53 protein-coding genes and 1 tRNA gene (1 of these 54 cut by a window edge) are annotated in these 57671 nt (G+C 54.4%); 35 read left to right on the top strand and 19 right to left on the bottom strand.

Annotated features, from left to right (window positions below; genetic code table 11):
• The 4 genes in view from LEPIL_RS08155 to LEPIL_RS08175 are tightly spaced (each overlapping or abutting the next) and all read right to left on the bottom strand, a layout consistent with a single transcriptional unit that may run on beyond the window.
• Positions 1–1635, bottom strand: the 5' portion of a protein-coding gene (locus LEPIL_RS08155; RefSeq protein ID WP_002771716.1) for an alkaline phosphatase PhoX. 210 nt of this gene lie to the left of the window's left edge; the window shows 1635 of its 1845 coding nt (coding positions 1–1635); the start codon lies at positions 1633–1635; its stop codon lies off the left edge, out of view.
• Positions 1632–3638, bottom strand: coding sequence for an ABC transporter substrate binding protein (locus tag LEPIL_RS21845; protein ID WP_002771718.1), 2007 nt, complete (start codon positions 3636–3638; stop codon positions 1632–1634). Before LEPIL_RS21845 ends, LEPIL_RS08155 begins: the two co-directional genes overlap by 4 nt.
• Complete coding sequence (locus LEPIL_RS08170; RefSeq protein WP_002771719.1) at positions 3638–4660, bottom strand: ABC transporter substrate-binding protein; 1023 nt, start codon at positions 4658–4660, stop codon at positions 3638–3640. The genes LEPIL_RS21845 and LEPIL_RS08170 overlap by 1 nt, the downstream gene beginning before the upstream one ends.
• Positions 4657–6513: an SLC13 family permease gene (locus LEPIL_RS08175; protein WP_002771720.1), complete on the bottom strand. Its 1857-nt coding sequence runs from the start codon at positions 6511–6513 to the stop codon at positions 4657–4659. Before LEPIL_RS08175 ends, LEPIL_RS08170 begins: the two co-directional genes overlap by 4 nt.
• A gap of 309 nt (positions 6514–6822) precedes the next feature.
• Between LEPIL_RS08175 and LEPIL_RS08180 the strand changes: the two genes are divergently transcribed.
• The 4 genes from LEPIL_RS08180 (at position 6823) to LEPIL_RS08195 (ending at position 10492) form a co-directional block, all read left to right on the top strand.
• Positions 6823–8028 (top strand): acyl-CoA dehydrogenase family protein, encoded by a 1206-nt coding sequence (locus LEPIL_RS08180; protein WP_040919911.1) that lies wholly within the window; start codon positions 6823–6825, stop codon positions 8026–8028.
• Position 8029: 1 nt separating this feature from the next.
• Positions 8030–8761, top strand: coding sequence for a TetR/AcrR family transcriptional regulator (locus tag LEPIL_RS08185; RefSeq protein ID WP_002771722.1), 732 nt, complete (start codon positions 8030–8032; stop codon positions 8759–8761).
• Between the two features lie 78 nt (positions 8762–8839).
• Positions 8840–9673, top strand: coding sequence for a hypothetical protein (locus LEPIL_RS08190; RefSeq protein ID WP_002771723.1), 834 nt, complete (start codon positions 8840–8842; stop codon positions 9671–9673).
• 189 nt (positions 9674–9862) lie between these two features.
• Complete coding sequence (locus LEPIL_RS08195; protein WP_002771725.1) at positions 9863–10492, top strand: lysoplasmalogenase; 630 nt, start codon at positions 9863–9865, stop codon at positions 10490–10492.
• Between the two features lie 100 nt (positions 10493–10592).
• On the opposite strand, the gene LEPIL_RS08200 is transcribed toward LEPIL_RS08195, so the two are convergent.
• Genes LEPIL_RS08200 through LEPIL_RS08210 form a run of 3 tightly spaced genes read right to left on the bottom strand, consistent with a single transcriptional unit; the run spans position 10593 to position 14307 of the window.
• Positions 10593–11723, bottom strand: a complete 1131-nt coding sequence (locus LEPIL_RS08200) for an ABC transporter permease (RefSeq protein WP_002771727.1) — start codon at positions 11721–11723, stop codon at positions 10593–10595.
• Entirely contained in the window at positions 11720–12715 is a 996-nt protein-coding gene (locus LEPIL_RS08205; protein ID WP_002771728.1) for an ABC transporter ATP-binding protein, read from the bottom strand. Before LEPIL_RS08205 ends, LEPIL_RS08200 begins: the two co-directional genes overlap by 4 nt.
• Positions 12712–14307: an FAD-dependent thymidylate synthase gene (locus LEPIL_RS08210; RefSeq protein WP_002771730.1), complete on the bottom strand. Its 1596-nt coding sequence runs from the start codon at positions 14305–14307 to the stop codon at positions 12712–12714. The genes LEPIL_RS08205 and LEPIL_RS08210 overlap by 4 nt, the downstream gene beginning before the upstream one ends.
• A 223-nt stretch (positions 14308–14530) precedes the next feature.
• On the opposite strand from LEPIL_RS08210, the gene LEPIL_RS08215 reads away from it, so the two are divergent.
• From LEPIL_RS08215 to LEPIL_RS24120, 4 genes are all read left to right on the top strand, one after another.
• Positions 14531–14615, top strand: a tRNA-Ser gene (locus LEPIL_RS08215).
• Between the two features lie 99 nt (positions 14616–14714).
• Positions 14715–15737: a hypothetical protein gene (locus LEPIL_RS21850; RefSeq protein ID WP_052608243.1), complete on the top strand. Its 1023-nt coding sequence runs from the start codon at positions 14715–14717 to the stop codon at positions 15735–15737.
• Positions 15707–15889 (top strand): mechanosensitive ion channel domain-containing protein, encoded by a 183-nt coding sequence (locus LEPIL_RS24115; protein WP_052608245.1) that lies wholly within the window; start codon positions 15707–15709, stop codon positions 15887–15889. The genes LEPIL_RS21850 and LEPIL_RS24115 overlap by 31 nt, the downstream gene beginning before the upstream one ends.
• 20 nt (positions 15890–15909) lie before the next feature.
• Positions 15910–16284: a hypothetical protein gene (locus tag LEPIL_RS24120; RefSeq protein WP_343287600.1), complete on the top strand. Its 375-nt coding sequence runs from the start codon at positions 15910–15912 to the stop codon at positions 16282–16284.
• A gap of 18 nt (positions 16285–16302) precedes the next feature.
• On the opposite strand, the gene LEPIL_RS08225 is transcribed toward LEPIL_RS24120, so the two are convergent.
• Positions 16303–16698 carry a hypothetical protein gene (locus LEPIL_RS08225; protein ID WP_002771732.1) on the bottom strand — a complete coding sequence of 132 codons (396 nt, stop codon included), beginning with the start codon at positions 16696–16698 and terminating at the stop codon, positions 16303–16305.
• Between the two features lie 125 nt (positions 16699–16823).
• Between LEPIL_RS08225 and LEPIL_RS08230 the strand changes: the two genes are divergently transcribed.
• The 4 genes from LEPIL_RS08230 (at position 16824) to LEPIL_RS08245 (ending at position 20170) form a co-directional block, all read left to right on the top strand.
• Complete coding sequence (locus LEPIL_RS08230) at positions 16824–17672, top strand: flagellin N-terminal helical domain-containing protein (protein ID WP_002771733.1); 849 nt, start codon at positions 16824–16826, stop codon at positions 17670–17672.
• Positions 17673–17833: 161 nt separating this feature from the next.
• Entirely contained in the window at positions 17834–18673 is an 840-nt protein-coding gene (locus LEPIL_RS08235; RefSeq protein WP_143464857.1) for a hypothetical protein, read from the top strand.
• Positions 18673–18876, top strand: a complete 204-nt coding sequence (locus LEPIL_RS08240; protein WP_002771737.1) for a hypothetical protein — start codon at positions 18673–18675, stop codon at positions 18874–18876. The genes LEPIL_RS08235 and LEPIL_RS08240 overlap by 1 nt, the downstream gene beginning before the upstream one ends.
• Positions 18877–18955: 79 nt before the next feature.
• Positions 18956–20170 (top strand): acyltransferase family protein, encoded by a 1215-nt coding sequence (locus tag LEPIL_RS08245; protein ID WP_002771739.1) that lies wholly within the window; start codon positions 18956–18958, stop codon positions 20168–20170.
• A gap of 71 nt (positions 20171–20241) precedes the next feature.
• Here the strand turns inward: LEPIL_RS08245 and LEPIL_RS08250 are convergent, their stop codons facing one another.
• The gene (locus LEPIL_RS08250) at positions 20242–21000 is read right to left on the bottom strand and encodes an SDR family NAD(P)-dependent oxidoreductase (protein WP_002771748.1); all 759 of its coding nucleotides are present in this window, start codon (positions 20998–21000) and stop codon (positions 20242–20244) included.
• A 152-nt stretch (positions 21001–21152) separates the two neighbouring features.
• Here LEPIL_RS08250 and LEPIL_RS21865 point away from each other — a divergent pair, with 152 nt between their 5' ends.
• Positions 21153–21755 carry a Crp/Fnr family transcriptional regulator gene (locus LEPIL_RS21865; RefSeq protein WP_002771750.1) on the top strand — a complete coding sequence of 201 codons (603 nt, stop codon included), beginning with the start codon at positions 21153–21155 and terminating at the stop codon, positions 21753–21755.
• A 211-nt stretch (positions 21756–21966) separates the two neighbouring features.
• On the opposite strand, the gene LEPIL_RS08260 is transcribed toward LEPIL_RS21865, so the two are convergent.
• Positions 21967–22956 (bottom strand): IS5-like element ISLil3 family transposase, encoded by a 990-nt coding sequence (locus tag LEPIL_RS08260; protein WP_002771752.1) that lies wholly within the window; start codon positions 22954–22956, stop codon positions 21967–21969.
• Between the two features lie 296 nt (positions 22957–23252).
• Between LEPIL_RS08260 and LEPIL_RS08270 the strand changes: the two genes are divergently transcribed.
• From LEPIL_RS08270 to LEPIL_RS08290, 5 genes are all read left to right on the top strand, one after another.
• The gene (locus tag LEPIL_RS08270) at positions 23253–25277 is read left to right on the top strand and encodes a protein meaA (protein WP_002771754.1); all 2025 of its coding nucleotides are present in this window, start codon (positions 23253–23255) and stop codon (positions 25275–25277) included.
• Positions 25274–26260 (top strand): ArgK/MeaB family GTPase, encoded by a 987-nt coding sequence (locus tag LEPIL_RS08275; RefSeq protein WP_002771757.1) that lies wholly within the window; start codon positions 25274–25276, stop codon positions 26258–26260. Before LEPIL_RS08270 ends, LEPIL_RS08275 begins: the two co-directional genes overlap by 4 nt.
• A gap of 38 nt (positions 26261–26298) precedes the next feature.
• The gene (locus LEPIL_RS08280) at positions 26299–27375 is read left to right on the top strand and encodes a D-alanine--D-alanine ligase family protein (RefSeq protein ID WP_040918492.1); all 1077 of its coding nucleotides are present in this window, start codon (positions 26299–26301) and stop codon (positions 27373–27375) included.
• Positions 27376–27406: 31 nt separating this feature from the next.
• Complete coding sequence (locus tag LEPIL_RS08285) at positions 27407–28600, top strand: galactokinase (RefSeq protein ID WP_002771760.1); 1194 nt, start codon at positions 27407–27409, stop codon at positions 28598–28600.
• Between the two features lie 104 nt (positions 28601–28704).
• Positions 28705–30846, top strand: coding sequence for a glycoside hydrolase family 36 protein (locus tag LEPIL_RS08290; RefSeq protein ID WP_002771762.1), 2142 nt, complete (start codon positions 28705–28707; stop codon positions 30844–30846).
• 240 nt (positions 30847–31086) lie between these two features.
• Here LEPIL_RS08290 and ltrA read toward each other — a convergent pair whose 3' ends face one another.
• From ltrA to LEPIL_RS08305, 3 genes are all read right to left on the bottom strand, one after another.
• A complete protein-coding gene (gene ltrA, locus LEPIL_RS08295; protein ID WP_246811966.1) occupies positions 31087–32346 on the bottom strand; it encodes a group II intron reverse transcriptase/maturase in 1260 nt (419 codons plus the stop codon).
• 873 nt (positions 32347–33219) lie between these two features.
• The gene (locus tag LEPIL_RS08300; protein WP_002771765.1) at positions 33220–34143 is read right to left on the bottom strand and encodes an MORN repeat-containing protein; all 924 of its coding nucleotides are present in this window, start codon (positions 34141–34143) and stop codon (positions 33220–33222) included.
• A gap of 360 nt (positions 34144–34503) precedes the next feature.
• Positions 34504–36057, bottom strand: a complete 1554-nt coding sequence (locus LEPIL_RS08305; RefSeq protein ID WP_002771767.1) for a transposase — start codon at positions 36055–36057, stop codon at positions 34504–34506.
• A 146-nt stretch (positions 36058–36203) separates the two neighbouring features.
• Between LEPIL_RS08305 and proC the strand changes: the two genes are divergently transcribed.
• From proC to LEPIL_RS08320, 3 genes are read left to right on the top strand one after another with little or no spacing between them, the layout of a single operon-like run.
• On the top strand, positions 36204–36989 hold the full coding sequence (proC, locus tag LEPIL_RS08310) for a pyrroline-5-carboxylate reductase (RefSeq protein WP_002771769.1): 786 nt from the start codon (positions 36204–36206) through the stop codon (positions 36987–36989).
• A 38-nt stretch (positions 36990–37027) separates the two neighbouring features.
• Entirely contained in the window at positions 37028–37654 is a 627-nt protein-coding gene (locus LEPIL_RS08315; RefSeq protein WP_002771771.1) for a DUF4254 domain-containing protein, read from the top strand.
• A complete protein-coding gene (locus LEPIL_RS08320) occupies positions 37654–38775 on the top strand; it encodes a glycosyltransferase family 9 protein (RefSeq protein ID WP_002771773.1) in 1122 nt (373 codons plus the stop codon). Before LEPIL_RS08315 ends, LEPIL_RS08320 begins: the two co-directional genes overlap by 1 nt.
• Here LEPIL_RS08320 and LEPIL_RS08325 read toward each other — a convergent pair.
• Positions 38772–39872: an LptF/LptG family permease gene (locus LEPIL_RS08325; protein ID WP_002771775.1), complete on the bottom strand. Its 1101-nt coding sequence runs from the start codon at positions 39870–39872 to the stop codon at positions 38772–38774. The genes LEPIL_RS08320 and LEPIL_RS08325 overlap by 4 nt on opposite strands.
• Positions 39873–39875: 3 nt before the next feature.
• The gene (locus LEPIL_RS08330) at positions 39876–40634 is read right to left on the bottom strand and encodes a diacylglycerol/polyprenol kinase family protein (RefSeq protein ID WP_052608496.1); all 759 of its coding nucleotides are present in this window, start codon (positions 40632–40634) and stop codon (positions 39876–39878) included.
• Between the two features lie 137 nt (positions 40635–40771).
• On the opposite strand from LEPIL_RS08330, the gene LEPIL_RS08335 reads away from it, so the two are divergent.
• The 7 genes from LEPIL_RS08335 to LEPIL_RS21870 all read left to right on the top strand — a co-directional run bounded on the left by LEPIL_RS08335 (position 40772) and on the right by LEPIL_RS21870 (position 46013).
• Complete coding sequence (locus LEPIL_RS08335) at positions 40772–41314, top strand: NADH-quinone oxidoreductase subunit E (RefSeq protein WP_002771779.1); 543 nt, start codon at positions 40772–40774, stop codon at positions 41312–41314.
• A gap of 126 nt (positions 41315–41440) precedes the next feature.
• The gene (locus LEPIL_RS08340; RefSeq protein WP_002771780.1) at positions 41441–42883 is read left to right on the top strand and encodes an LIC12015 family protein; all 1443 of its coding nucleotides are present in this window, start codon (positions 41441–41443) and stop codon (positions 42881–42883) included.
• Positions 42884–43761: 878 nt separating this feature from the next.
• A complete protein-coding gene (locus tag LEPIL_RS08350; protein ID WP_002771784.1) occupies positions 43762–44112 on the top strand; it encodes a DUF2200 domain-containing protein in 351 nt (116 codons plus the stop codon).
• Positions 44113–44139: 27 nt separating this feature from the next.
• Positions 44140–44574, top strand: coding sequence for a hypothetical protein (locus LEPIL_RS08355; RefSeq protein WP_143464736.1), 435 nt, complete (start codon positions 44140–44142; stop codon positions 44572–44574).
• 37 nt (positions 44575–44611) lie between these two features.
• Positions 44612–44914, top strand: coding sequence for a hypothetical protein (locus LEPIL_RS08360; RefSeq protein ID WP_002771788.1), 303 nt, complete (start codon positions 44612–44614; stop codon positions 44912–44914).
• Between the two features lie 31 nt (positions 44915–44945).
• Entirely contained in the window at positions 44946–45368 is a 423-nt protein-coding gene (locus LEPIL_RS08365; RefSeq protein ID WP_143464737.1) for a hypothetical protein, read from the top strand.
• A gap of 30 nt (positions 45369–45398) precedes the next feature.
• Positions 45399–46013, top strand: a complete 615-nt coding sequence (locus LEPIL_RS21870; protein WP_002771792.1) for a Type 1 glutamine amidotransferase-like domain-containing protein — start codon at positions 45399–45401, stop codon at positions 46011–46013.
• A gap of 119 nt (positions 46014–46132) precedes the next feature.
• On the opposite strand, the gene LEPIL_RS08375 is transcribed toward LEPIL_RS21870, so the two are convergent.
• Positions 46133–48166, bottom strand: a complete 2034-nt coding sequence (locus LEPIL_RS08375; RefSeq protein ID WP_002771795.1) for a neutral/alkaline non-lysosomal ceramidase N-terminal domain-containing protein — start codon at positions 48164–48166, stop codon at positions 46133–46135.
• Between the two features lie 160 nt (positions 48167–48326).
• On the opposite strand from LEPIL_RS08375, the gene LEPIL_RS08380 reads away from it, so the two are divergent.
• The gene (locus LEPIL_RS08380; RefSeq protein ID WP_002771797.1) at positions 48327–48752 is read left to right on the top strand and encodes a hypothetical protein; all 426 of its coding nucleotides are present in this window, start codon (positions 48327–48329) and stop codon (positions 48750–48752) included.
• A gap of 169 nt (positions 48753–48921) precedes the next feature.
• A complete protein-coding gene (locus tag LEPIL_RS08385; protein WP_002771800.1) occupies positions 48922–49347 on the top strand; it encodes a YciI family protein in 426 nt (141 codons plus the stop codon).
• A 145-nt stretch (positions 49348–49492) separates the two neighbouring features.
• On the opposite strand, the gene LEPIL_RS08390 is transcribed toward LEPIL_RS08385, so the two are convergent.
• Positions 49493–51649, bottom strand: coding sequence for a PP2C family protein-serine/threonine phosphatase (locus LEPIL_RS08390; protein WP_002771802.1), 2157 nt, complete (start codon positions 51647–51649; stop codon positions 49493–49495).
• Positions 51650–51931: 282 nt separating this feature from the next.
• Between LEPIL_RS08390 and LEPIL_RS21875 the strand changes: the two genes are divergently transcribed.
• The 3 genes from LEPIL_RS21875 to LEPIL_RS08405 are packed head-to-tail and all read left to right on the top strand — an operon-like array spanning position 51932 to position 54764.
• The gene (locus LEPIL_RS21875; RefSeq protein ID WP_002771803.1) at positions 51932–52576 is read left to right on the top strand and encodes a lytic transglycosylase domain-containing protein; all 645 of its coding nucleotides are present in this window, start codon (positions 51932–51934) and stop codon (positions 52574–52576) included.
• A 32-nt stretch (positions 52577–52608) separates the two neighbouring features.
• On the top strand, positions 52609–54120 hold the full coding sequence (locus tag LEPIL_RS08400; RefSeq protein WP_002771805.1) for a M14 family zinc carboxypeptidase: 1512 nt from the start codon (positions 52609–52611) through the stop codon (positions 54118–54120).
• A gap of 23 nt (positions 54121–54143) precedes the next feature.
• On the top strand, positions 54144–54764 hold the full coding sequence (locus LEPIL_RS08405; RefSeq protein ID WP_002771807.1) for a ribonuclease D: 621 nt from the start codon (positions 54144–54146) through the stop codon (positions 54762–54764).
• 62 nt (positions 54765–54826) lie between these two features.
• Here the strand turns inward: LEPIL_RS08405 and LEPIL_RS08410 are convergent, their stop codons facing one another.
• Together LEPIL_RS08410 and LEPIL_RS08415 are read right to left on the bottom strand one after the other, a co-directional pair.
• A complete protein-coding gene (locus tag LEPIL_RS08410) occupies positions 54827–55300 on the bottom strand; it encodes a PaaI family thioesterase (protein WP_002771809.1) in 474 nt (157 codons plus the stop codon).
• A 78-nt stretch (positions 55301–55378) separates the two neighbouring features.
• A complete protein-coding gene (locus LEPIL_RS08415) occupies positions 55379–56161 on the bottom strand; it encodes an enoyl-CoA hydratase/isomerase family protein (protein WP_157135043.1) in 783 nt (260 codons plus the stop codon).
• Positions 56162–56312: 151 nt separating this feature from the next.
• On the opposite strand from LEPIL_RS08415, the gene LEPIL_RS08420 reads away from it, so the two are divergent.
• Together LEPIL_RS08420 and purM are read left to right on the top strand one after the other, a co-directional pair.
• Positions 56313–56507, top strand: coding sequence for a hypothetical protein (locus LEPIL_RS08420; RefSeq protein WP_143464738.1), 195 nt, complete (start codon positions 56313–56315; stop codon positions 56505–56507).
• 46 nt (positions 56508–56553) lie between these two features.
• Entirely contained in the window at positions 56554–57669 is a 1116-nt protein-coding gene (purM, locus tag LEPIL_RS08425; RefSeq protein WP_002771815.1) for a phosphoribosylformylglycinamidine cyclo-ligase, read from the top strand.
• The last annotated feature ends 2 nt before the right edge of the window (positions 57670–57671 follow it).

Genomic DNA, 57671 nt, shown 5'->3' on the forward strand with positions numbered 1-57671 from the left:
GCGAACGTTATACGACCAGAGAAAGTTCAGGCTATGGCCGTCATCGGCATCTTCGGCGATAAAGAGCAGGTCGCTTCCTGGCAGAAAGGCGATGTTGTCGGGCTCGGCCATGCGGTCCGGATCACAGAGATCGGTCTTTCGTCCGGCCACCTGCGACTCGGCCAGCGGTCGCCCCAGCACAAGAGGGTACAGCTCACCGATGACATAATCACTATTGATAGATGTATCGGCCTTCAGATCGGCCGCAAAAACGGCCCCACAACGATTCGCAGTAAGGCGAATATGATCCGCTGCGATGCCCTTTCCTTTTTCAGGTTGCATGGCCTTTTCGATTCGCGAAACGGCAAAGTACAGACGATTGCGCACATCGTCATAGGCGACGCCTTCTTTTTTATTGAACTCGGCCGTAGCACCGAGCATGACGGCGTACCGTCGGCTTTCCAGCCTTGAAGCAAGCACCGATACTGGCACTCCCTTAAACTCACCGCTTTTCAGCTTCAGGCATTCCAGCTTCGAATCAGGAGCGCTGAGGTTAGACGTTCCCGCCTCCACAGCGGTGAATCCTTCCGGGCAGGCGTTGTTAACCGGAGCGACGGCATCAAAAAGATCCTGAAAGAGAGGACCCGAAGGGCCCGCAGCGCCGGGAACGATATCACTTTTCAAGACGGATTCGATCTGAGCCTCTGTGGCATGGCCGAGAGAGACCCACTGCAGATCGGCGATGACTGAAGATTCCCGCAAAACGTCGGCCTTGCGTTGATTCCAGCGAGCGGCATAAAGCGTTCCCGCCGTAAGATCGCCCGGCTTATCGGCGACAAAGAGAAAGAGCGTGCCGTGTTTTCCGTCATCGCTCATGTAAACGGTGCGGCGATCGGGCATAACGACGGCAATTTCATGCGAGAAGCGGCCCAGGGCATAACGCTTGCGAGTTTCGGTCTTTCCCGAGCCATCAAGCAGGATCACCTCAGGCGTCCATCCGTACAGATACGGGTTCATGTTACGCAACACGTCGGTGTGCGAAGCATCACCCGAGAAAAAGCCGGCCATGGCGTTATACCGGGCATCGATGCGCCCAAGCGTATCGCGCATTCCCGCGTTCGGTTCATACTCCTCAGATCCTATATGCGATCCCCACGGCGTTATGCTTCCGGCACAGGGGCTGTAAACGCCTCCCTGTTCGGCAAAGTCCAGGTTCCGCGTCGACAGAGGAATCAGCTTTCCTTCTTCATCCCGCTTTACGGACGTTATATAAACGGCTCCCGGTACGGATTCAAAATGCTGGACGACGAACAGATTGCCGTCGCGCTCCAGCATCGTTGTGAAATCGTTGAAATTGCTAACGCCGGCAAGCGGACCGTCGTTCACTCCAAGCGAACGGAAGACGTTGCGAACGGGCTGCCCGGTCCGCGACAGCACCTGACCGTACACTCCGCCTGTAATCGCATCGCCGGAACGCAGAAACGTCTGGTATTTGATCGGCATATCCTTTCCCTGAAAAACGGCCGAATCAGTGCTGCGAATCGAATGTCTGCCCTCTTCGCCTTCGGGCCAGCCAATGCCGCGAAAATCAAGGGAGATTCGCGAGCAACTGACGGCAATCGGGAAGATCAGGGCGAAGAGTATTGCATTTTTCATACCTCAAGCTCCTCATGTGCTGCGCGCAGGCGCGTCATCAGATATTTTGCCGCGCCGTCGGCGGGGTTCTCTTTCAAAATCTCTTTCAAGAGCGGAGCCGCTTCGGTCATATGCCCTTTTTCGATCAAACGTACGGCCTCTTCAAAACGCTCTCTGTAACGAATAAGGGGCTCCTTCTCAACGGCGGAGTAGGCCTCAAGCCATTCGTAGACGACGACGGGCTTATGCTTTCCTTTTACGTTCACACGACCGAGATACCTTTTCAAGAAGAGGTCTCTCTTTTCATCGAGAGAGTCGATGACCTGCTCGCTAACGATGACATGCGCTCCATACGTTTTTGTCAGGCTTTCGAGGCGCGACGCCAGGTTAACGGCATCTGAAATGACCGTGCTGTCCATACGCATCGCCTCGCCGACCGTTCCGAGCATCAGGTCACCTCTGTGAATGCCGATGCCGATGGAGATGGGCGGTAGCCCTTCTTTCGCTCTCATCAAATTGAAATCAACCAGTCGGTAGGTCATATCCTGCGCTGCACGCAGAACGTCATCGGCCGATCCCGGGAACAACGCCATGATGGCGTCGCCGATAAATTTGTCGATAAAGCCGCCGTTGTTGCGAATCGCCGGACTGATATAACTCAGATACGAGTTAATAAACCGAAAATTCTCTTCAGGCGTCATATTTTCGGATAACGTAGTGAACGATCGAATGTCTGAGAAGAGAATGGACATCTCACGCTTCACACAGTCGCCGGGAAGAACGTCAAGAATATCATTCTTGTTCAGATAATCGAGAAACTCCCGCGGAACAAAGCGGTAATAGGCGCTGTTGGTTTCGATCAGCTTCTTCTCGCTTCGAATGCGCCGGCGGATGTTCACCGCCAGGACGGCGATCACAACGAGCAGGAAGGTGATCAGCGCGAGAAATCCGAAGATATAGCTGCGATAACGCTCGTAAAACTCGCGAAACGTAACCGGCTCGTTGATCAGGTGAGACCCATAGGGCAGATCGCCTTCAGAGATACTGAAGCGGCGCAGCTGTTTATAGTCGAAAATATACTCGTTCGGGCTCTCGGTGACGACGGGGATCTCAGACATCGGAACTCCGTCCAGCAGTCGAATGGCAATGGCGGCGGCGGCCTCTCCCTGCGCCCGACCGCTGATGATCTTGCCGCCGACGGCGCCGTTCCCGAGATAAAAATCCCAGTAGGTATAGACGGGAACGCGTGCCAGGCCTGCATAACGCTCGAAGGCCTCTTCATACGTATAGAAGCGGTTATTCGAATCTCTGTTGAAAAGCATAGCCAGGACGATGGCGCCTGGTTCGAGTTTTTCGATCTCTCGACGAAACTCCTCGATGCGCGCCCCCGTCATATAGCGGAACTTTATTCCCTTTTCTTTATAGTCGGGCTCTACTTTCTGAAGAGCTCGATTGTTTGCGACTGACGTCACCGAATCGTCGCCGATGATAACGAACTCCTTCGTCTGCGGATGAAGCCTCAGAGCGAGATCGATCGTATCCTTTGCCGCAAAGGCCTCGACGACTCCAGTGTAGTTTTTTTTTCCAGCCAGAAGCTCGGGCGAGTAGAAATTCACGCCGCAGAAAACGACCGGCGTCGGTTCGCCAAAGATCTCTTCGCGATGCTTGAACAGAAACTGAAGAGCGGCGTCGTCGACGCTGATGATGACGTCATAGTGAACGCGCTGCGCCTTGTATTTCAGGGCAGGAACAAGAAGCTCCTGATACTCCGGATCTTCAAATCGTTTCGTATCCATATATTCATAGAAGATACGCACCTTTGTACCCGAGAAGTTACTCTGGTTAAAGGTATTCTCGATTCCTGAAACGGCCCGTTCCGTCCAGCTCAGTCCTTTATGATACGAATGCAGCACGAGAACGTTCTTTTCCGCCCCCGACGGCGCTGAAAGAAGAGGAAGGGACTGCCCGACAAACAGGAGCAGCCCGAGGCATAGCAATCTCTTTGTATATAGAAGTGTGCGCATCAGTGCACCTCTTCGAAATAGTTATTCGTAGCGCGTGCGAAGGCCTCGATCAGGCCAGGAACCTGCAAGTTGCGCCTGCGAATGCTCTCTTCGCGAATATAGATAACGAAAAGATGACTCGTCTGAACGGGGATCTCCCGCGGAGCGATCTTCTCTTCGATGACGCGAACGGCCATGCGGGCGGCCTCTTCTCCCTGCTCGTATGGCGACACGGCGACGGCCATCATGCCTCCGTCTTCGACATAAAAGCCCCAGCTGCCGATGGCGGGTATTTTCAGCCGCGGCTCCATACGCTCGATAACCTTGCGCGGCTCGATCACGATGCCTTTATCGTCTTTCAGTGTATGGTAGTGCGTCACAAACAGAACGTCGGCCTCGCGGTTCGCACGATCGATGGCGCGATCCCAGTCCTCCATCGTATCACAGAGGATCGTTTCAGTCAGAACCATCGGGCCCCAGTCATAGGCCTCAACCTCATGCTGAATAAAGACCGACGTTGACGATGAGTCGGCAATATGCATGACCTTGCGCCGATTCGGGGGCAGGATCTGCACAAAGACTTCTTTAAAAGCCTCGAAAGGCAGTCGCTCCAGTATACCCGTGGCGTTCTTCGCCTTATCAAATCCGTAATCCTCGGGAAAGGCGTTCACGCCCGTATAGATGATTTTTATTTTCGGATCATCTATGAAGTGGCGCGCCGCGAACTTCTGAGCGTCGTCATCGACGGCAATTAAGATGTCGGGATTCCAATCGCGGATCATCTTCACCACCGTCTCGCCCGTCCGCTGCTTGTATTCAACGCCCGGATTTCGCTTGGTATTCATGTAGAAGTAGCGCGTATTGTAGGCCTTGTTCTTCAAAACGCGAGCAAAGCCCTCGTTGATATCGGTTACCCAGGAGTAATCCGTATCATAGCTGTGCAGAATAAATACTCGCGGTTTGTTGAGGTTGTAGGCGATGAGGAAGACGACGACCATCGACACGAAGGCGAAGGCCATCAATTTTTCTAATTGTATTTTCATAAGAGACCCAGCCATTTCCAGAAAGGTATGGAGGCGAAGACTGCGACGATGCGCAGGGCATTCGACACGGCATTGAAGCGATAAAAGGTTTTCGTATCAAGATGCGGATCTTTCTCCACCAGTGATTCGATCTGCACGTAATACGTACATTGATACGGAAAAAACCATATATCAGAAAGCATCAAAAGAATAAAACCGACAACCCAGGGATTCACACCGAGCGCCTGAGCCATGGGAAAAAGCACCGATGCAAGGATGGCCACCGCCGTATTCGTCGGCACGAAAAAACGCAGAACGATCACCGTGGCGCTGAGGATGATGACGAAGAGCCAGAACTGGTTCTTCATATAATGCCCCATAAAACTTAACGATGCCGCCGCCTCTTTATCCAGTCCCAGATAGGAGATCGTACTTACAAAACCGATCAGAGTTCCGAGGTAGAGCAGAAAGGTCCAGTCCGTACTGACCCGGAACTGCTTCGGGCTCAAAAGACCGACTGCAAGCGTGGCATAGAGCACCATGAGTCCGATCCACGGAAGCTGAATCTTATGAAGCGATTCCGTTGAAATGCCCACAATAAACAGCATCACGCCGCCAAGCGCCGCCCATTCCGGCAACGACATCGGACCGAAAGCCCTGTATTGCATCTTGATCTGCTCGCGCGTTACGCCGGGATCTTCTTTGCCGCGACTGTAGTATTCGAGCAATAGAAAAATGCCTATCACAAGAACGGCGCCGGCAGCAAGAGAGGCGAGAAGCCAGTAGCCCCAGCTGAAACGCTCTTTTACCTGTTGCGGCAGAAGTCCGAAGATGACGAAGTGAATGGTCTTACTCGAAAGAAAGATCGTCGAAAGCATCGTAAACCCGGCAAAGCCCGACATGAAAAGATACGTCGACGTGCGCCCGCCGGGCTTGTAGTTCGATGAATCGATCAGATCTTTCAGAACGGGCATCATCAGCGCGATACGACCGTTGGCCGAGGGCAGAAGCGGCGTTAACAGGGTGCCGATCGAGAAAAGGCTCCATGCATGCCACCGCGGTGAGACGGGTACGGCTCGCAGCATCCACAAGACCATACGAAAGGCCAGGCCCGACGATACGATAAGCGAACTGAGACCGAAAATACTGAGGGCAAGATAGAAGGATCCATCCGTGAAGCCCACAAGGGCCACCTCAGGCGGGGCTATGTTCAAGATCAGAATCGAGAGTATCGCGAAGATGCTCGGAATAAACTCATTCATGAGGCGAAACCCCCACATAAGCACCGTCGCAAGCGATATACACAGGAAGACCAGCTGATTGCCTTCAGCGATCGTCCCGCGGCCGAAGACAAAAAGAAGCGGAGGCAGGATCATCGTCGCAAGCCATCCAATCGTTTTCAGCCAGTCAGGGCCCTGCTCACCGTTTGTGCTTTCGACAGAGTCGACGGCCTTAATACCATGGCCCGTCAGGCGACGCATCAGAGCAGACAGCAGCCCCTGAAAAGCCGAAGAACCGGCAAAGAGGCTTCGCGACCAATCGGCCGCCAGCCTGACGACAAGCGCCTTCTCGGTTACGTGAGCCTTCTGCGCATAAACGCCTTCGGCCTGTAGCGCCTCTTCGCCGAAGGTATCGCCGGCGACGATCTTCTGATCTCCAGAAGGGGCGCTCAGCGTCACCTCGCCTTCAATCACCCAGTACATAAAATCTGCCGGCTGATCCGCAATAAAAATCTCGTCGCCGACCGACAATCGATAACACTCCATCCTTGAAACCACACCGGCGATCTTACGTCGCGGCAGGTTTTGCATGGATGGCACCACAAGGATTCGATCCAGAATATCGGGACCGAATTCCACTCTCTCTCCTGGCATCCTGCAACCTCTCTATTTTAAGGCCCCCTAAAATTGCTTCCTTTTAAGGGGCTCTACAGTGCTTAATCGTCCAGCTCATATCTGTAAACAATATTTAAGATTTCGCGAAACCCTCCTACGAAAATTTCCGCGCATCTACCCGGTTTGCTGGCAATCGCCCACCTCCGCATATGGATTGTTCTCTCGGGAAGTCAGGTTGCAGACTCTGCAAATTCACACCCGGATGCAGAGAAATCCGAGCAATTAAATAGCGAGCGTTCGCTCGATTTTTTCGGATTGACAGGCAACGCCGGTATGCCGCTTTTCCGTATGGACTTCACAATCTCAGAAAAGATGCAAATGACGCTCGATCTGATCCGCACATTCCTCGCAAAAGAGGTCGATCCGCTTGAGCAGACCTTTTTTCGTAAGCCCTTTCGCGAGCTCCTGCCCGAGCTGGGTCTTCTGCGCGCGAAAGTAAAGCAGATGGGATTGTGGGGACCGCAGCTGCCCGAAGAACTCGGCGGCATGGGCCTCAGCCTGGTCGAGCATGGCCTTGTCTCTGAGGCGCTGGGCCGCTCCCCGCTGGGGCATTATCTATTCGGATGCCAGGCGCCCGACGCCGGCAATATCGAAATCCTGCACATGTTCGGAACTGAAGAACAGAAAGAGCGCTATCTCAAGCCCCTTGCTGCCGGCGAGATCCGCAGCTGCTTCGCCATGACGGAGGTGAACACGGCAGGATCGAATCCGACTCTGCTTGAATCGACGGCCGTGAAAGACGGCGACGAATACGTACTGAACGGCCATAAATGGTACACTACCGGCGCGGATGGCGCCTCGTTTTCCATCGCCATGATGGTGACGAATCCGAAGGCCTCGCCTGCTCTTCGCGCAAGTATGTTCATCGTGCCCACCGACAATCCGGGCTTTCAGCTCATGCGAAACATTCAGATCATGGGCGAATCCGGTTCGGATTACTTCAGTCATGGCGAGGTGATGTTTCAATCCTGTCGCATTCCAAAAGAGAACCTTCTCGGTCGCGAAGGGCACGGCTTTCGCATCGCTCAGGAGCGACTCGGTCCCGGCCGTATTCACCACTGCATGCGCTGGCTTGGCATCTGTGGTCGAGCCTTTGATATGCTCTGCGAGCGCGCCAATGAGCGCGTGATCACGCTCGACGGAAGGACGCTGGCCGATAACGATGCCATACAGCATAAAGTGGCCGAGCTGTATGCCGAGATTCAACAGGCCCGGCTCTCGGTGCTTCATGCAGCCTGGATGATCGATAACGACGGAGCGACGAAGGCACGAGATCATATCGCCGCTATCAAGTTTTCGGTGGCCGGTACCATGCAGCGCGTCATCGACGCCGCTCTGCAGATTCACGGAGGGCTGGGCATGTCGGATGATACGATCCTCGCCTATCTCTACAGGCATGAACGCGGGGCGCGCATCTACGACGGAGCGGACGAGGTTCATAAATCCTCGCTCGGGAAGCGAATCCTCAAAGATTACGCGAAAGGAAAGCGTTAACATGCCTGCTCTTGCCGAACTGCCGCTTCGTTTTCGTGATTTTTCGGCCGAGTATCCGCTTTCGACGGCTCGTCTTGCGCGACAGATCTACCATGATCGGTTGTTTCAGGGCCGCATCAAAAAAGAAGAGAAGGCCGTCGCGAATCTCGAACGCATTATAAGGGCCGTATTACGTTTAAGCCAGAAGCAGGGATTTGCGGCGATGAGTCTTCGCGATCTCAGTCGCGAGGCTGAGATGAGTATGGGCGGGCTCTATGCGTATTTCGACAGCAAGGAAGAGCTTCTTCGCATGATCTTCGAGCGCGGGCAGCGTACCGTGCTTGAAATCTTTGACGAGCTTATGATCTCTTTTTCGGAAGCTGGCGCGAAGCTACAGGCGGCCATCTGCGCGCATCTTTACCTGAGCGAGGCCTTCCCGAAAATATTCTATTTCTTTTTTATGGAAGCAAAGGGCCTCACGCACGAAGACCAGCGGCGCTCTATCGTGCTCGAACAATCGACGGAGTTGATCTTTGCAAGCATTATCGAAGAAGGAGTGCAAACGGGCGTTTTCCATTGTGAAAATCCTCTTATGACAGCGGCGATGATCAAGGCCCTGCTGCAAGATTGGTATCTGAAGAGATATAAGTATGTGCGCAGAAAGATCTCCGTTGAGGACTATGCGACGCAAGTCCTCAATCTTGTGATTCCGTATTTGAAGCAACACAGAAGCGGTTATTCAAGCATTTCGTAGCTCGCAGCCGGTTCCCGAAGCCACCAGAAAACGGGAGTCGAGTTTTATCAGTACAGAATAACTATAAGGAGTTTTATTATGAGCCCGGTATTTCTCGTCGTCGGCGGATCAAGCGTCGCCGGTCAGGCAGCCCTAAACGTGCTGCGAAGGCGTTACCCCGACGCACGTCTTTTCGGTACGTCCTCCGGTGAAAAAACCGTAAACGGAGCCAGCTTTACCATCGACCACATCGACCTTAATAGTGACAATGCCGTCACCCTTATCTGCGATGAGCTGCAAAAAGCCGGCGTATCGGCCGTCGACGGCCTCGTCTTCACTCCGGCCTTCGGCCCGATCGGCTATCCCATTAAGAAAACTCCCGACGAAGACATCAGAGCCGCTCTGCGATTCTCCGTGCAGCCCATGATCGAGCTGCATGAGCGTCTCAAGAGCCCGCGCACGATCGGATTTTCGGCCTTCTACTGGCTGCCGCATACGTTAACCGCATACGGGTCGATGGCCTTTGCGAAGATCGCTCAGGAACGTCTGGCCGTCACCGATCCATCGTTTCAGATGATTCGAGCCGGCACGTTCGAAAGCCGCGCCACACGAGGCATCGGCCTGCTTTTACAGCGCTCTCTTCGCGACACGCTCCATAGCGAGATCCTTGATCTCGGCGCTCGCTGGAAGGAATCGGGAAAGAAGTTCTCGGATTTCTTTTTTGACTATGCCTTTCAATCCGAGCGCGAGGCGTTTGGATCTCGTTTTTCTGAGCCGCACCGAGCGACCACACAATCCGACCTTGAAAGGGCGCTTCTGCGCGCACTTGACGAGGATCGGCCGCCCATCGTCAACGTCATCGGCGACTGGATGTGGACCGATTCAGAAATGCCTGACCTGCCGCCAGAGCTCAACAGGCTGACAGAACAGTAAATATCGCAGGATGTATCCCAAATTTTGAGACTGATCCTCAGCCCTTTATCGTTGACGTAAACGGCAGGCTGTTCTGAATCGGATTCAGAAAAAACAATGCATCTTTATCAGATCAGTGCTGACTTCAAGAGCCCTCGACCGAAGAAGGCTCAAGCTGGTTCAGCCAGATAAAGAGCAGATGAGGTGTACATGCAATCACGCAAATGGATGATGATCGTCGCCATAGCCGCCGGTCTTCTCTATATGATCGTCGACAACACAGTGGGTCGATTCGCCTTTGATTTTATCCCGAAAACGATTCCGATCTGGCTTCTCTGCTACCTCGTTTTCACGACGGTGCGCAACCTTGAGGGACGCCTTGTCGCCCTGGGCCTGCTTTTCGGATCAGGCGGAGACGTTGCCCTGGCACTCGGCCACTTTGTGCCGGGCCTGAGCAGCTTCCTGATCGGTCATCTCTTCTATATTGCCGCATGGACGCGCCGCTATAAGTTCAGCGCTACACGCGCCGTTCCGGCCGTCGCCGTTCTTATAGTCGCCGCCCTGCTTTCCGTCTGGCTGAGTCCGATGCTGGGCGAGCTTGCCATTCCGGTCTACGCCTATATCGGCGTCATCGCCGCCATGTCGGCACTCTCGTTCCTGCGAAGTCGGGATTCGCTCATCCTTCCCATCGGAACGGTGCTTTTTGTAATCTCGGACGCCATCATCGCCGTGAACAAGTTCCATACGCCCGTTCCGCTTTCGGGGCTCTGGATCATGCTCACATATTATGCGGCTCAGGCCATGATCGCCCTTGGCTTCATCGGCGAGCAGGACGAATAACTCGCGCATTACTGCCCGTATAACGGCAGGCAGCCGCTATACGGGCCCGTCTCGAAACGATCCTGTCGTCTCTCTGCTTCGGAAAAACGACCGGAAGCCCTCACCCCCACTTAAAGAAGCGGCGGCCGACGGTAAACATGGCCGCCCCCGATGCGACAAGAATAAGAACAGACTTCCACAGATCGGCGATCCCCTGCCCTTCGAGATAAACGGCGCGTACCGAATCGGCCAGCACGGTTAACGGCAGAGCCCGGATCACCGGCTGTAGAAACTCGGGAAAGCCGTGATAGCTGAAAAAGACGCCCGAAACAAGCATCATCGGCATGACGGCGGCGTTGATCAGTCCGTTACCCACCTGAGTATTCTCGGTGCGGCAGGCAAGCAGAACGGCCATGCCCGCGAAGCAGAAGATGCCCGAAACAAGCATCAGAAATAGTGAAGCCAGAGATCCGACCGGAACAAGGTCAAAAAAGAGATAGGCGATCAGCATAAGGAAGGCCGCCTCAACGGTAACGAGCAGGATGCGTGCGGTGGCAAAAGACAGGAAGAACAGGTTCTGATCCATCGGAGCGGCGGCCATGCGACGCAGAAGCTTCTTCATGCGCAGAGATATAAGAGACCAGCCGATGCCCCACAGACAGGCGTTCATCACACCGAAGGCAAGCAGGCCCGGAATCAGATAGTCGATGTATCGCGTTCCGGGGATGCTGAGCTTTTCTTCTCGAATACCCGTGCCGGAGCTATCGTCGGCCGTCGTTTCGCCGGGCCCCGTCACGCCTGTAGCCCTTCCCTGTTTCTTTAAAGCTTCGGTTAACAGAGCGGCCTTGAGAAGCGCTGCCTCTTTTACGGCCGTGTCAGATGCAGGGTCATATCGAAAGATCAATCCGGAACGCTGCACGACGACAACGACGCGAACCTTGCCGCGCTTCAGAGCATGGCCGGCCGTCTCTTCGTTATACACATGCACACGGAATCCGCCGAGCCCGTCGATGCGACGCTTCACGAGATCGGCGTGCTTCGCAAGATCGGCCTGTTCTGACCGTGCCCCTGTTTCGGAGCCGGCACTTTCGGCGATGAGGCCGACGTCGACGATCAGCTCTGCCGGTGCGCGAAAGGCGAATCCGAGCACGACGGCCAGTGCGGCGGGAAAGAAAAGCGCCCAGAACAGCACAGCAGGCTCGCGAAAGAACTCGCGAAAGTGAATCAACAATAACTGGCCGAACTGTTTCATGCTTCCTCCTTCTCTTTTGCGCTCTCGTCCTCAAGCAGGCTGCGTCCGGTCAGGGCAAGAAAGAGATCGTCGAGAGTCATGCGGTGTATTTCAAGAGAGAGAAGCTCCGTCTTCTGCTGTTTGAGAAAAGAAGGCCATGCAGCAAGAAAGGCCGTTGACGAGCTAACATGCACCGTACCCTCGCCCGTCTTTGCGTCAAAGGTCAGCGACATATATTTGCCGCGGAATTTCGTTTCAAACGCCTTAGAGAATCCCGACACCGATCGAATGCGAAAGTGTATAAAGTAGCCTCCGCCGTTAGCGTCGATCAGTTCATCGAGTGTGCCTCCGGCGATGAAGCGCCCCTGGTCGAGAATAAAGATGCGATCTGATAAAACGGCAGCCTCTTCCATATAATGAGTCGTAAGCAGCATCGTCATGCCTTCGCGCTTTAAGTCGTTCAGGATGTTCCACAGCGATCGACGTGCTCCGGGATCAAGCCCCGTCGTCGGCTCGTCGAGAAAGAGAATCTGCGGTCGATGCAAAACGGCGACACCGAGAGCAAGGCGCTGCCGCTGTCCGCCTGAAAGATGCGACGTATAACTGCGCGCCTTCGCTTCGAGATCGATCAGGCGCAAAACCTCGGCGACGCGATCCGGCCCGACTCCATAAAAAGAGGCGAATAGCTCGAGAATCTCCTGCACGCGCAATTTTTCGAAGAAGTGGCTCTCCTGAAGCGAAAGACCGATTCCCGCACGCAGCTCTCTGGCCTGAACGGAGTCATGCCAGCTACGTCCGAGCAGCGTGACGCGGCCGGAGTCTTCTTTTTGAATGCCTTCGAGGATTTCGATGAGCGTCGTCTTGCCCGCTCCGTTCGGACCGAGAAGACCGATAAACTCCCCCCTGTGTACGGTTAACGATACTCCTTTCAGAGCATGCGTATCCTTGAAACGCTTCTGCACGTCTTCGACGACGATGACGGCCTCGCTTGCGCTTCCCCGTCGCGTTCTCATAAAACTCTCCTGTATTCTGAAAGCTCCTGATTCCACACGGGAATACCACAGAAGCGATCCCCTTCAGGGCAGAACGGTCGTTCGCCGGATCGTTTGCGCAAATAACACGGAGCGCGCAGCCAGTCGGTCAGACCGGGCAGGACGACAGCCGCCTGATCGAGCTCCTCGACCGAGGCGCGAAAGATCTCTTCCTGAGCGTTGTAGCAGGTGCGGGCCTTCCATTTATGATGCAGATTCAAGAGATCGCCGCTTTCGTAAAAGCGAATGGGAAAGGCGTTCGGCAGCATATACACGGCCTCTTCTTCTGTGCCGCCGGCGTCGAGAAAACGCACGATGGTGCGAAAGAGATCGGCGAGCTGCTCGTTATAATACTGTCGTGCAGGCTCGCATTGCTCGATCAGCTCGGGTACGATCGCATCGACATCGCCGGTGAACTGCCGCATCAGTACCGGACGCGACGCCGGAACGGTACGGTGTCGCTGATCCTGACTGTCGGCCGTGTGCGAGATCTTCTTCTGATACGTGAACTGTACGTTATACAGGCTTCTTGTCAGGCGAGACATCGTGCTTTCGTTAAGCGTCGATCCCAGATGGCGGTTGCGAGCCGGATCCAGAAGAAGCGCCATCGCTTCGGCATCGGATAACGCCGAAGACGGCATGCCCAGAACGGCACGCACCGACGCTCCAAGCGTGCGCACGGCTTCTGCGTTCGATCCGCAGAGGCGAGCGATACGGCCCTGCAGCGTCTCGTCGAATTCGCGCACAAACTGCTTGCTGATCTGTTTTTCGATGCTTCCCGAGAATCCGAGCGACTCTGACCGGTTGCTTCCAAAGAACTCGTTGAAGAAATGGTATTCCGTCGTCTCTTCAAGAGGCAGAGAATCACGCATCTCGGCAGCATAAAGCGGATCATGGTCGCAGACGGCAAACCACATCGCATCAACGAGATCTTTCGCCTCGCGCGGCACGTCGCTTGCCTGCGCCATACGTCGATAGCGATGAAGCGTCAGTCCGTTAATCGTATGATAGAGATACGTATGTGTGGCCACCGGCAACACATAGCGCGCCGTTTCCATCGCCTTTTTATGGATCGTGTTTTTCCAGCGATCGTGCGATTTGCGCCTCGCCGGAAAGATCGAATAGAAGATGCGCTCGGCCTCGGGCTCAAGAAGCCGGATCAACTCAAAATAGGCGTCAGTCATCTTCTGCATCACTTGCAGATAGAGCGATCGCAATGATTCGTCGCGATCAAGCGACGAAGGCACATGATAACGATCGGCCTTCACCTCAACATAACGCTGGCTGACCTGCTCGGAATTATAGAAGGGATGCGAATGCAGAAAGCACCAGACAAGATGACGACTAACGTTGTCGATCGTAAAAATAAAATGCGGATGCTGACGCGTCGTCAGGTGTCCGGCCTGGAGCGTACTGCGGGCGATTCGATCGCGCAGCTCGACCGCCTTCGGTGTGGCCGAAACGTCTTCGGGGTAGATGATGCCCTTCGAAGAATAGCAGGTGCGGGCCGACGCAATGGAAAGATCGTAGGGGGTGCGGGTGGCATCGATCAGCCGGACGACGGGGCCGTTCATATTCCGGACATAAAACCGCCGGTGCCTCTTTGCGGAAACCGTTTTTATTGGAAGAAAGCAGGCCCGAGCCCCTGCCTGTCAGGCTCCAGCGCTTCGTTCTGTCGCCGGCTCCACACTGTGAACTCGCTTCGAATTCTGTCGGAGGAAGGATACTTCACGCGAGCGATCTCCGTGTAAAAAAATGCTGTGCCGTCGGATGCCGCTGAAAATCCTGTCTTCCATCGGAGAGGTGTCAGAGTGGTCGAATGTGCCTGACTCGAAATCAGGTGTTCCGCAAGGAACCGAGGGTTCGAATCCCTCCCTCTCCGCTGCTTATCTTTCTTGACTTTCCCCCGCAATCCCCGTATGAAAAAGTCTCCTGATGTCAGGGAGGAGCGGTCGCTTCTTTCCTGCAAGGACAGACGATCATGCAGGATTTTCGATCTAACATCGATATAGATATTCTCTCGCAGTATGCTCTCTACGTCGGGCTCGGCACTGCGGCATTCATTGCCATCATCGGCGCCCTCATACTGATACGACGCCTCGTGCGCCGTTTGATTCTCGGCACGGCACGCCTTCTCAACAGATCCGTCAATCCTGTCGTTTTTCGCGGCATTCGCATTCTCAGCCCGCGACTCCTGACACGCTGGATCACCGGTCTGTTCAAGGTAATGCATCTACTTCTTTACCTGAGCATCATCTATGGCCTCGTCTCCTTCGGCCTCAGTCAGGCAACAGCCGAGTTTCGCGAATCGGCCATTCCGTTGATACGCGGAGCACTGAGCACCATCCTGCTTTTCTTTATCGCATCGCTGATCTTCGCGGGCCTGCGTTCGATCTTTCAGATCGGCGAAAAGCAGATCCGTGTTTCGCTTCTGCCGCAGATGCGTCCGTTGCGATGGCGCGGCATGGAATTCTTGAGCGGAGCTCAGGTTCGATCGACTACGACGAATGCATATGTTCTTATTAAGTATACGGTTTACGTTGTTTCGGCGTATCTGCTACTTGTTCTGCTTTTCAGTTTCTTTGCTTTTTCCTCGGGTTGGAGCAACCGCATCCTGTCCTATGTGCTGAGCCCGCTACGATCGCTGGCAGATGGCTTCGTCGGCTATCTGCCGAATCTGTTCTTTCTCGTCATCACGCTTATCGTCGTGCGTTATACGATGCGTTTCTTCCGATCGTTTTTCGAAGGCCTGTCAACAGGACGAACGAAAATCGCCGGATTTCACCCGGAATGGGCCGACACAACGTATAAACTCGCTGTTTTTATTCTCCTGGCCTTCACGGCGGTCCTGATCTTTCCGTATCTTCCCGGTTCGAGGCCTTCAAAGGCGTCGGGCTATTCCTCGGCTTCCTTCTCTCTCTCGGGTCGACGGCCGTCATTGCCAATATGGTTGCCGGCACGGTTCTCACCTATATGCGCCCTTTTCAGATTGGAGATCGAGTAAAGATCGCCGATACGATGGGCGACGTCGTCGAGAAAACCCTGCTTGTGACGCGCATCCGTACAGCGAAGAACGTAGAGGTAACGGTACCAACGGCCTCGTTCTTGGCGCTCATATCATCAACTACAGCGCCGTCGCCGCAAGCGAAGGCCTGATCCTGCATACGACGGTTACGATCGGATACGACGTCCCCTGGCCGAAGGTACACGGTCTGCTACTCGAAGCGGCCCGACGCACGGAAGGCATTCTCGATACGCCACAGCCTTTTGTTCTTCAGACGGCTCTTTCGGATTTCAGCGTTGCCTATGAATTGAACGGGTATACAGAAAAACCACAGCAGATGGCAGGCATCCACTCAGACATGCATCGTCATATTCTCGACTGTTTCAACGAAGCCGGCGTTGAGATACTCTCCCCACATTATGAAGCGAACCGGGACGGAAATGCGCTCACCATACCCGAAAACTATGTCAGAAAAAAGGTGAACAGAACACCTTCCCGTGAGAAGGATGTGAAGGCGAAAACAGGTCGCTCAAGGCAGAAGCAATAACTCTCGCCTTCCCTGCTTTCAGTCCGCCGCCTCAACGCCAGTCACGAAATAGCGGGTTTCGCCCTCCCAGAAAAGCCGAAAGAAGCGCTCTTCGTAGCGCAGCCGCACGTTACGGCCTCCAAGGCGTTCGAGCTGCTCGATGAGACGCTGATCGTCTTTGTCGACCGAAAAATCCCAGATGGAGGTGATGCCGCCCTCTTCGCTGCGCCGCTCGCGGATGGTGCTGATGCCGCCCATGTCGAGTTCCCCTTCATAGGTCTTGAAGACGTAGCCCTTTTTCGTCAGCTTGATGAGGCGGCCGGCGCGAGAACCCTCAGAATACGAACCGATTATGATATAACTGCCCGCCCCAATCAAAAGAGCTCCGCCCACAACAAGCGTTACGATAGAATAAAAACGAATCTTTTGCATCATGAGCAGATGATTTCGGCCCGGACGGCCCGGCAATCCTGAAAATATTCGCTCGCTCAAAAAAAAATGTACAAGTTTTCGGCCAACGTACCGAAGCAATTTACAGGGAAACACACGGAGGTCGATCCATGATCATCAACCACAATCTCAGCGCGATCTTTTCGCATCGCACCCTGAAGTTCCACGACGTGGACTCGATGAAAGACGGCGAGAAGCTGTCTTCGGGTATGAGAATCAACCGCGCCGGAGACGACGCCGCAGGTCTGGCCGTATCTGAAAAGATGCGCACGCAGATCCAGGGTCTTCGTCAGGCGACGCGAAACGCAGAGGATGGAATCAGTTTCATCCAGACCACGGAAGGATATCTGTCAGAAACGGCGAACATGATTCAGCGAATTCGTGTTCTTGCAGTACAGGCGTCTAATGGTATCTATTCAGCAGAAGACAGACAGCAGATTCAGGTCGAAATCTCACAGCTCATCGACGAGATCGATCGTATCGCTTCGCAGGCCGAGTTCAACAAGATGAAGATGCTCACAGGCGCCTTCGCTCGTATGAATCCGTCCGCTTCTATGTGGTTCCATATCGGAGCCAACATGCATCAGCGCGAGCGTGTTTATGTTAACACGATGACGACCGCCGCTCTCGGACTTCGCAATCCGACGGTGTTGACGTTCATCTCGATCAGTACTCCGGGTAAGGCTAACTCCGTAATCGGACTGGCCGACGACGCCCTGCGCCGCATCTCGAAGCAGCGCGCCGACCTCGGCGCCTATCAGAACCGTCTCGAGCATGCGACGAAAGGCCTCATGAACGCCTACGAGAACATCCAGGCTGCCGAATCTCGCATCCGCGACACTGATATGGCGGAGCAGATGATCAGCTTCACCCGCTATCAGATCCTGACACAGGCGGCGACGGCGATGCTCGCTCAGGCGAATCAGAAGCCGCAGGTCGTGATGCAGCTTCTTCGTTAACAGAACGAGATCAGACCTCCGAATCGGCGCCTCTTTTCTAATTGAAAAGTGGCGCCTTTTTCGTCGGCTATTCCGGTCGATCCGGTCGAAAAAAAGCCCTCACCGGCCACAGTTTTTATGTCGTCAGTTTACCGATGGCTGCGTCTTCTGACCTTATGGAGATGCCAGCGTATTTACAGAAGGTAGATGACTATCGCACCCTCGCCGTCGGCAGCGTCGTTCGCCGCCTCGGATCAGGAAAAGATCAGCAGGGCCGTCTGCTTGAGATTCGCGACAACGGTCTCGTTCTCGGTAACGTTATCGATTTAAGCGCCGGCGCCTTTGTCGCCGATGCAGGCCTGCTCACATTGCAGCCCGAAGATGCCGTTTACGTTCACAGCACAAGCTTTGCTACAAGCTCGAAGACGCCCGAAGCCCGCAAGCTGATCCAGGACTGGGCCCTCTTCCGCTCAGAGACGCAGCAACAGAAGGCCATCCTGGAGTTTGTGGAAAGCGTCTACAGCCCCGAACAGATCCTCGACTTCGCCTCATCGGATCAGATGAAAAACGTCTTCGTTCCCGTGCAGCAGAAGCTGAAGATCGGTCGCTTTGTCGAGAAGATCAACGTGCGTAAAGAGCGCATCGAACGCTTCCGGCAGATGATCGAGGCGCTGCATGACGGCAAGCATCTGACGTATCTTGCCTTTATTCCAAGGGAAAGCGTCGCCGAACCGATGTTCTATTCGATTGGAACGAAGCCGCATCGCGAAACGCTTGCAAAGCTTGAGCGCGAAGAGATCGCCTTCCGGCCGAACCACGGCGGGCATATCAAGATCGTCAGCGCCACGAATGAGCCGCGCAAATACATCGTCGATGCCGGCTCGAACGAGTTCGGAGTGGGAGTACGCACACACCTCTCCACAGCCGAGATGATCACCGATGCTCTCGCGAAGCTCTTTCCCGAATACGAGTTCCGGCCCGTGCCCGGACGCGACGCCTACGGAGTCGAGCAGAGCTACTGATGGACGTCTACAGCCACATACTGGGCTTTGCCTTCGGAGCTATGTTGATCGGATGGTCGGTGTGGATGCTCGTGCTTCACTTTCGCACTCCACCCGAGCTCCGCGCAAAGCGTCGCGTGCGACCGTGGATACCGATCGTATTTCTGTTGATAGGCCTTGCCGATTTGAGCAAGGCCATCCGCGATCTGATGAAGGATATGTGAGCGAATTTCCAGATCCAAAATGGTCTTGAAAGCGAGCGGGCCTTTCTAATCCTGCTCTGATCAACAGGTACTCGGCCAGATGAACTTTATCAAGCAAGCAGCGGCTTACATCTTTTCTCCCTTCTCGGCTGCCGAAAACGAAATCCGGGCGTTGCATGGACTCAGGGCGCTCTCTATTCTTGGAATCATCGTATATCACGCGTGGCATGTGGCCTCAAATACACATCTGACCTGGATGCCCGAAATCGCCGGTCGATTTCTTCCCAATCTCACGACAACGGTGAATCTGTTTTTCATGCTTTCGGGCTATCTGATCACAAGCGGATTGCTGCATGAATGGAAGAAAAAGGGCAGGATCGACTTTCGCATCTTCTTTTTAAAACGTACGTTTCGCATTTTCCCTTCCTATTACATTCTCGTCTTCTTCATGATCTTCTTCGTCGGAGCGCAGATCAGAATCGTCGAAGGCCTTCCCGAGCCGACTGCCGATCAGCAGCGCATGCTTGCCGACATGCAGGCGTCATACGCCAACCGAATCTGGGATCTGCTCTACCTGTCGAACTTCGTTCAGGGTCGGCTTGTGGAACATGGCTGGACTTTGAGTATTGAAGAGCAGTATTACCTCGTCTTTCCGCTTCTTGCGTCTTTGCTTATATTCCGGCTTGAGCGGAAGCATCGCCTGTATTTTCTTCTCGCACTCTATTTCATTCCTCTCCTTTCTCGTCTCTACTATCTTTATGTTTCCGTCACTCCCGACAGCGCCTTCAAGGTCTACTATTACAGCCATACACGCTTCGATTCCATACTTGTGGGGGTTCTCATCGCCGTTTTCATTCACGACTGGCGAGATCTTTACAACCGCCTGATGGATCATCATGCCGGCAAGTTAGCCATCGCTTCGGTGCTGCTGTATGCCCTGCGCCACCTGTGGAATATCAACGAGGCCAACTACGAGAATGCGCTTGGCTACAACTTTGCCGACCTTTCTTATGGAGGCATGATTCTCGTCGGGATCCATGGAAAAACATGGCTGGCAAAAGCGCTGAGCATCAGACCGCTCATCCCCGTGGCAAAAGTCAGCTACAGTATGTATCTGTGGCATATGCTCTTAACGGGAGTGGCCTTCAGTAAGAACTACAGGATCGGGGAGCCCATCACGCCGTTTCTTTTATCGCTGATCACCGTCTCGGCCATCGTCTACAGCTTCCTGATGGCCTGGTTCATGTACGTCGTCGTCGAGGCTCCGTTTATGAAGCTTCGTGACCGAGTTCTGAGAAGATTTCGCGAGGCATGAGCGCATGACGGCGATCGGGCTCTCATGCCATGCCGCGCGAATCAAGCATTCATATCAAGTACGCTAAACCATCACCAGGGGATCGTCTGGTTCGGCCATTGCGTGAACGTGCCGGCCGGTTCATCGGGCCCGAGCAAGGCCACTCGCACGACTTCGCGAGCCCCGTCTTCTACGGTTTCAAAGCCCGTAAAACCGGTCAGCGCAGTCCTTGTAAAAGCCGGAGAAGCAAGCCTTACCTTGATCGGAGTATTCTCAAGCTCGACCATCATGGATAACGTGATTGCGTTCATGGCCGCTTTTGACGCAGAATAGCCCGGACCGAACATTCCGTGATAGGGAGAATCAGGATCCACATTCAAGTTCAGCGATCCCATCGCACTCGAAACATTGACGATGCTGCCAGCTTCTGACTTCCGAAGCAACGGAAGCATTTCCTGATACACGGCAAGAACACCGAATACGTTCGTCTCCCAGATCGCTTTTACCTCATCAAGAGATACCGTGCTCGGCAGAGCCAGCGGCGCATAATCAACCAGAGAAAGCCCGAGGTTCTCCCTTCTTGTGCTGAAAATCCCCGCATTCTGCACGAGGACGTCAAGCCGTCCGAACTGCGCGTCGATCTTGCAAGCGGCCTCGGCAATCGACGTGCGATCCGTTACATCGAGCTGAACGGCATGCGCAGATGATCCGATCTCTTTCGCGGCGGCTTCTCCGCGCGAATGATTCCGTGAGCCGACGAGCACCGTCAGCCCGTGATTGGCCAGCTCCCGGGCAACCTGAAATCCCACCCCCTGATTTGCTCCGGTGATCAGGGCAATACGTTTATCCATCTTTTCCTCCTGTGCTTTATGCACAGGATCGATTAAGTAGCTGTAATCCCATCGGGCCATAGACAAATGATAAGATCTTGTTCCGGAGCAGTATCCAGGGCCGGTCACAACATTGAATTGCCGTTCGCCAGCTCTTTGCCTAACATTATTGCATGCATGAGGCGTATGAGCAGATGCGAAAGAGCCTGCTACAGTGGGTGGAGATTCCCGACGACGCATGGTCTATGATGCGGCAGATCTTTCATGTAAAGAAGATTCCACGTCAGGGATTCCTCAAGCAACCCGGCGATACACGCACGGTCACGGTCTTTGTTTGCTCGGGCCTGCTGCGTTATTTTTCAGGGCAGAGCGATCAGATGCAGGTGAATAAGCTTTTTCTAACGGAGGGCATGTTCTTGAGTCCTGCTTCGGGTTGCTCTATCAGCTCGGGGTCGGACTGTGGAATCCAGGCGTTGGAGCCCACAGTAGCCCTTGTCGCCGATACAGACGCATATAACGCCCTATTCGAGCAGCATCCAATCTTTGATCGTCTTGGCCGCAAACTCAGCACCTACTGGCTGGAGCAGAATCGGACTCTCACCTTTCAGAAGCTCAATGCAACGGAGCGCTACAAGCAGCTCATCCGACAGAACTCCGATCTGGTGCAGCGAGTGCCGCAGGTCCATATCGCATCGTATCTCGGTATTACAGAGGTCTCGCTTTCCAGAATCCGTCGCCAGTTAGCACAACAGGCCCGTAACAGAAGGTGGGCTTGAAGGAGCGAGAGCCAGATCGACGGGAGGGGCAACGAAAACTACATGCGCGGTAGCGAATGCTACAGGAGCTATTCAACCGGAGCGGTCGCGAATGCCACAGTCGCCGGCGCGCGACATAAGAATATTATGTTCGCATTGGGATTGTCCCGGCTTTGTTGCGCAAAGATCATCTGAACCAATGGCCTCCCGGATTTCGATTCCAGAACGTTTATTACTTGATTCGCTTCTCTGTTTTTGGTTTAGCCGTCTTGATCATTTTGTTAAGCATAGAGGCCCGCAAAGCGACCTCTACCCGCTGGTTCTCAAGGTTACGAGCGCTCAGGCGGTCACCGAACGTTCGCTTGTAGCGATAGATTGCCATTTCTACAAGTGATCGTTTGAAATATCCGCTCTCTGTCTTCCAACCTCCTTTTCCGATTTCCCGAATTCTTTTCACGATTTCATCGCGTGGCCAGGTATTATCCATGGCATTCTCGTATTTTTCGCTTGATAGAATGGCTCCTTCCCTGCTTGGAATAATGGCTTTGATTCCATGCTGCAAGCATGTCAGAAACACTCTATGAGCATCGTACGCTCCATCCCCGCGAAAATCCTTTATGTCATAGCCTTGCTTTACGAGTGATCGAATGATATCGGGTGCGGGCTCCGCATCGTGAGTATCACGCTGGGTTAGTAACGCAGTCAGTATCTGTCCGCTACCTGCATCAATGGCAAGATGAAGCTTGCGCCATGTCCTTCGTTTCCCCGCACCGTGCTCGCGAACTTTCCATTCGCCTTCGCCGAAAACCTTGAGCCCCGTTCCGTCGAGTACAAGATGAATTGGTTTTGATCGGATTCCCTTCGGCAATTTGATAGAAGGGGAGAGCCGACCCTGTCTGCGTGAGATTCGACTGTAATCCGGTACTTCCAGATCCAATCCGGAGAGCTTGAAAAGCGATGCCAGCAGCCCCGTTGTTTGCCGTAGAGGCAGCCCGAAGAGACTCTTCAAAACGAGAACGCATTCAATAGCAGCATCAGAGTATTTATCTCTTCTTCCCCGGCGATTCGGTGTTTCCACGGAATACCAGCGATCCTCAATTCCATCCTCTATCCAGAGACAGAGATCCCCTCGCTTAACGAGCCCTCTGTTGTAATCTCTCCAGTTCAGAACTCGATAGGGAACCTTTGGATCTTGCTTTCCCTTTATCCGCAATGCGCTCATAATATCGTTATGTCGCTAGGGCCGCAAAGTACAAGCCTTTTTTGCGCAACAAAGCCGATTGTCCCGATATTTTTATTATGTCGCGCCCTGATAATGCCTGTAGCCTATCGGTCGGACTCCGCTCATCCGCTGGCAATTCCGCCTGTACCCCTCCGTCAACTCCCCTCTCCGGCTGACATTTTTGCGCTTCCCCCATCCTCCGACCCGTTGCCCTGCCACCGGGACGCTCCCTGTTCAAAATGACTTGCTCGCCTCGCCCGTTCGCCGAACGTAGCTTCAGATAACAGGGGGACGAGATGAGCGAAAAGAAGCCTCACATCATCAGCGACGCCGAAGGCAAGCCGACACGAGATAAGCCGTGGATCTTCCGCACCTACGGCGGCCACACAAACGTCTGGGAAACGAACCACCTCTATCGCGAAGGCCTGAAGCGCGGACAGACCGGTCTTTCCATCGCCTTCGATCTGCCCACACAGTGCGGCTATTCCTCTGATCATGCGATCTCACGCCCCGAGATCGGTAAGGTCGGAGTTCCGATCAACTCCCTTGACGACTTCCACGTATTATTCGATCAGATTCCCATCGAAGAGATGAACACGTCGATGACGATTAACGGCACGGCGATGTGGCTTCTCTCGCTTTACGTGGCCCTCGCCCGCGAAAAAGGCGTCGACGTGTCGAAGCTGAACGGCACGACGCAGAACGATCTTGTTAAAGAATACCTGGCGCGCGGCACGTATATCTTCCCGCCCGAGGCGTCGTTTCGGCTGATCAGCGAGATGTACGAGTTCTGCATCGATAACGTGCCGAAATGGAATCCCTCCAATATCTGTTCCTATCACCTGCAAGAGGCCGGAGCGACGCCGGCGCAAGAGCTGGCGTTTGCACTGTCGAACGCGATCGGTCTTCTCGATACGATTCGTTCCCGCGGTCATCTCAATCAGGATCAGTTCGAGCAGGTCGTCGGCCGCATCTCGTTCTTTGTTAACGCCGGCATCCGCTTTGTAGAAGAGATGTGCAAGATGCGCGCCTTCAGCGAACTGTGGGAGGAGATCACCCGCGAACGTTACGGTGTGAAGAATCCGAAGTATCGACTCTTCCGCTACGGCGTTCAGGTGAACTCCCTTGGATTAACCGAGAACCAGCCCGAGAATAACGCCTGGCGTATTCTGATCGAGGCGCTCGGTGTGACGCTTTCGCGTAACGCACGCTGTCGCGCACTGCAGCTTCCGGCATGGAACGAGGCGCTCTCTCTGCCCCGTCCGTGGGATCAGCAATGGTCGCTGCGTCTGCAGCAGATTATGGCCTACGAAACCGACCTGCTTGAGTACCCCGATCTTTTCGACGGCTCGAAGGTCGTCGAATCGAAGGTCGCCGATCTGAAAGACCAGGCGCGCAGCGAGATTCAGAAGATCCTCGATATGGGCGGCGTGCAAGCTGCCGTAGAATCCGGCTACATGAAGTCGGCTCTCGTAAAAAGTATGTCGGAACGCCTGAGTAAGATCAACTCGGGCGAACTGATCGTCGTCGGTATGAACAAATGGACGGACGGCATCGACTCTCCTCTTCTTTCAGGAGAGGACGGCGGCATTTTCAAGGTCGACGCCGATTCCGCTAAAAAAACGTTAACCTCTCTTGAAGAAACGAAGGCGAAGCGCGATCCGGCCAGAGCGGCGGCGGCCATCGAGGCTTTGAAGGCGGCGGCACGCGAAGGCCGTAACATGATGGAGCCGTCCATAGAATGCGCCCTTGCTCGCATCACGACCGGCGAATGGGCGGCCGCCATGCGCGAGGTATTCGGCGAATATCGTCCGCCGACGGGCATCGAAGGCCAGCGCCTCAGCCTCGAGAACGATCGCGTGAACGCCCTTCGCGCCCGCGTCGAGTCGTTCACACAGCGCGTCGGACACCGTCCGCGTATCGTCGTCGGCAAGCCCGGCCTTGACGGACATTCAAACGGCGCCGAGATGATCGCCGTGTCGGCACGCCATTCGGGCTTCGACGTGATCTATTCCGGCATCCGACTGACGCCCGAAGAGATCGTACAGAGCGCCGTCGACGAGAATGCCGACATCATCGGCGTTTCGATTCTCTCGGGCTCGCATCTTGAGCTTGCGCGACAGATCATGGAGCGTCTTGAACAATCCGGCGCGAAAGATCGGATTCCCGTCGTCTTCGGCGGCATCATTCCGAAAGGGGACTTTGCGCAGCTCGAAGGCATCGGCGTTAAGCGCATCTTCACTCCGGCCGACTACCAACTCATCGACATTATGGAACGTATCATGGAAGTCGTCGAAGAGCAGGCATCTGCAAAGGCGTGAGCGAAGGCGTCGATATTTCTAAAGAGCTGGAGCTTGCCGAAAAGGCGCTGCGCGACGGAGATCGTTATTCTATCGCGCAGCTGATCACGCTTTTCGAGGATTCACGCCCCGTCGCCTTTGATAAGCGCGACGCCGTGATCCGCTTCTTTCAGGAATCGGGCCGTTCACATCGCGCGACGTTTTCGGGAATTACGGGCACGCCGGGAGCCGGCAAGTCGACGCTTGTCGGCGAGCTGGCGCTTCGTTTTGCCGCCGCCGATGCGAAGGTGCGGGTGGCGGTGTTAGCCGTCGATCCATCCAGTGAGGTTTCGGGCGGATCGCTTCTTGGCGATCGCACGCGTGTGCGCTTTCCCGTCGACGAACACCGATTGTATTTTCGCAGCCAGGCGTCGGATCGCGAGCTCGGCGGCATCAGCCGCACGACCTTCTCGGTCTGCCGGTTGCTCTATCATCTCTTCGATCACGTTTTGATCGAAACGGTCGGCATCGGTCAGAACGAGATCGAGGTGCAGCATATCGCCGACCGCGTCTATCTTGTGCTGCAGCCTCTTGCCGGCGATCAGATTCAGTTTATGAAGGCCGGCATTATGGAGATTCCCGACGCCTTCGTGATCAATAAATCCGACCAGACGGAGCCGGCGCGAAAGACCTACTATTCGTTGAAGGCATCGCTTGGCTTTGTGCGCCCGGGCGAGGATCATCTGCCTATCTTTCGCGTGAGCGCCTTAACGGGGCTTGGCCTTGACGATCTCAGCGCCGATATGCAAGCCAACCGGCACCGCCTGCTTGCTGCCGATGCCGGCGGCGTCAGATCTGATGCGGAGCTCTATCGCAAAGAGGTCTTCTATTTCGAGAAGTGGGTGCGCGATGAATACGGGCGTCATGGCCTGCGCCGGCTCGTTGCGATGGGCGGATCGGGCAACTACATGGATCAGCACGGCGGATTCGATCTCGCTCGCCGGCAGTTCGCTCAACTTTTTTGAGTTGCACGGCGCATCAACCGTGCACACCTATGCCTCACATGGCATCTAAACATATCGCGGTCCTGTTCGGCGGCAAGTCGTCAGAGCATGAGGTCTCCATTCGCTCGGCCGGCTTCATCTATCGCACCCTTGATCGCAGTCGTTATAACGTGCGCCCCGTCTATGTCGATCAGCAGGGCCGCTTCTTTCTGCTTGATGCGGTGAGCGAGCTGCCGACGACAATCGATGAGATCACCGCCCTTTCTAAAACGCCGCTTGTCTTTGTTCCGGGCGAGAGCGCTCCGGTGCGCACCGCTCAGGGGGACGTCGTTCGCGTTGATGTCGTTTTTCCCGTCCTGCACGGCCCGAACGGCGAAGACGGGACGCTACAGGGGCTTCTGCGCCTGCTTGATCTTCCCTTCGTCGGCTGCGACGTGCTCGGCTCGGCGCTGTGCATGGATAAGGCGATGATGAAGCCGGTGCTTGCAGCTGCCGGCATCGACTCGGCGCGCTACATTCTCGTCGAACAGCACAATCGCACGATCGACCTTGCCGAGGTCTTTCGCGAGCTGGGCGATTACGTATTTGTGAAGCCTTCACGGCAGGGATCATCGGTCGGCGTTAGTCGAGCCGCAAACGAGACCGAGCTCAAGGCAGCTCTCGACGAGGCCTTTCGCTTCGATTCTAAAGTGCTGATCGAAGAGGCCATCGTCGGCCGCGAGATCGAATGCTCCGTGCTGGGGAATGAACGCCCGGAGGCGTCGGTTCCGGGTGAGATCCTACCGAAGCATGCCTTTTACAGCTATGAGGCTAAATACCTGGACCCTGACGGCGCCGGATTGCAGATCCCCGCGAATCTTACGCCCTACGATCAGAAGCGCGTTCGCGAAACGGCCATGCGCACCTACAGGGCGCTCGACTGTGAAGGACTTTCGCGCGTCGACGTCTTCTTCACCGCCGACGGGCGCATCCTCGTTAACGAGATTAATACGTTACCAGGCTTCACGCAGATCAGCATGTACCCGAAGATGTGGGAGGCTACGGGGCTTCCGGGCGTCGAGCTGATGGACCGACTCGTGCAGGCCGCTCTGGACCGTCATGCACGACAGGCTGCCTTCAAAACGACGAGGGTTTAACCGGCATGATCGGCAGAGAGGTTCGCTGAAAATGGCCGTAACACTGGATCGCTCCCGGCTCATCGAGCGCTTTCAAAGCGAGTTCGGCGCGAAGCCTCAGCGCGTATTTTTCGCGCCGGGGCGCATTAATCTGATTGGGGAGCATATCGATTATCTGGGCGGAACGGTGCTTCCGGCGGCCATCGACCGCGGCATTGTCGCCTTTCTGCGCCGGCGCGACGATCGCATGCTGCGGCTGCGATCGGTAGAACAGCCGAACGGCGTGGACATTAATCTCGACGCACTGCCCGATCGAGCCGATGCGTTGCCCGAATCGTGGTCGGGGTATGCGATCGGTATGATCCGCATGTACCTGAGAAACGTGTCTTCGGGCTTCGACGTGCTCTTTGCCTCGAATCTTCCCGTCGGATCAGGCCTTTCTTCTTCGGCCGCTCTCGAAGTGCTGACGGGCTATATAGCTCAGGCCCTATCAATCGAAGACTTTGCCATGAACGAGAAGCAGCGCATTCAACTGGCCCTTGATGCGCAATCGATTGAGAACAGATACATCGGCGTGCAGTGCGGCATCATGGATCAGTTTGCCGTAGCGATGGGGCGAAAAGACCATGCGCTGCATCTGAATACGGAGACGCTGGACTACCGTTACATTCCTTTTAAGAGTGATCGGCATACGATCGTCGTGATGAACTCAAACCGCCCGCGCAAGCTCAGCGAATCTAAGTATAACGAAAGGCGTGCGCAGTGTGATGAGGCGCTCTCGCTGATTCAAAGGCTGCGTCCGCAATACGAGAATCTGGTCGCCGTGCCCGAAGAGGATCTGAACATCCTTTCTGCCGAGCCGATTCTTTTCAGGCGAGCCCGCCATGCCGTTACCGAAAACCTTCGCGTTACCGAAGCCATCGCCGCTTTATCGGCCGGCCATATCGAGCGATTCGGCGCGCTGCTTGACGAATCGCATCGCTCGCTTCGCGACGACTATGAGGTCTCCTGCTTTGAGCTTGATTCGCTTCAGGAGATCAGTCGGGCACATCCTGCCTGCATCGGCTCGCGCATGACCGGCGCCGGCTTCGGCGGATGTGCCATCGCTCTTCTTGAAACGGTCGATCCGGCCGTCGTTCTCGATTTCGCCGAAACGGTAGGAGCTGCCTATAGAAAGGCGACGGATTTTTCGGCCGACATCTTCGCCGTTCAACTGATGGACGGCGTTCACGAAGAAGTCTTATAGAATCTCTCTTTGTAGATTTTCATCTGTGGATTTTCAATAGAAGCAATATAGCATGCACTATAATCAAAAAACGCGAAGAAAAAACTGAACAGAAGAGGACATTCATGCCATCGTTTATCGAAGCGCTTACGCTTAACTCCATCGAGCTGGAGCTGTACGGCCGCCCCGCCCGCGAGATCGACCTGAACCTGATTCCCGATACGGACGCCAAATACAGCATCAGCTGGCCAGGCGCCGACGGCACGTTAACAGTACAGCGAAGCGGCGACGCCATACGCCTGCAGATGCGTCTGAAAACCGAACAGCGCCTGTCACATCTCTTTCTGCGCTTTACCGTCTCATCCGAGCCGGCGCATATCTTCTGCAACGGTTACAACGACTGGACCGGATCGCGCGAATATCGATCCTCCGAGCGTCCCGGACGACTGCTTGCTCCGGCACGATGGCTGCTGCGTCCGTTAAGCGACATACCCGTTATCGAAAAGCGATTGCGCACGGGCAAAGGCGCGAAACGCAGCCAGGCCTTCACCGTGCTGCGAAACGGACATCGCGCCCTTCTCATGGGGTCGGTCTCTGATTTTGACGCCTTTACTTTCTTCGAATTTAAGGGCCGTTCCGTGCTTGTTCACAGAGATGTTGACGGCCGAGCCCTTCAGGGCGAAGAAACGGTGCTCGATCTGTATATCGAAGAGGCTAAGGAACCCGACCTCGAGGCGCTGTATCAGCGCTATTTCGAGTTAAAGGATCTGCCCGCTCTTCGCGCAAAGCCGGCGACGGGTTATACAAGCTGGTACTATCATTATAATCGCCTCACGCCCGACGACCTCTACAGCGTCATCGATCGCTCCGTCGAAACGGGCGCTCCGCTTGACGTGATTCAGATCGACGACGGATTCCAGCGTCGCGTCGGCGACTGGTTCGATCTGAAGCCCGAGTTCGGTGGATCTCTGCGGCCCATCGTCGATCGCATACATAAGGCGGGCTACCGGGCCGGCCTCTGGCTTGCGCCGTTTGTCGCCGAGGCACGATCCAGCATCATGCGCGAACATCCGGACTGGATCGCCCGCGACCGTCGCGGTCGCATGATCAAGGCCGGCTTCAATCCGCTCTGGTCTTACTGGTTCTATGCGCTTGATTTACAGAACGAAGAGGTGCGCGAGTATCTGCACATGGTCTTTCGCGTCGTGCTCGAAGAATGGGATTTTGATCTGCTCAAACTCGACTTCCTCTACGCAGCCGCTCTTCAGGAGCCGAGAACGATGAGCCGGGCTCAGCTGATGGCCGATGGCGTTAACCTGATTCACGAGGCGACGGGCTGGAAGGCCGGCCAGGCGTTTACGCCAGATAAGAAGAACGGGCCGCTGCTTCTTGGATGCGGGATTCCTCCGTCGTCCGCCGAGGGTCGCTTCGATTACTGCCGCATCGGTAGCGACGTCAAAGAATCCTGGGAGGACGGGCTGCTGAAAGCCGTGAACTATCAGGAGAGGGTCTCGACGTTTAACTCGCTGATCTCGACGATCGGACGCCATCCGTATAACGGCCGCGGTTTCTGGAACGATCCCGACGTCTTCTATCTGCGTCATACGTTCCGCGCTCTGAAAGACACCGAGAAATCCATGCCGCTGCCGATGAACCAGGCCGAAAAGACGACTCTGCTTCTCCTGAATCATGCGCTCGGCGGCTTGATCTTCACGTCTGATCCGGTGCACACGTATAACGAAGAAGAGCTGGCCGTGTACTCGCGTTGCTTTCCGCAGATAGGTCACCGCGTCGATGCCGTGCGTGACGACGAGCGCCTGTATACGATACGTTTTTCCTGCGAGATGATCGATCGTCCGCTTAACTATCTGCTTGTGTCCAATCTGCGCGATAGCGAGGCGACGGTCGATCTTCCTGAAGGGCTGTGGTTCCGTTCCTGTGTTCATGCAGGCAGCGTCGCCGACATCCCCGATGCAAGCTGGATGCAAAGCGGCCAGGTTCGTCTCAAGCCGCATCATTCGCTCTGCCTGCTTCAGGTCGGAGAGCTTGCCGGCACGACCGGACATATCTTCCCCGCCGGCGACCTGCTCTCGGTAAATCTGGATGCGACTTCGGATTCGTCAAAGAACGTTGAGCGGCGAAACCGCACGATGCAGGTCAGGCCGGCCTATCTGGTGCTTGAAAGAAGCTGCAACCTTGCGAAAAGCGCGAAGCCGGTGAGCCAGTTTGAGGTGGAAGGAAGGCAGTTTGTGGTCGTGCAGTATTGAGAGGACCGGGAGAGCTGAAGAGGGTTAACCAGTAGAGTAGAGAGGGTGCCGGAAGCCCGGCAGCCCTCCCCCTCGTCAAACCGGACGTGCAGATTTCCCGCATCCGGCTTTCCCGAAAACAGACCATCCCAGAGCGTATTCATTTGAGATAGAGCAGTCCCATTTTGCTTATCTGGGAGTAGAAGCTCACACCATTCGGCGGGCGAAAACCACGCTGACTTCTTCTCTTTAAATGCACTGTTAAGCGATGAACTGTATAGGAGTTGACTTTTCTAAAGGAAGCCGCTGGATAACCGAAGCGAAATAATTTGACCAGCCGACAAGGGTTCTGTTGATACCGCCTATCATCTCATCAATAGGTTGATAGCACATCTTCTTGCCCGTCATGATCTTAAGCCTATCCCGCATCCGCTGCACGGCTTTCTTAGAGGGTAACACATTCAAATAGTCTCGATTTCTGCCCTTGAGATCGCGATCAAACCGAAAGGTAAACCCGAGAAAATCCAGACTCGCTTTCTTCTCCTTCAAGTTGACTGTCTTCGTCTTGTCACGATTGATCTTAAGACCCATGCGGGCTTCAATGAATCCCTCAACAAAATCGGTGAGGCGATCCGATTGATACCGGGCCAACACGACAAAGTCATCCGCATAACGAACAAGTTTTGCGTTGGCCCACACAGCGGGTCCGTTACGACCATGAAACACCTTATCGAAGTAATGTAGAAACAGGTTCGCGAGCAGCGGGGAGATCACTCCCCCCTGAGGCGTTCCCTGTTTCGATCTTGCGATGCGTGGTGGACTCCCTTTATCGTCGGGGGGTTCAACCACAGGCGTCTTCAACCACATCCGGATCAGTCGCAAGACCGACCTGTCACTGATTCTCTGCTCAACGCAGAGAATCAGTTTGTCATGTGGGATGGAATCGAAGTATCCTTTGAGATCAGCATCATATACAGCCTGAAAACCCGACAGAATATGACTTCTGATTTCTGCGAGCGCTGTATGTGCAGATCTTTTCGGTCTGAACCCGTAGGAACAGTCGAGAAAATCAGCCTCATAGATAGGCTCGATAATCAGGAGAGTCGCCATTTGCACGACTCGGTCTTTAATCGTCGGAATGCCAAGAGGACGGCGTCTTCCATCCGGCTTCGCAATATACTTCCTGCGGACCGGGCTTGGTCTGTACGTCTTCTCTTTCAGTTCCTTCTGTATCGATTCAAGAAATGCTTTCGCACCTCCTTTGCTGTTCTCAATTTGTTTGAAGGTTATCCCGTCAACGCCGGGAGAACCGCGATTCGCTTTCACTCGTGAATACGCCGCCTCCAGAACGTCCATCCTGAAGATACGATCATAAAGCACGTAAAATTTGAAGCGTGGTTCGTTCCTCGCCTTGTGATAGAGTTTCGATCTCAAAAGAGCGAGCTTCTCGGAAAGTCCCTTCTGGTTAAGCGGTATCGCTGCCTCAGTTCCCTTTCCTTCTTCCGTAGAGGATGTTTCCATCAAGCGGTCTTACTCCTTTTCTTATCCAAACTTGTTTTCGGCAGAGTCCCTTCGCTCCACCGGAATTACCCGACTTCCTCGCTACTATGGACTCCTCCGACTCCCGATGAGGATGAGTCACAGTTATGGATTCCTGTCACTCGTTGCCGAATCCCTCACCGGGCCTCCCAGGTTCCTCATGTCTTCCTTCTGCAAGTGCTATCCGCTCTGACCCCGAGCAGCCAGTCGGGTGCTAACCATTGCTTCCCCGACCGTGTCAGGCTTCACCAACTCCGAGAGGCTGGCCGCTGCTAATGGTGTAACGAGGCTCATGTCGGTTCACTTTTGTTACGGCCCTTACATTTGATCCGCGTGGCTTCACCCAAATGGATTACTCCAGCAGATGCACGCTTCACTACCCGCCGAATGGCTAATTGCGGGGTGGGTACCTTTCAACCCACGGGAGAACACAGGCTTATCCTGGCGCACCGGAGGGCACGGAGGAACGCGGAGAAGACAGGGAGAGAGATGAACTGCTGAGAGTACGAGGGCCGACTGAGGAAGAAGGGTGGCGTTTTTCTGATTCGGAATGGGCTGTTGCTGGCAGTCGCCGGCCTTTTCGAGCCCTTGCCGAGCAGCGGCGCGACATAATCTCATTATTTTCGCATTCGAATGTCCCTATAATTTTAATATGTCGCTCGGCGTCTTCCAGCAAAATGCACGATATCTCGCGCACTGTATAGCGAGCTAAACAATCTGTCGCGCGCCCGAGCCCGTTCTATACCAGCCGGCCTGCGCCGAAGTCCCGCCTGATTTGCATGCCATCCCGCCCACAGCGACCTTCTCCCTCATCCGCAGCACACATACTGAAGTTAACGCCGCTCCACGCAGCGATTACTCTTCCTTCTTCTCTCGACCCTTCTCAGCCTTCTCTCTCATCCTATCAATAAAATCAGGAGGCCATGCCCTGGGCGCACCATTGCATTTTGGGCCGGCACAGCCACCCTGGCCATTCCATTCGCCCTCCTGGACATCGCCTGATTTTAAATATACCTTCTTGCCATAACCCTTTTCGCTCCCATTAACAAACGCGCCTTCAAGGCGAACGTACGGTTCAGGATCTGTCCATCGGCCATTTTTATACTGTGGCGAGTCATAACCGATCTGCACACCGTGTCCATTGTAATGATTATCCCGGAATTCCCCTTCATAGCGCCGTAGATTGTTTGCATCATATGCTCTGCCTCTTCCATGCCGTTTGCCGTCCCTGAATTCGCCACGATAGTGCGTGCCACGCCAGAACAGATAGGCACCTCTGCCATTTCTGCAATCTCCTTCATAACAGATTGCACCATTCACAAAGTCTCCGCTATACGCCTTGCCCGTGCAGGTGGTCAATGTGCCTCGCCCATGCGGAACACCTTGCTGGAACTGGCCTTCATATCTATGGGGGCAGCTATCCATCTCTTCTTTTGGCCATGGTCCTGTTATCAGCCTTTCCCATTTTCCGTAGCCGTGATACTTATCATAGGCGAAATCCCCTTCATAGTTCTCGCCCTCAATCGATTTCACACGCTTTTCAATGGTACCCTTGCCCCAGCGCAGGCCATCCCTGAACTCACCCCTGTAAATGGAATAGCCGACAAAACCGTTATCGACGGATTTATCGATAACACCGAAGAAATCCACGCGCTGTTCCCCATAGCCATTCTTACAGCCACCCTCTACACAGTAGGCAGTGCCCATTCGTGGCAGCGAGCAACGCATTGCGAATGCAAGTAAGGCGGCAATAAGCAGGGCGCCGATATATCGGTTCATACTCAACTTCAATGCTGTGTGTTCCGTTACAGGCAAGGCGGTTTTTATCCTGTTCACAGATCGGATGCTCGGTTGCGAGAGTGATCGCGCTTTTGCCGAGAAACGGAGCGACATAATGTCATTATTTTCTCATAAGAATGTCCCCATAATTTTAATATGTCGCGCCGGAGCCCGTACCACGCCGTATGTCGAGCACCGTATTCCTGCAAAATACACGATATCCCGCGCGCCGGAGCCATCCCCGAGCCTGTCGAAAAACCACTTCAGTGGCCCGCCTATGGCCCCTTGGGTCATAGGCGAAATGACGTTAAACCCCCTTACCCCAGCAAAGTGATCTCCCCCCGTCGATTTGTGATGTTGCTATACATTCACTCTCCTGAAACTGATCAGCTTCGCAATATTGTGGGCGATACAACGTTCTGCCCAGTCAACCTGAGCCTTTTTGAGGGTGCGTCGAAAGAATTGCCATCCATTTCGTACACTCTTCATAACGCCGAAGACACCTTCTACCGACGGAAACCGGCGCGAATAGATTGTCTTACCATAGGCCGAGCTTAGTTTTTCTCTCATTTTAAGGGTCAGAGGATTGCTGACTGAAGCCATTCCCTTTTTTCCGTGATAATGCTGTAGCTTTCGGACATCAATGTTTGGGAACTGCCTTTTGGCGATCAGAAGATGCTTTCGATTGTTGCCGGGGCCAGCACATTGGTTCTGGAAAGAACATCCCGTACAATGGTTAAAGCGATACTCCCTGTAAAGGGCTCCTTGAAGCTCTCTGTCACGGATGAATTTCAGGGTCTGTTTTGCCGGACAGAGAAACGCATCTTTTTCTCTGTCATAGATGAACTCAAGCAGACCCTCCTGATTCGCTGTTACCAGAGGTGCCTCTTCTTTGACTCTATCCTTTCGCTCTTCTGGTTTTATCTTGCCGCCTGACTGTTTGTGAGCGAACTCTCGATCGGGCAGGTAAACATCTCTCTCGCCAAGTTCCTCCAGATTTTTTTCGCTCGCATAACCGCAGTCAAGAACGTATTTGATTTCCCCCTCTTTTTCAGGAAGGATCTCATTCTTCAGCCTCTCCACGCTATTGATGATGTCGACGGTAAAGGCTGGATCGCCTTGCGCTGTAACAACTTCTTGATAAATGATCATGCCGCTTTTATAGTCCACGGCATTCTGTGTAGCGTAACCGACGATAAAACGATTTGAACCATCCTTATGCCAATCTGCATCGGGATCGGTAAGATGGATTCGCTTCTTCTCTTCTCGATCTTTAAGAAACTCCAAGCCTTTCGCGAGTTTCTCTTTGTGTCTTGCGAATTTCTCCATCTTACTTGCCAGCAGTTCTTTCTCTGTTGAACTCTCTGCATTTTCCCATTCTTGATAACGCTTCTTACAGGCCTCTTCAATATGTCGATATCGCCTTTCCAGCTCCTCTTTCGTGCCTATATCTCTCCTGTTAGCGCTGGCTTTGATCTTTGTGCTGTCTATACTAACCGTATCGAGATCGATCAACCCGGTCTCTACTCCGAGGAACAATGTCTGCGTGAACAGATCCTTGATAGCGTCAGCATGCCGGAGTCTGAACTTCGCAAGAGTCGAGTGATCAATCTGCATCCCTCCCGACAGATACATCAGATCTGCCCTCACTTTAATGTCTCTCTCAAGAGCTCGCATAGAGAGATTACCATAAAGCAGCGCATACACAATCAATGCAAGTATCCGATCCACCGGTGCGGCAGGGCGACCTCCTTCCTCCGAATCATTGGAGTAACTCTGATCAAATTTGCTCAGGTCGAAACTACGGATGGTTTCAAGCAACCGTGGAACTGGATGATCTTCCGGGAACAATTCAGAAAAATTTAGAACAACGAATTGCCCCTGCTCCGGGTCGGGTTGCTTGTACTTTGCCATGACAATTCATAACAGCACGCATTATGAATTCCAGGATTTTTTCTTGCGGATCTGGTTTTTCGACAGGCTCCCCCCGACTCCCGCGGCCCCTGAGTCGGTCTCTTTGGCTTTACGGGAGGGCGGAATTCACTTTTCTGGCCCTGTTTATGAGCGCATTGCCTGAACAGATCAAGGTCGGATTTCTGGGCTTCGGTAAGATGGCCCGTTCCATCGCCGAGGGCCTTCAGAAAGAGAATCGCTGGCTGACCGGAGCCTGCGATGTGATGCCGTTTGCTTCTGAGCAGACGAAGGCCTTTGCCTCGGCCGGCGAGCTTGAGCAATGGGCCGATCTGATCCTGCTCTGCGTGAAGCCGCAGGATATGGCGACGGCGGTGGCCTCGCTTCAGGGAAGCCGCCCCTGCCTTTCGATCGCCGCCGGCCTCTCTCTCGATACGATTCGCTCTTTCTTTAAAGGACCGGCGCCTCTGCTGGCCCGCTCCATGCCCAATCTCGGCGCTACTGTCGGACTTTCGACGACGGCGATCTACTGCGAGGACGAGGCGCTGCGAGCGTTATCCGTCGAGCTTTTCGGCGCCGTCGGTTACGCCTTTGCCGTCGGGAAAGAGGATCTGATGCACGGCGTGACCGGGCTTTCAGGTTCGGGGCCGGCCTACGTCTTTCTTTTGATTCAGGCGATGGCCGAGGCCGGTGTGCGCGAAGGCATCCCCTTTGACGACGCTTTAAAGATGGCCGTGCAGACGGTGCTTGCCTCGGCGACTCTGCTTGCCGGTTCGTCGGATCATCCGGCGGAGTGGATTCGGCGCGTCAGCTCGCCGGCAGGAACGACGATCGAAGGCATGGCGGCCCTCGAAGAAAACGGTATGCGTCATGCGATCTATGAGGCCGTGCATCGAGCGACGGAACGCAGTCGCGAGCTCGGCAAGAAGAAATAATCAATCGAATACGCGTTCAGATGCGCGAGGAGTTTATGATGACGGTTCAGGAATTGACGGCGGCGAAGGCGAATGAGATCTTCAACAGGGCGATCGACGATTATCATAAAACCGACGACATCCACGCGAAAGAACAGAATCCTTTCGCCGAAGGCACGATCGAAAGCCTGCTCTACCGCAAGAACTGGATCGATACGGTGCAGTGGCATCTTGAAGATGAGGTGCGCGCTCCGAACATCGCCGACGCCTCTGTGGTGCATCTGAAACGCTGGATCGATCGCTCCAATCAGGATCGTAACGATACGGTGGAGAAGATCGACGACTGGTATCTGACGCACTTTCGCGATATCAAGCCCTCGCCCGACGCACGCCTGAATTCAGAGAGTCCGGCGTGGATTCTCGATCGCATGAGCATCATCTGTCTGAAGATCTATCACATGCGTCTTGAGACGCAACGATCCGACGCTACAGACGAGCATCGTAAGAAATGCGAGAACAAACTGAACGTACTGCTTGAACAGCAGAGCGATCTCGGCCGATGCCTCGAAGAGTATATTGGCGACATTCTCGCCGGCACGCGTATGATGAAGGTCTATCGCCAGATGAAGATGTATAACGATGAAAGCCTGAATCCCGTTCTCTATCAGAAGGGCAAGTCGAACTGATGCATCTGCTGATCCTTCGCTTCTCGGCCATGGGTGATGTGGCGTTGATCGCTCCCGTTCTGGGAGCGCTTGCGCGGGCGTATCCAAAAGTCCGCCAGACCGTCGTCACGCGTAAAGAATACGAGCCCTTCTTCTACAATATTCCCGGAGCGGAGGTCATCGGCGTCGATCTGCGTGCGCGCAAATACAGAGGCCTCACAGGTATTCACCGTCTTTATAGAGAGCTACAGCGCCTCGGTCCGTTTGATTACGGCATCGATCTGCACGGCTCGTTGCGTTCGCGTATGCTGCGCTTCTTCTTTCGCGGCAAGATGCCCTTTGCGCGCATCGTCAAAGGCCGCAAAGAAAAACGCCTTCAGATACGAAGGCGCAACAAGGTGCTGCATCAGCTGCCGCACGTCGTCGAACGCTACATGCATGTCTTCGAGCGTGCCGGACTCAAGGCCGATACGGGTCCGGGTCCCTGGATCACGCCCGAGACGCGATCGCGCAAGCTGGCACGTGATTTTCTCGTCGATCGCAAGATCGAGAAAAAAGATACACTCTGGATCGGCCTCGCTCCTTTTGCGGGGCACAAACCGAAGACGTATCCGTTTGAACGTATTCGCGACGTCGTGCGCCTCATCGATTATCATCTTCCCTGCAAGCTCTTTCTTTTCGGAGGTGGCAAACGCGAGATCGCCCTTCTCGAAGAGCTGGTCTCAATCGCTCCCGATAAGGCGGTGATGGTGGCGGGCAATCTGACGCTTGAAGGCGAGATCGGGCTTATGGATCGGTTAGACGCCATGATCGCCATGGATTCGTTTAACATGCACATGGCCGCCCTTCTCGGTCGGCCGGTGTTATCCATCTGGGGATCGACGCATACGTTCTCGGGCTTCGGACCGTACGGTCAGGACGACCGCAACATCGTGCAGATTCCCACCGACGTGCTTGAATGTCGGCCCTGCTCTATTTTCGGGAATAAAGGCTGCTTTCGCGGCGATCTCGCCTGCATGAACTGGATTGATCCGACCGACGTTTTCGCCTCGCTCTGCAACATCGTGCAGCGCCCCGTTCCGCAGCAGATCGCCGAACGCAAGACGATCCTTGCTCGCATCGCGCAGGAATCGAACGACTAACGACGATGCTTGATCACAAGCACGACTGAGATGACGGCAAAGACGGCCGTCGACGCCCATCCGGCCACAAACGGCGGCAGGATGTTATTCTCGCCCAGGTTCTGTCCTATACGGATGGACATGATATAAAAGAAGATCGTCGCCGTGGACAGCAGAAGGGCGCGAATCAGCGGTCCGCCGGACCGGAGCGATCCCATATTGCCGGCGATGGCGCCGACGACGGCGACGATGAAGCACATAAACGGAAAGGCGATCGTCGCATGGAAATGCACGCGGTAATCGGTGGCGCTGAATCCGGCGCTTTCTCTGTTCTCGATCTCATCAAGCAGCTCGGCCAGATTCAGCTCTGAGGGATCACGACGCGGCCTTGTAAAGAAGTTCAGATCTTCATCCAGCGTAATCGGCAACTCCACATGCAGCTTTACATCGGCGACGTTCAGTTCCTCGTCAAAGAAGGTTTCGCGCACCAGCTGTAGCTTCCAGTCACGATCGCCCGTAGACAGGGCGTTTTTTGCCTCGACCATGCGCACCGGTTTGAGAGGGGTCGTCTCGGGCTTGAAGAAGAGGATGTGAAAGCCGCCCATGACGCGGTTGCTTTCGCGATCGAGATACTGAACGAAATAAAAGGCCTGCTTTCCGCGAAAGCTGCGCTGCCAGACGACGTCGAGCTTGCGTTTCGTGTTCTTGCGGTACTGTTCCATGTAGTCGAGCGAAACTCGATTCGAAGGAACGACGACGTAGTTTTGAAAGGCGATGAGAACGGCGCTGAGCAGAAAGGCGAATCCGAAAATGACGGCGACGGCGCGATAAAAACTGATGCCCGAGGCGAAGATGGCGACCAGCTCGCGAGCCATCGTGAACTGTGCGACGACGAAGCAGACCGAGAACATAATCGCCGCCGGCGTGATCGTGACGACAAGCTGAGGTATCGTCGTCAGAAGATGCATGTAGAGCAGGTACCTGGGCTGCTTGCTTTCGATCTTCATCGCCTCGTTAATCGAAACGCTGAGAAAGACAAGCAGCAGACCGAGCAGAGCGAGAAAGAAGCCCTTGATGAACTCCCCTCCAAGATAGCGGTCGAGCTTGTTCAGCTTCATGGCTCAGAGCATCCAGTTCAGATCAAAGAAGACGGTTGCCGGCAGAAAGCCGAGAGAGAGGGCGGCAATGACGAAGGCGGCAGCAGCGGCAAGCGGGACGATGAGGTTATCATCGACGACTCCGTTCAGGGCCGTAAACGAGAAGAACTCGGCCAGGGCGGCGACGACGGCGGCGAATCCAAGGATGGCCAGGGCGACGCCAATCGAGCCCGATTCGAGAACAAAAGGAAGATTGCCTCGATTCAAGGCATCCTGAATCAAATAGAAAACGATCCCTGAAAGAAACGATCCGGCGACAAATGCCAGCATGCCTTCGACGGACTTGCCGTTCCAGAAGCGCAACCGGCCATAGTAGATACCGACAAAGGCGGCAAGCGGATCAGCGAGAACAAGGAAGGTCAGCGATAGCACGACTACTTCATCTGAAAAGAAAAGCACAAGCACAAGATTTGAGATCATGTAGGCGACGGTGCCGTGAATACGATCTCGCTCGGACTCCTTCATCAGCGATCCAAACAGGCGATAAAAGAGATCGCGAAATCCGCGATGCTTCATGCGCAGCGTTTCCATGACAATGAGAGCGATATTGGCGGCAATCAGCAGGCCGATCAGCACCTTGCGCGTGATAAACGGATCGTCCGCAAGAAAACGGAAGACGTCGCCGTACAGCATCACGGGAACGAGCAATCCGGCCATGTGATAGATCTTGCGCTTCAGGTTGAAGCCACGGCCTATCGGTTCGCTGATTCGAATCCACTTCATAAATTGAGATCCCACTGTCGGGACGCTGCCAGACTCTAAAAAGGCTGTCATTTTGCCACCTCTTTCTCAGTTCAGGCTCCGCTGTTACAGATATGACTTGACGCATAAATAAAGTCGAGCAGACTTCCTTACAGGCTATGAATCTAAGGGTCGTACATCTTCTGCGCAAGGTCGAGCGTATCGATCGAGACATAGAAGAGCTCGATGCGCTGATGGGCACGTTGCAGATGGACCGGGAGTATTCTGCCCGTCTGCGTGATTCGCTGGTCGAGGAATCCTTTCGGCTGCGCCAGCTCAAACAGCGTATCAACTCGCAGGTCATCCGCATTCCGCCGCATTTTGAGGCCATGCTCGCAGATGGCAGGCGTCCCGAGATCGCCGTGCGCCCCGACGTCGCCGTACGCAGCGAGCCTGCCCGCCCCGATGCCACAAATCGTGCCGAGCCGGCAAAAACACAGGCCTCCTCAAGCGACAGAAGCGGTCCAAAAGAGGCCTCCTCGAATTCCCTGCCCACGCAGGAATCGATCACCACACAGGCTGCGACGCCAGCATCCGAAAATGCATCGGCAAACGGCTCTGCTGCCTCGAAGGACGTAGAGAAGACCGAGACAGCGCCTGTGCGCAATCCCGGCACCGCCGCCGATAAGAAAAAGCCGCCCTTCCTGTTCCGGTTTGAATAGGCGTGCCGGCAAGGCGAGAATCTGTTCTACCATCCGGCCGCCATGTTCGTCCGCGCGTCTTGTTTCCGGGCGCAATTATGATTCCCCTCCGACCGGGAGGGGAAAACATTGACACCGGAGAAACTCATGACCGTTATCAACAAACTCAGCAAAGCCTCCGTGCTCGCTCTGCTTCTTCTGCCGCTGTTCGCCTCCTGTGGAGACGGACAGGCGCTCGTCACCTTCAAAGACGACGGCAAAGAACAGAAGATCACACGCGGCGAAATGAAGACCTTCCTCACCGCCACGATGGGAGCTTACGATCCTACGAAGATCACCGTTGCCATGCAGGACGAAGTACTGCAGAATCTTGCCCTGATTCGCGTCGCCGCTTTAGCCGGTAAAAAAGAAGGCCTCGACAAAGGCGAGGAATTCCAGCGCAATCAGATCATGATCGATCGCCGTGCTCTCATCGCCGGATTCGACCTGTATCTGAAAGTGAACGCCTCTTCGCATAAGTATAAGATGCTCGATGCGCAGATGCTCTTTCTCAAGAATGATCCGCAGAGCGATCGCAAGGCCGAAGCCGAAGAGCTTCTCAAGAAGCTGAACGATGCAAAAGACGATGCCGAGGTCGAAAAGATCATGTTCGCCTCGAACGAGAATAATCGCTATCGCATCCAGGCCGGATATCTCGACCCCTATTGCATCTCGTGCAATCCCAATCCGTTAACCGAACTCACCGATCCCATCAAGGATCGCAGCGATAAAAAGTTCGTAATCGTAACAAACGAACAGGGCATCTGGCTGATCCGCAGCCTGAAAGTGCGCGACGTGAAAGGCGACGACCTCGAACGCATCTTCCTCGACTTTCAGCGTCGTGCTCAGAACGCCATCAAGAAGTATTACGAACAGGCCGGCCAGGCTCCGAAAGGCGAAGAGAAGCATCCCGGCATGATGAGCGACGAAGAGGTGAAAACCTTCGCGAAAGAACAGGCCGAGGCGCAGGTTCGCCGTGAAACACGTAGCCTGCTTGCCGGCGAGATCGAGAATCTAAAAAAGGAATATCCCATCACCTTCGAAAGCGGCGAAAATCCGCCTGAGATGTGGAAGGAAGCGCCGGCAGACGATACGCTGCTTTTCAAGATCAAGGATCAGGCCTATCGTTACGCCGATCTGAAGAAAGAGGCAGGTATCGAGAAGATGGCGCCCGAAGAACAGTTCATGCTTGCCATGCAGGTTCTTCTGCCTTCTGAGCTTCTAAAGAAATCGTCGCAATACGATAAGGTCGTGAAATCCGACGAGGTCGAGTATGTCCAGGCTCTTTATACGAACGACCTGCTTGCAAACCTTTATATCGGCCGCGAAGCGTCGAAGACGACGGTGACCGACGAAGAAATCAAGCAGATGTATGAGCTTCGCCAGTTCAATGAGTTCAAGGGCAAAACCCTGGCTCAGGTAAAAGATCAGATTCAGATGGGACTGATGCAGGAAAAGCGCCAGTCGGCCTTTCAGGCGATCAAGAAGAATCTCTTCGATACTTACAGCGTGAAGATTGAACGCGAAAAGCTTAAAGAAGGCAAGCTCTGATCGGAGTTTAAACATCGTTCACTTTTCGTTTTTTAAAGGGAGGCCCGAAAGCCTCCCTTTTCTGTTTGGAGCCGGTTCTGAATCCCTTTCTGAGCTTTAAGAACAGAGCGGATGCGTTCGACCGCAGCCTGATCGAGGCGAGATTGCTATCTAAGACGCGAGACAGGGGCTGTATTGAATGTAGATAGGTCTTAACGGGGCACGACATAAAAAAAATATCTTCACATTAAGATGTCCCGGTAATAATATTATGTCCCATACACTTTACTGGCCGCAGCGCTATCCCACCCCTGCTCCTGGCACATCAAGTGTATTCTCTGCTCCGCCTGAGTCTCTACCACTCACAAGCAGGAAATCGACTTGCTCGGGCAGCCTCATCCGTTATCCCGAATCCGCAGACACTCGCCCATGCCGACTCAATCGCACGAAGCCTTGAATTCCTATGTATGCCCCCTTTGCCGCTCTCCGATAAAAGGCATGCCCGGTGAGATCGTCCCATGTCCTCGCTGCCGAACGGTCTTCGCTGTCACGCCAAACAATCCCCTGTCGCTACACACCCGCCGGAGTTTCTCGTATAACACTCTTCTAAAATGCCTGCTGCCCCTTCTTCCCTTTCTTATGTACGTATCGACGATGTCTTTTACGGACTGGTCGTCGCTGCCCGCCGTCTCGCTGCTAAGCTTGCTGCTGCCATGGCTGATCTGGCCGCGTGAGGCAACGAGCGCTCAAGATGTAACGCTCATCGGTCTGTATCGCCTGCTTGCTCGGCGGAAACTGCATCTTCTCGATGTCGGATCAAGGCTCGGCCTCGGAATAATGCTTGTCACACATCTGATGGCAGTTTCTATACTGATAGCTCATCTTTTCGGGAGCATATGATGGACAGGCCGAAAATCTTCTCGATGACCTTTGCAAGCGTGTATCCGCTTTATATTCATAAGGCCGAGAAAAAGAATCGCACAAAGCAGGAAGTCGATCAAATCATCCTCTGGCTGACCGGCTACGATGAAGCGACATTACGGGCGCAGATCGAAAGGCAGGTCAGCTTCGAGATATTCTTCGAAGAGGCTCCGCATATTAACGACAACGTTACGCTGATCAAAGGCGTGATCTGCGGCTACAGGGTAGAAGAGATCGAAGATGAGCTGATGCGTAAGATTCGCTACCTGGACAAGCTGGTGGACGAGCTCGCTAAGGGAAAGACGATGGAAAAGATTCTGCGCAAGTGAGCGAGGCCGATGTCAACAGAACTCACGTTGCCCGAAATCAAGCCTGTTAACGAGCTGTCCCGGTACCTGACGGTGGCGCAGATGCTGATGTTTCCGTCGATTTATCTTTCTTTCCATTATGCATGGAACTCTGGGGCTGCAGAATTTCTCTTTGCCTTCCTTCTTGTTGCGACTCCTATCGTGGCGACTGCCTCGCTCCTCTCAGGCATCGTTGCTCTGATCAGAGGCAAGGATTCTCGATCGTTACAGAAGCCATGCTGCAATCGCCTGCCCCTTATCAAAGTGCATATCACCAGCGGCCTCATCTCCAGTTCAGGCACGTTACTCTCACTCCTGTTGCAGGGGACAATGACAGAGAAGTCCTCCGTCTTGCCTTTCTTTCTCGCACTGGCAATATATTTATTCGGATCGATCACATTCACGGTCACTGCTTTTCTGCTCAGATTGAGGAATAGAGGTTGAATGGGTCCATATCCATCAGAAGAGGGAGTCCTTGACTATGCGCATCAAGCAGACAAAGAAAGCTAATATTCAGTGGGAGTCGATACGTTTGCTGTTCATATTGCCAATCCTCTGGTATTCGCATCATTTAAGCACACACCTGATTCAGTCCCCGTGGCTACCGGACTATATTGCCAGAGTCGCCCTGATAAACCTTGCTTTCCTTGCAGGACCTTCGTCAGAAGCAGCAATAGTATTATTTACAGGCAAGCCATTCTCATGGAAAACACGAGCAAGCTTGTTCCTTTCAGGGACGCTCTTTTCTCTTATGTCGATCCGCGCTGCCTTTGGAGACGACTGAAAGTGTCTGGGCCCATATCGTGTCCTCTCAGTTGTTTGAAAATGAATCATCCCCTGGACAACCCATGCCCGGTTTAAAAAGCCTGTTCATGATCCTTCTTTTCATTTGCTTATCCGGTGCCCGCGCGTTCCTCGTCGGCATCAGCATCCCGGTTGTGGACAGCGGCGCAGGGGCTTTTGCGATGATGGGAAATATCATCATCTACTCAATCCTCGCACTTTTCGCACAGGTGGTGCCTGGCATCTTGCATCGTGTATTCGTCTGGGTTCGGCAGTCGCAGGCATCACCTGCATTCTATCTGCATCTCTATTTCTGGGGCGGATTGCCTCTTCATGTGATTTCTTTTCTTCTGCGACCAGAAGCTGCTGTGTTCTCGTTCTTGCCCGATTTGCTTCTGATTACCCTCTACAAAATTGGTCTATCCTTATTTGCTCAGCCCTCCGGAGATCGCTAAAATGCAAAGCCGCATCAGGAGTCTGTAGCTATGAAGAACAAACTCTTTCTCTACTCCATGCACGTGAACGAAAAGCAGCTTCAGGAGTTAGACAGACTGACGGGAAAAACCGACCGATCAGAGATGCGCATCGCCGCCATCGTGCATGCAACGGATGTTTTTCCCGATGCCGGCGACTGGGTCCCAGGAGTTCTCGATTCTTTAAGAGCACACGGCTACAATGTTAGAATAAAGGATCTGAATCGCAGCACGGACTTCGACGATTGTGATATCATCTGGATATGCGGCGGGCATACCTACTATCTGCGCTATATCCTCCAAAACACCGGCGCCGATGATGCGATTGTCAGGGCCGTCGCGCAGGGAAAAGTCTTCGCAGGATGGAGTGCGGGCGCCGTCGTTGCCGGCCCTACGACGCAGTTTTTCGACTTAATGGGCGATGATCCCGAGCAGGCGCCTGAAGTCGTCGACGACGGCCTGCAGCTAACCGAATACGTCGTGGTGCCGCATTGCAACAATCCGGCATACAGAGAATCGGCCCTGCTCACCGAAGAGCGACTGAGGGCTTCTGGTTTTAAGACGATTCCGTTGAACGATGATCAGGTCGTCGTTATAGACGGCTACGATTCGATGCACATAGTATGACGGATTTAGCATTGTAGAGGCGGCTAACTTTCTCAACGCGAAGTAGTTGCCGCCACGGCAACCCGGTAAGTACACGTGCATGCAACGGCCACCTCGACTATCGAGGCGGCCAGCAGCCTTTATTTCAACTCAAACTCCGGACAGGCTACCGAATACGGCACTTCCTTTCCGTCAGCACTTTTATAAAACGACGAATGCTTCAGACGATAGATGCCCGGCTTATCTTCGCCTGTCGTTTCCCAGACAAGCTCGATACGATCAGGAAGGACCGGCAGCAGGGCCTGCTTGAAATAAAACTTCGTCGCCCAATCGGCGTCGTTATACACGACCTTCCAGGCATTGCCTTCTTTGCGTTCAACGTCAAAGTAAGACCTCTGCTTCGGATAAGCGATATTCGGATGCAACGCCCGCACATCGCAGCGCACCGTTTCACCGATCTGCACCGACGTGGGATTCGGAGTCATGACGCCGGCCTCGAAGCTCTCGACGAGGCGGCGGCCCGGTATCTCGGTCTTCTGAACGCTGGCGCTCAGATCTCTCGGCGCCCTGCCGGGATTGCTCGGCCGGTCGTCACGCAGATCTTTTGCCAGGCGATCGTATTCCTGCTGGAAGAGCGCCAGAGAGAACGGGCCGTGCAGCGTGTGTCCGCCTTCGTATTGCTGTGTGGAGTATTCTTCGCGTGTGGTGACGTATCCGGCGAAGTCGTTTGTTAACCCTGAAAGAGCGATGTCACGTGCCCGGTCGCCGAGTACCTTGCGAACGGTATCTTTCATGCGACGGCTTGACATCGTCGTCACCTCGTTCGGCGATACGATGAGAACGAAATCGCCGACGCTGACAAGACCGATGGGCAGAATCTGCGATAGCGATGGATGCGGCTTCGTCTCGCCCATCGCAAAAAGCACGGCCTTCGGCCTCTGGCATTCGCGCAGCTCCTCCGTCGGCGACTGGAGCATATGAGCGGCCAGCCAATCGATATAGAAACGGCGATTCTCGTCCTTCATGCCTTCATGAAAAAGCCAGTGACCGCCGCCTTCTTCGGTGGAGCCGGCAGCCAGGGCATAGCCGTAGGCTGAAAGGCAGGTACGCTCGTCTTTGCCCGTTCCCGAGAATTCTTTTTTAACGACGGAATTCGGCATATCGATGAAAGACTGAGTGAAACGGAGCCCGGCCGGCAACGGACGCAGTTCGTCGCTGAAAAGCAGCCGGCGACTCGCCTCATACTGACGCTCTCCGATGATTTTCGTGCTCTCGAACATATCCTTACCGGGTCCGGTATTATTCAGATTCAGGTTAGGCGTTACGTCTCCTTCGTTAGCCTGGGCGAAGATGGCGACGAAATCCTTCTGGCCGCGCTTCAACGCCTCACGTTCTGCAAGATACGACGCATAGCCTTTATTATCAGACGAGATCAGATGGTTGTCGAACGTCATGCTTGTCGGATGCACTCCGAACCAGTTGATAACGCCGATCGTTCCCTTCGACGTTTTAACGGAGATCTGCACCATCGTCGTATCGATGTTGGTCGTATAGCGCTTGCGCTCTTCTTCGGGATTGGCGTTATAGGCGACGAGCGATCGGTTCACTCCGGCCCCTTCGACGGCTGTGCTGCCGATGAGCAGCTGAGCCGGCGCTTTCTTTAAATAAGCGTCGCGAATCGAACGCACGATGCCGTCGACGATGACGTTATAGTATTCTGGAAAGAATTTTGTCGTGTAGATGGAATTCTCAATATAATGGAAGAAGCCTGCCGGTCCGCTATGTGTATGCGATCCGTTGAGTAAAACGTTCGCCATATTGAACCTCGGATCCACCTCTTTCCGGAGGCGCGCCACAACGTCCCGATGGATCTCATGCGGGATTCCGCCAAGTTCGCCCGTTACATAAGCCAGAAGCCGACCGCTCTGCGTGTCTTTTATGACGAGAGACCTTGCATACTGTCGCAGGTGAATGCCCTCGCCCTTCTGGCCTTCCTGGGCGTATCCCCAGAACATGATACCGACGGCCGGGCCTGTTATATCAACCCTGGACATGCCGGCCTCAAAAGGAAAGGCGTCAGACCCGGTTTCCTGACCGGCCTCTTCAGAATAGCCCGGCGCGGACGCCGACGTTAACAGAATGAATGCAAATACCGTCGCGATGACTCTCTTCAACTGACTGCTCCTTAATCGCATCAGGCGATCAAGGAGCGTTCTACCACACCGATTCGCAAAGGCAAGCAAAAACGAGTCAACAAATGCCGATTATTGCAGCAAGCTTTCCCGGCCACATGCTTCGGTTGACTGCATGCCGTCGTCTTCTGATCTGTTTTCGATGACCTTCAAAGTCCGGCCTTTCTTTACCTATATGATCACCGCAAGCACACTTTTTGCGCTGCTGATGGTTCTCATACAGGATGTCATGATCTTGCAGAGCGATGATAGAAGCATGCTTCCATTTTTTATGCTGATGACGGCCGTCTTCCTGTTCGTCTTTGTCTTTCAGCTAAAAAGGCCGCATCGGATTACCATCCATGCCGATCGCATAGAGTTTCGCGGTCTGATCGGTAGGGCCGAATTCAGGGTCGTCGATATAAAGAAGATTGAAAGACCGACGGCAGGGCGACGCACGCTTAAATTTCACATTGCCGGCGAAACCGTCTCCATGCCCGATTTCATCGAAGGCCTTGATGATTTGATGAAGACTCTACGGCAGCGCAATCCGGCCATCGAGTTCGAAGGCATCTCAGTTCCGGAATAACGGCGGCCCAGGCCTCCCACCATTCAGGTTGAGCAGAAACTCTTCCTGCCACTCAAAGCAGATTCTTCCCTTTTTCGCGTTTTTTTCTCACCCGATGTCGAATCGGCCAGGCTGAATTCGTCGCCATTTTAGAACCAGAGATGGTTCTTATCAAACACTGGAGAAAAACATGAAAGTGATCGTTTTTGTGAAGGCTACGGAAGAGAGCGAAGCCGGAGAAATGCCCGAAGAGCAACTCTTTGAGGATATGACGAAATTCAACGAAGAGCTGGTCAAGGCGGGCATCATGCTTGCCGGCGAAGGACTGAAGCCAAGCTCTGAGGGGGCCCGCGTGGTCTTTTCAGGCAAACAGCGCAAGGTCATCGACGGTCCGTTTGCCGAGACGAAAGAGCTTGTAGCCGGGTTCTGGATCTGGCAGGTGAAGTCGCTTGAAGAGGCCATCGAATGGGTGAAGCGCTGTCCGAACCCGATGAAAGGCGAATCCATCATCGAAATCAGGCCGGTCTTTGAAGACGAAGATTTCGGAGAAGCGCTCACGCCCGAGCTGCGCGAAAGGCAGGATCGTCTTCGCGAGGCGACCGAATCGCGGCAATGAGCGATCGTGCGCGACGCAGGAATTCGAAAAGGCCGCTCAGTTAACGGAGAATATGCGGGAACGCTCGCTTCTATCAAAAAGAGCCGGCGACTGTTCGCTCAGAGTTGCAAAGGGATAAAGCGCAAACGCTAAAGCTTAACGTCCGCTATTCGACGTCCACAATCATCAGAGTCATGTCGTCAGATCGGCTGCCATTGGAACGGTATCCGCTTACCGAGACCAGGATCTCTTCCAGCTGTTCGTCAGCGGGCTTCCTGGCGCCGGACTGCATCAGGGCATAGAGTCGTTCTTCGCCAAACGCCTCGCCGCTTTCGTCAGACGCATCCATCAATCCGTCGGTAAACAGGAATAGTCGATCCCCGGGATGCAGCTCGGTCGATTGCGATTGATAGACGCCAATAAGCGCACTGCCGAGGACGACTCCGCGCGATTCAAGAATATGTAGATCTTTAGAGCTTCGAACAATGACAGGCGGTATGTGGCCGCAACCCGTATAGTGGAGACGACGAGAGTCTCGATCAATAATGCCTACAAAGGCGGTGAAATAAAGCCCCGTTTCGGCCAGGGCCGGTGCAAGCTCTTCGCCCAGGGCCGAGCAGATCTCGGCCGTCGAACGACCATCGACAAACTGTCGGTCGATTTCGGTTTTGATCATAGACGTAAGCAGTGCGGCCGGCATCCCATGGCCCGAAACGTCGATGATGGCAACGCCATAGCGTCGGTCGCTTAACGGTCGAGCATAATAAAAGTCGCCGCTCACCTCCATCATGGGAATCATGCGAGCGGCAAGTCGAAGCCCGGGCGGCTCCTGAACCGCAGGCGGAAGAATGGACTTCTGAACGACGCTGGCAAGACGAAGCTCAAACGTCATCTGATCGGTACGTCGCTGTAGCTTCGCCGTACGATCTGCGACGAGCCCTTCAAGATGGTCTTTCAACTCGTTTAGATCCTGATACAGAGATGCATTGGAAAGAGCGATCGCTCCTGCCGCCTTTACATGCTCGATAAAAGCGATCTCATCGCGATGAAGTACCTTCCCGTTCGCTTTACCTCCAAATACAAGAAGGCCTTGAAGAACGCCGTTCTGCATGAGAGGTACCATAGAGCTCGCCTTCGTTTTCTCAAATAGATCCAACAGGTCGCTTCGTATGAGCGCATAGTAGGGATCGATCTCAACCGTGGCACGATCGCAGAGATGATCGGCGCCAAGGAACCAGTCGTGTACGTCGTCATTCACCTCGACTTCCGCTTGCTGGATTCCATGAAAGCGATTGCTGCCTTTTTCGCGAATCAACAGGTCGGCCCATGCAAGGCCGATCGCTCTTTCAATCGCCGATAAAAACTCCTGTCGCATCATCGACGTGGACCTGAGAAGAAGTATCTGATTCACAAGACGGCTTTCGGCTTTCTGTAAATTGTAGGCATGTCGGTGAAAAAGCCGATCGATCATGGGCTGAATCCGGCGCACGAAAACAAAGTTTGCGTAAAACCAGGCCATGCCGAGCAGGATGATCTCAGTCGTATTCAAATGAGCGAGATACTCACGAAACAGGATCAGACCGATACCGTTTGGAATACCGATGAGCAGCGACGTTACGATCCACATCACCGTGAGCGAGAAGAGACTTTCGACCTCCATCAATCGATGCTTGAGGATGCCGTAGGCCATGATACTCATGGCAATAAACGTCAGGTTGCCCAGAGGATACACGTCGATGCCATATAGAGGCAGCACGTTTACAAGATTGAGCAACGCTCCCGTAATCAGAGCAAGAAGTATGTATTGTATTTTAAGGCGACGCAGGCGCTCCGTCTTCTGCTTCAAATGGAGCGCGACGAGGACAATGGCATAGACGGTGCCAGACGCAGAATAAAGGCCAAACAGACCAAAGCAGGGCCCTCCTGAGGCGATCACGCCCCAGGAATACTCTAAAAGGCCGGTATAAAAACACGGCAACTGCGCCAGAACAGACGAGAGGACGCTCATGACGAAAAAGGCAACCTCTAAGAGGCGGCGACGCAGCCTTAGGATTCTGTGAAAGAGCAGTATATTGAAAAACGGCAGAAAGGCGTAGAGAGAGGTCATCCAGCGATCGCTCGATAGCATCACCTCACGATTCACCGGAAGATAATGGACCACATACGAACCTGGCAGAGCGGTCCAGAGCAGGCAGACGATCCCAAAAAGAGTGCTTTCTTCGGCCCCTCGTCCCCTGATAAACGAGAGAAAGGCGATCAGCAGGCCGGAAAGCACTGAAAGCCACGGCGGAATGGCGTATATATTCAGCTCAAAAACCGGCATACTTGTTACGAATCCTGAGATCTCGTAGCTTTGACCACCCATTCCGTCAAGAACGAAGATTCCGATTTAGCTGAATCATTATTCAGTTAAAAGGCCTCGAAGAAATACGGGTCCAATCAGACGTCCATGCCGGATTCATCCCTGAAACACCATGTAAGCGGCGACCGTACGCATACACCAGGGGGGTAATTTTCACTCGACGCCACAGGGCCTCTGAAAAAAGTGGCTTGTGCGGCGCACAATTCCGATAATGCGACGCACAAATCCACTCAGGAGGCGACCGTGAACAAGAACGGAAGACGCACTCTGAAACGCGGCATCCTCACACTGACCGGCCTGACCGCTGCCGGTATGATGGATATGCCCGAGCCGGCCAGGCTCACCGATCCGGACCAATGGTTTTCTAAAGAGCAAACGCTCGCGCATCCGGACCATGACCTTCTCGTTACGCATATTCGCGCAATGAACCCGAAGATCGAGCCAGGAGAAGACGAACGCCTGGCCCGCATTATTCTGAAAGAATCTGCAATGCTGCGCGTTCCGGCGACGGCTCGCATCGACGGACAGCCCGTCGATCCGGTGCTTTTTGTAACGGCCGTCATCGAAACCGAATCCAGCTTTGACCGTAAGGCCGTTTCCAGCGCCGACGCTCGCGGCTATATGCAGGTCATGCCGGCGACGCTTCTGTGGATTCGCGACCGATCGCAGATGGCCGTTGATCCGGCCGACATCCACGAAACCGAAGTGAATCTGATGCTGGGCGTTCACTATCTGAGCTTTCTCTTCGACGAATTTCAGGACCCTGCCCTTGTCGCCCTGGCCTATAATGCAGGACCAGGCAATCTGCGCCGCGGTTTTTACGATCCGCGATACTGGATGAAGGTGCAGCGGTTCTACAGAACATTGAAGAAGAAAAAAGCGAGTTGATCGAGAACGCCCATCCGTCGCTCTGAGCACGGATGTCTTCGGTTCACAGTCGCCTGCTTTTTCCTTTACTGTTCGCCCTGCTGCTTGCGAATTCCTGTCGCAGCGGCATGCGCGAAGATTCGGAGCGCGGAGAGCCGACCATCCACTGGTGGGGCGTCTATTCTTTCTATGAAGTCCCTTTTGCTGGCGAAGAGCAGTTTCGCGCCGAATACGGAGCCCTGGAGCCCATCGCGCGCGGTAGCAGAGGACCGATCTATCGCGTGCCGGCCGCGAAGACCGAGTGGCTTGAAGAAAACGGATACAGGCGCATCAACGACGTTCCGTTTCGCTATGTAGACCCCGACATCGATCGACGACGCGAATCCGACGATCCGGCCGTGTGGTTCTCGGGCTACAAGGACCGCGAAACCGTCGAGAAGATACTGTTATACTTCGAGAAGAGTCGTCCCGATCTCTGCCGGCGTTATGTTATCGGCAAATCGGTCCGGAATCGGCCCATTGAAGCGCTGCGTATATCAAAGAACCCCGAGGTCGACGAAGACGAGCCGTCGCTGATGTTTAACGGCGCCCACCACGGGAACGAACTTCTTTCTATAGATTACGTACTCGATATGGCCGCTCTGCTGCTCGATGTGCCCGGCGTTCCCGTCAGCGCCGCTCTTCGCGCCCGCTTCGCGGGATTTACGCCCGAAGAGCGACGCCGCATTCTCGAATCCTTCGAGGTATGGATCGTTCCTGTAGTTAATCCCGACGGCCTCGACGATTACTGGAATCGCAGCATCCATGCGGGGCGCAAGAATGCGCGCGGAGTCGATCTGAATCGCAATTATCCGTTCTACTGGGGAACGGGTCAGACCGGAGCGTCCGGCAATTCAGCGGATGTACACGACTATCGCGGACCGTCGGCCGGATCAGAGCCTGAGACCAGGGTCATGATGGATTTCGCAGAACGGGAGCGCTTTACCGTCGTTTTCTCATACCATACCTTCGCCACACGGGTTCTTTTTCCGTATACGATCGACGGCGTCATGAATCCATGGCCCGATCGAGCATGGTTTTATGCGCGAAGCTGGGCCGGTTCGGGGGAGTCTTTTCGCAGGGAACGCCAGTATGAGGCGGCGCGAAAGCTCTATTCGGTCGATGGAACGGACCAGGACTGGCTCTTTTTCAAGTATGGCACGCTTGCCTATATCGTCGAAGGATCGATGAATAGCCCTGTTTATTCAGAGGGCCTGCGCAGCATTGCAGGAATGCGCCCGATCTGGAAAGCCGCTCTGTTACAGATGGCTGCCGGTCCTCGTCTCGAACTCAAGGTGGTCGATGCATCGGGATATCCGATCCGCGGCGCCGAAATAAGGCTTCTCGATGAGGTGCGCTTCGAAAACGAACGCTGGACGGTACATCCGCAAACGGGACGATTTGACCTGCTGCCAGGCCCTCTTGAGCAGCTTCATCTGGAGATCGCAGCCGACGGCTATCAAACGGCGCGAAAAAAGATACTGTGCAAGAATATCTGTAAAGAGAAATTTTATTTGACCCGGTAGAAAAACTAAAAAGGATTCTTATCATGCAACGAGCCCGCCTGGTAAAACAGGACATTCCGAACGATATTTACGAGGAATTCCTCACCGCCACAGAACTGGGCGTCGATTGCGAGATGATGGGATTGAATCCGCATCGCGACAGGCTGTGTCTGATTCAGGTGGCGCGCGAAAACGGCTCCTGCGCACTTGTGCAGGTCGACGAGGCGAATCCTCCAGCTCTTCTGAAGCAGCTTTTTGAGAGCGAAAAGATTACGAAGATCTTCCATTATGCGCGGGCTGACTGCGCTTTTTTACAGATACGACTTCGTATTCAGGTGAAGAACCTCTACTGCACGAAACTGGCCTCGCGCATGGCGCGCACCTATACAGATCGACACGGTCTGAAAGAACTCGTAAAAGAATTCACCGGCGACAACCTCGATAAATCGATCACAAGTACCGACTGGGGCCGCCCCGAGCTCACCGACGATCAGATGCTGTATGCGCAGAGCGACGTCATCTATCTCTTTCATCTGCGCCGTGTATTGAACGGAATGCTGCAGCGCGAAAAGCGCGACGACATCTTTGCAAGGGCCCTTCAATTCCTGCCCGACCGCATCGAGATGGACGTTCGCGGCTTCGGCGACGACGTCTTCAATCATTGAGCTTTCGGGCGAACCGTTCCGCGAACTATCGGCGGCTTTCGAGACAGAACAGATTCAGGCCATTATTCAGACGGTAGCGACAGGATGGCGCAGTTAGTCGTCGCCGTAGCGATCAACTTTCCCTTCTGATTCCTGGCCTCGGCCGACATATGCATCGTCGCGAAGCCTTTGCCGACGAGATGGGCCTGGATGGTAAGCACGTCGCCGACCATGATCGGGCGAATGTAGTTCGTCGTCAGGTCGAGCGTAACGGCCGGCTTCTTTGCGATGAGATAGCTGAGCGGTCCGAGAACGTTGTCAAAGGCCGCCGTGATAAAACCTCCCTGCATGGCTCCTGTTGGATTGGCGAAGTGCGCCTGAACGGGAAAGCTCACGGTTAACGATTTATTCCTCACGTAGTCGACGTACTTCCCCTTCATTTCAATAAAACAGGGAGGAGGAAGCGTGATCTGCATGCGTGCGGGCTTCTGAAACTTCGCAAAGTCTTCTTGCAGCATCTTTTCGAGCGTTTCTTCTGACATCGATTGTTCTGACATATATTCCTTCTCTGCGCTAATGGCGTTATCCGCCTCTTACAGGTCGCTGAACCTGCTTCATGGCAACGCTTTGCGCGCTCATTCAAAGACCGGTCGCCGGTTTTCAAGAATCGACCGGAAGCCTTCCTGACCGTGCTTGGAATGGATCGTACGCACGAGCCAGTCACGGTCATCGTGCATGCGATCTTCCATATATATGCGCGCACGCTGCTTGAGGGCGAGCTTGATCGCCTGCAGCGCCATCGGCGGCTTCTTCGCCAGCGAAGTGGCAAGCTTAAGAGCAGCCGGCATCAGCTCCGCCGACGAACAGACCTCGTCAACCAGACCGAGGGTGCGGGCCTGCTCGGCCTTGAGCGGCGTACCGTCGAAGAGCAGGTCGCGGGCCGCTTTCGGACCGACTAACTCGGCAAGTAATGTGGCCGCGCCGGCCGGAAAGCTGAGCCCGATGCGAATCTCTGGAAAACCGATACGCCCCTTCTTTGCCGACATCAGCCGGTACTCCGAAAAAAGGGCGAAGACGGCGCCCGCCCCCATGCAATGACCGCCCACGGCGGCGACGATCGGTTGCGGCAGGCGCAGAAGCTCGAGCGTGCTCTGTAAGATGATATCGACGGCGCGGTGGATATGCTGAAAATCCCGATCGACGAACATGTTCGGGTCCAATCCGTTTGAGAAATACTCTTCACTGGCGCTGCTCAAAAGCACGGCCCGTATCTCTTTATCCTGACCGATTTCGATCAGGTGCTTTGAGAAGCTGAGAAAGGCCTCTTCGTTAAAGATATTTTTCTCGTTCAGGTCGAACTGCAGCTCGACAACTCCGTCGGCATGACGGATTCTCAGGATCTTTGGATTCTCACTCACCGTTTCAGACACAGTGTGGCGACTTTCCGTCAACCGATTTTAGCGATATCTTTGTGATAGATCGATGCAATGCCGGCCATTTCTCAAGAAATTGAGGGAGGAAATCGATATGGACGCCGATGCTGATACTACACAAAAAGCGGAGAAGCCGATGTGTCCTGAACAAAAAGATCTGATGAATTACGTGCTCGGCCGCGAGGTCGACCAGAAGATCCGATCCCACATTCACGTCTGCAAGGGTTGCCGGCGAGAAACGGCGCGGCTCGAAGACGGATTGCTTGCCGAAGCCCTCGAGCGAGAGATCGCCACATTTCGCCCTCTGAGCGTGCGCAACGGCAAAAAGTAGCCGTTGAATTCAGTCGACGGCAGCGGCACCTGCGAAAAGCTGAACTATGTCCGAAGCATACCGACAGGCCGGCGTAGATACCGTGGCCGGTCAGCGTTTTGTCGATCTTATCAAGCCTGCCGTGAAATCCACGTTCACCCCGAATGTGATGGGCGGCCTGGGCGGATTCAGCGCCCTGTATGACGTTTCCTTCCTGAAAGATTATAAAGAGCCCGTACTCGTTTCGTCGACTGACGGCGTCGGCACCAAGCTGACCCTCGCCCGGCTTTTCAACCGTCATGAAACGGTCGGCCTCGATCTTGTCGCCATGTGCGCCAACGATCTGCTTGTGAGCGGCGCCCGTCCCATGTTCCTGCTCGATTATGTGGCCGTGGGTCGCCTGCGGCCCGAGCAGATGAAGATCGTCGTCGAGTCCATCGCCACGGGTTGCCGTCTGGCGCACTGCTCTCTCATTGGAGGCGAGACGGCCGAGCATCCGGGCGTCATGGCAGACGAAGACTACGACCTTGCCGGATTTGTCGTCGGCTGCATCGAAAAAGAGCGTCTGCAGAAGGCAAATCGCATCGCCGAAGGTGACGTCATCATCGGCATTCCGTCATCGGGCATTCATTCCAACGGCGTTTCGCTTGTGCGAAAGATCTTTCTCGACCACGGACTGCTGCCCGCCGCCGAAGGGGACCGCGCCTTCTTGCGTGATCAGATACTGCTTGCTCCGACCATCCTCTATGAAGAGGTCGTGCGTGACGTGATCGAAGCAGAGCTGCCGACGGGCATGGTGCACGTAACGGGCGGCGGATTCTACGAAAACGTGCCCCGCGTGCTCTCCGATGATCTGAGCGCCGAGTTCACTCCCTGGACTCTGCCCGAACCGTTCGCCTCTCTGCAACACCGCGGCAATCTGCGTTATGATGAGATGCTCTCGGTTTTCAATTGCGGTTACGGCTATCTGATGATGGTGCGAGAAGAAGACGTTGAAAAGACGCTTTCCATGCTCGATGCCGGATTAAACGCCTATCGCAGCCGAGTTATAAGTGAGCTCGAGAAAACCTTTGTGAGCATGCGCGGAACCTGTCGCCCCTCGGAATCGTTTCTGCGCCCTCCGGCCGTGATCGGTCGCATAAAGAAAAAGCAGGGCAGCGACGCCTCCGTGCATTTTCTTTGATG

This window comes from Leptonema illini DSM 21528 (genome assembly GCF_000243335.1).
GTDB lineage: Bacteria > Spirochaetota > Leptospiria > Leptospirales > Leptonemataceae > Leptonema > Leptonema illini.

Coding starts and splice junctions, on each gene's coding strand:
- LEPIL_RS21845 (WP_002771718.1), bottom strand. CDS start 3,638: ATGCGCACACTTCTATATACAAAGAGATTGCTATGCCTCGGGCTGCTC.
- LEPIL_RS08170 (WP_002771719.1), bottom strand. CDS start 4,660: ATGAAAATACAATTAGAAAAATTGATGGCCTTCGCCTTCGTGTCGATG.
- LEPIL_RS08175 (WP_002771720.1), bottom strand. CDS start 6,513: ATGCCAGGAGAGAGAGTGGAATTCGGTCCCGATATTCTGGATCGAATC.
- LEPIL_RS08180 (WP_040919911.1), top strand. CDS start 6,823: ATGGACTTCACAATCTCAGAAAAGATGCAAATGACGCTCGATCTGATC.
- LEPIL_RS08185 (WP_002771722.1), top strand. CDS start 8,030: ATGCCTGCTCTTGCCGAACTGCCGCTTCGTTTTCGTGATTTTTCGGCC.
- LEPIL_RS08190 (WP_002771723.1), top strand. CDS start 8,840: ATGAGCCCGGTATTTCTCGTCGTCGGCGGATCAAGCGTCGCCGGTCAG.
- LEPIL_RS08195 (WP_002771725.1), top strand. CDS start 9,863: ATGCAATCACGCAAATGGATGATGATCGTCGCCATAGCCGCCGGTCTT.
- LEPIL_RS08200 (WP_002771727.1), bottom strand. CDS start 11,723: ATGAAACAGTTCGGCCAGTTATTGTTGATTCACTTTCGCGAGTTCTTT.
- LEPIL_RS08205 (WP_002771728.1), bottom strand. CDS start 12,715: ATGAGAACGCGACGGGGAAGCGCAAGCGAGGCCGTCATCGTCGTCGAA.
- LEPIL_RS08210 (WP_002771730.1), bottom strand. CDS start 14,307: ATGAACGGCCCCGTCGTCCGGCTGATCGATGCCACCCGCACCCCCTAC.
- LEPIL_RS21850 (WP_052608243.1), top strand. CDS start 14,715: ATGCAGGATTTTCGATCTAACATCGATATAGATATTCTCTCGCAGTAT.
- LEPIL_RS24115 (WP_052608245.1), top strand. CDS start 15,707: ATGCGCCCTTTTCAGATTGGAGATCGAGTAAAGATCGCCGATACGATG.
- LEPIL_RS08225 (WP_002771732.1), bottom strand. CDS start 16,698: ATGATGCAAAAGATTCGTTTTTATTCTATCGTAACGCTTGTTGTGGGC.
- LEPIL_RS08230 (WP_002771733.1), top strand. CDS start 16,824: ATGATCATCAACCACAATCTCAGCGCGATCTTTTCGCATCGCACCCTG.
- LEPIL_RS08235 (WP_143464857.1), top strand. CDS start 17,834: ATGCCAGCGTATTTACAGAAGGTAGATGACTATCGCACCCTCGCCGTC.
- LEPIL_RS08240 (WP_002771737.1), top strand. CDS start 18,673: ATGGACGTCTACAGCCACATACTGGGCTTTGCCTTCGGAGCTATGTTG.
- LEPIL_RS08245 (WP_002771739.1), top strand. CDS start 18,956: ATGAACTTTATCAAGCAAGCAGCGGCTTACATCTTTTCTCCCTTCTCG.
- LEPIL_RS08250 (WP_002771748.1), bottom strand. CDS start 21,000: ATGGATAAACGTATTGCCCTGATCACCGGAGCAAATCAGGGGGTGGGA.
- LEPIL_RS21865 (WP_002771750.1), top strand. CDS start 21,153: ATGCATGAGGCGTATGAGCAGATGCGAAAGAGCCTGCTACAGTGGGTG.
- LEPIL_RS08260 (WP_002771752.1), bottom strand. CDS start 22,956: ATGAGCGCATTGCGGATAAAGGGAAAGCAAGATCCAAAGGTTCCCTAT.
- LEPIL_RS08270 (WP_002771754.1), top strand. CDS start 23,253: ATGAGCGAAAAGAAGCCTCACATCATCAGCGACGCCGAAGGCAAGCCG.
- LEPIL_RS08280 (WP_040918492.1), top strand. CDS start 26,299: ATGGCATCTAAACATATCGCGGTCCTGTTCGGCGGCAAGTCGTCAGAG.
- LEPIL_RS08285 (WP_002771760.1), top strand. CDS start 27,407: ATGGCCGTAACACTGGATCGCTCCCGGCTCATCGAGCGCTTTCAAAGC.
- LEPIL_RS08290 (WP_002771762.1), top strand. CDS start 28,705: ATGCCATCGTTTATCGAAGCGCTTACGCTTAACTCCATCGAGCTGGAG.
- ltrA (WP_246811966.1), bottom strand. CDS start 32,346: ATGGAAACATCCTCTACGGAAGAAGGAAAGGGAACTGAGGCAGCGATA.
- LEPIL_RS08300 (WP_002771765.1), bottom strand. CDS start 34,143: ATGAACCGATATATCGGCGCCCTGCTTATTGCCGCCTTACTTGCATTC.
- LEPIL_RS08305 (WP_002771767.1), bottom strand. CDS start 36,057: ATGGCAAAGTACAAGCAACCCGACCCGGAGCAGGGGCAATTCGTTGTT.
- proC (WP_002771769.1), top strand. CDS start 36,204: ATGAGCGCATTGCCTGAACAGATCAAGGTCGGATTTCTGGGCTTCGGT.
- LEPIL_RS08315 (WP_002771771.1), top strand. CDS start 37,028: ATGACGGTTCAGGAATTGACGGCGGCGAAGGCGAATGAGATCTTCAAC.
- LEPIL_RS08320 (WP_002771773.1), top strand. CDS start 37,654: ATGCATCTGCTGATCCTTCGCTTCTCGGCCATGGGTGATGTGGCGTTG.
- LEPIL_RS08325 (WP_002771775.1), bottom strand. CDS start 39,872: ATGAAGCTGAACAAGCTCGACCGCTATCTTGGAGGGGAGTTCATCAAG.
- LEPIL_RS08330 (WP_052608496.1), bottom strand. CDS start 40,634: ATGAAGTGGATTCGAATCAGCGAACCGATAGGCCGTGGCTTCAACCTG.
- LEPIL_RS08335 (WP_002771779.1), top strand. CDS start 40,772: ATGAATCTAAGGGTCGTACATCTTCTGCGCAAGGTCGAGCGTATCGAT.
- LEPIL_RS08340 (WP_002771780.1), top strand. CDS start 41,441: ATGACCGTTATCAACAAACTCAGCAAAGCCTCCGTGCTCGCTCTGCTT.
- LEPIL_RS08350 (WP_002771784.1), top strand. CDS start 43,762: ATGGACAGGCCGAAAATCTTCTCGATGACCTTTGCAAGCGTGTATCCG.
- LEPIL_RS08360 (WP_002771788.1), top strand. CDS start 44,612: ATGCGCATCAAGCAGACAAAGAAAGCTAATATTCAGTGGGAGTCGATA.
- LEPIL_RS21870 (WP_002771792.1), top strand. CDS start 45,399: ATGAAGAACAAACTCTTTCTCTACTCCATGCACGTGAACGAAAAGCAG.
- LEPIL_RS08380 (WP_002771797.1), top strand. CDS start 48,327: ATGACCTTCAAAGTCCGGCCTTTCTTTACCTATATGATCACCGCAAGC.
- LEPIL_RS08385 (WP_002771800.1), top strand. CDS start 48,922: ATGAAAGTGATCGTTTTTGTGAAGGCTACGGAAGAGAGCGAAGCCGGA.
- LEPIL_RS08390 (WP_002771802.1), bottom strand. CDS start 51,649: ATGCCGGTTTTTGAGCTGAATATATACGCCATTCCGCCGTGGCTTTCA.
- LEPIL_RS08400 (WP_002771805.1), top strand. CDS start 52,609: ATGTCTTCGGTTCACAGTCGCCTGCTTTTTCCTTTACTGTTCGCCCTG.
- LEPIL_RS08405 (WP_002771807.1), top strand. CDS start 54,144: ATGCAACGAGCCCGCCTGGTAAAACAGGACATTCCGAACGATATTTAC.
- LEPIL_RS08410 (WP_002771809.1), bottom strand. CDS start 55,300: ATGTCAGAACAATCGATGTCAGAAGAAACGCTCGAAAAGATGCTGCAA.
- LEPIL_RS08420 (WP_143464738.1), top strand. CDS start 56,313: ATGTGTCCTGAACAAAAAGATCTGATGAATTACGTGCTCGGCCGCGAG.
- purM (WP_002771815.1), top strand. CDS start 56,554: ATGTCCGAAGCATACCGACAGGCCGGCGTAGATACCGTGGCCGGTCAG.